Below are 55,688 nucleotides of genomic sequence, written 5' to 3' on the forward strand. Positions count from 1 at the left end.
GCAGTTTCTTCAGCAGCGCCAGCGGACCCTTCTGTTCGCCATCCATGCGAAAACGGCCAAGCGCCGTGAATTTCATGATTTCGCCGGCCGACATGCAGCAGACCATGGCATCGCATTGCAGGTGCCGGGCGCGCAGCGCGTCGGCGATGGCGCGCACATGCTCCTCGATGAAGATCATCGAGACGATGATGATGTCGCCGGCAGCGATCGCCTCCCGGCAGGCCGTGAGCGCGGCCGGGTTCTCCGCCCAGTCGGTCGCCGCATGCATGCTCAGGCGCAGGCCAGGCAATTCGTGCGCCAGCATCGCGCGCGCCGAATCCACTGCAACGCCGATATGGTTGTCGAGCGTCACGAGGACGACGTTCACGGGAACGTCGTCAGCGGGAGAAATGCGCTTTGGCATCGTACATCGTGTCCACGGTGATGAGGTGAATTCCTCGCTCGGCTGCGAAACGCTCGGTGTTGCGGCGCGCCTTGCCGCGCACGAAGAACGGTATCTTGTAAAGCTCCTTCTCGGCGTCCGGCGTCCACGCTCCGGCGGACACCGTTGCTGTCGTGGTCCCGGCTGCCGGGGCTGGCGGTGCGGCCGGTGCCGGACTGTGGGCGGCCAGATGCGATGCGGTGGCGTTGTCGTGGAACTCGAAATCGTCGCGGAACATCGCCAGAAGGTGCTCTTCCAGCCCCATCATCAGCGGATGGACCCAGCTGTCGAACAGGACGTTGGCGCCCTCGAAACCCATTTGCGGCGAATAGCGGGCGGGGAAATCCTGCACATGGGCCGGGGCCGAGATGACGGCGCAGGGAATGCGCAGCCGCTTGGCGATATGGCGCTCCATCTGCGTGCCGAGCACCAGTTCGGGCTGGCTTGCCGTGATCGCGTCCTCGACTTCGAGGTGATCGTCGGTCACCAGCGGCTCGACGCCGAATTCCGCCGCCGCCTCGCGCAGCTCGCGGGCGAATTCGCGGTTGTAGCCGCCGAGCCCGCAAATCCTGAAGCCGAATTCATATGCCGCGACCCGCGCCGACGCGATGGCGTGCGCGGCATCGCCGAAGACAAAAACCCGCTTGTTGGTCAGATAATTGCTGTCGACCGAACGGGCATACCATGCCGACCGGTCTGCTTGCGCACCGGGCAGGCTGCCGGGGTCGAGCGGCGGCAGGCCGGCGAGCGCGCGGACCTCGGCAAGGAAGGCGTGCGTCGCCTTCGCCCCGATCGGGATCGTGGTCGTGTAGGGCATGGCGAACGTCTTTTGCAGCCAGCGCGCCGCGGATTCCGCGATTTCCGGATAGAGCACGACGTTGAAGGCTGCCTGCGGCAGCGCGGCCAGATCCGCGGGCGTCGCCCCGAGCGGCGCCACGCAGCGCACCGCGATGCCGTTGGCCTCGAGCAGGCGGACGATCTCGGTCACGTCGTCGCGATTGCGGAAACCGAGCGCGGTGGGCCCCAGGATGTTGCAGCTGTTGGCCGGCACGTTCTCAGGGCGCTGCCGGCCGCCGGCACAGGCGCGCACGAGGCGGTAGAAGGTCTCGGCTGCGCCCCAGAATTCCTTCTTCTGGTAGGATGGCAGTTCGAGCGGGATGATGGGCACATCGCCGCCGAGCGCTGCGGCCAGCCCGCCGGGATCATCCTGCAGCAGTTCGGCCGTGCAGGAGGCACCGACGAGCAACAGGCCGGGCCGGAAACGATCGATGGCATCGCGGCAGGCCTGCCTGAAGATGTCGGCGGTGGAGCCGGAGAGATCGCGAGCCTGGAAGGTGGTGTAGGTGACGGGCGGGCGCGCCTTGTCGCGCGCGATCATCGTGAAGAGCAAGTCGGCATAGGTGTCGCCCTGCGGGGCATGGAGCACCAGATGCACATCCTTCATCGAGGCTGCGATGCGCATTGCCCCGACATGCGGCGGTCCCTCGTAGGTCCACATGGCCAGCTTCATGACAACGCCTCCCGGGTGGCGGGGGGGGCGTCGAGGACAGCGCGGCGGATCAGCGGGCGGGCAAAGAGTTCGGCGAGATCGCCCGCCTGCTCGTAGCCGTGGATCGGCGCGAATGCGAACTCGATCGACCACTTCGTGGCGTAGCCGTCGGCCTCGAACGGGTTGGCAAGGCCCAGGCCGCACACGATCAGGTCCGGATCGGACGCGCGGCAACGGTCGACCTGCCGTTCCACATCCGCGACTTCCGAGACCGGTACGCCGGGCGGCAGGATCGCCAGTTCGCCTGCCACCAGTTCGCGATGCAGGTAGGGGCTGCCGACCTCCACGATCTGCGCACCCGCTTCGGTGACCAGGAAACGGGCGAGCGAGGGCTCGAGCTGGGAATCGGGAAACAGGAAGACCCGGCGGCCTTCAAGCCGCGACCGGTAGTGAGCGATCGCCTCGCGGGCACGCTGGCGGGGGGCAGCGACAACCTGCTCGAACCGCGCGCGCGGCACGCCGAAGGCATCCGCGATCGCCGACAGCCAGGCTGTCGTGCCGACTTCGCCGAGCGGGAAGATCGAGTCGATGCGGCGCGCGCCCCTTGCCTCTAGCGCGGCTGCCGTCGCGCCAAGATAGGGCTGGGCCAGGATGAAACGCGTCTGGGGACCGATGACCGGAACCGCATTGCTGCGCCGGGGCGGCAGGAAGGCGAAGTCCTCGATGCCAAGCTGCTCGAACAGGCGGCTGAACTGGTCTTCCACCACATCGGCCATGCAGCCGGCAACGACGAGCCGGGCGGGCTGCTGTCCGTCATGACTGGCTGACTGCTCCACCAGCGAGGCCAGGAAATTGTCCTCGCCCTGCGTGAAGGTCGTCTCGATCCCGCTGCCCGAATAGCTGGTCACCCGGCAATCGGGGGCCAGGCGGCGGTCCAGCCGGGCGGCGGCGCGCGCGAGGTCGAACTTGATGACCTCGGACGGGCAGGAACCGACCAGGACCAGCATGCGGATGTCCGGCCTGCGCGTGACAAGACGCTCGACGACGGCGTCGAGTTCGTCGTTCATGTCTGCCATGCCGGCGAGATCGCGCTCCTCCATGATGGCCGTGGCAAAGCGCGGTTCGGAGAACACCATCACACCGGCGGCTGATTGCAGAAGGTGTGCACAGGTGCGCGACCCGACGACGAGGAAGAATGCGTCCTGCACCTTGCGGTGCAACCAGATGATCGAGGTCAGTCCGCAGAACACCTCGCGCTGCCCGCGCTGGCGCTGTGCCGTCCCGGCGTCGCTGTCGTGAAGCAGGGGGAAGGTCATCGTGCCTGCTCCAGTCCTGCCAAGCCGGCCGGAACCAGGCGGGCGCGATGATCGAGCCGCGCCTGCCGCAGTTTCCAGACGAACTGGCCTGCATTGATGACATAGGCGAGATAGGCGGCGAGCGCGAGGAGCATCAGCCCCGTGCTGTCGAGCGCCCGCGAGAACAGGGCGGCAAGATATGCCGTGTGCAATGCAAGGACGACGATGGAGAAGACGTCTTCCCAGAAGAACGGCCGCGCGAACAGGTAGCGTCCGAAAACGACCTTCTCCCAGATCGAACCGGTGATCATGATCGCGTAGAGGACCAGGGTCTTGACGACCACCGACAACTCGGCGGCGAAAGCGCCCTCGCCGGTTGCCAGATAGCGCAGGATCAGGGCGAGGCTGATCAGGAAGACCAGGAACTGGACCGGGGCGAGAATACCCTGCACCAGCGTCCATGGTGACGCATCGCGACGCTTCCGCTCTTCATCGGTGTAGAGCAAGGGGCGCTGTTCTGTCCGGTCCTGCCTCGCCATGTCGCTTCATCCCGTGCTGGCGACCGGCTCCTCCGGCAAGCCACCTTCGAAAAGAGTAAACCTGCCGATACAGAAGTGTCAACTTTAATTGACGTATATTTCGGTTTACAATAGGATACGACGACAGGCATAGAGGGATATCACATCGATCTTCGGTCGTAGGATATGTTGCTCAGTACGCGCTCTGCCCGACAAGCCTTTCTCTGCTTCAGATTGCATGGCTTGGGTAGGAATCATGAAAAAACCGGAGACCGGAATCGCCGACGCCGCACCGCTTTTCTCAAAGGGCGAATTCGGACTGCGTTTTGATAATCCGGAGGTCCGGACGGATGGACAGAACCTCTCGCGCAAGCTCGAATTCCTGCTGCGCGAACTCCTTCAGGGAGACGTTGCCTCGATGACCGCTGCAAGGCTCTCCGACACGCGCGAACCAAGGATCGACAATGACCGGCTCTTCGCAAAACCGCTTGCGGATTTCCAGGCACTCGTCCTTGCCCGGGGAACCCGGCTTGCCGACCTGAAGGCTTTTCTGGAGACCGAATTGCCGCCCGGCCGGCCCGCCTATCTGAAAGTGCTTTTCCTTGAAGCCATGGTGCGCCGCCTCGGTGTCCAGTGGACAAGGGACGATTGCGATTTCATCGACGTGACGATCGGCACGGCGCGCATGCAGCAGCTCATCCACGCCCTTTCGGCCGAATTCCAGCGCAGTCAGGGACGGCTGCATCCGCCGCGCGCGTTGATTGTCACGACGCCGAGCGAGCAGCACACATTGATGACGCACCTCCTCGGATTGCTGTTCGAATCGCTTGGCTGGTCGCGCCGGATCTCCGGCGAGAACGAGGCCGCACCGCAGCGGCTTGCCACGGAAATACGCGCCGCCGATGTCGTCTGCGTCAGTTGGGCCAGCGAACGGCTGCGAGACGAGGTCGCCGCGCTGGTTCGCCTTGTGCGCCTCAACCAGAACGCCCGGCACATACCGATCGTGTTCGGCGGCAAGGCGGCGCTCGACGGGGTCGATTTTCTCGTCGGCCTCGGGGTGGACTGTGTGTGCGACTCAGTCTATTCGGCCGCAAGTATCTGTGAGCATTACGTCCTGCTGCACCGGTCAGACATCCGAAAGGAGCGCGTCGTGAAGGCGCCCGCGTCCGACGAACCGAGAACCGAGTGGCTTTTGCGATGACACCGAACAAGACCATTCCGTCTTTGCGCGGCTTCGGAGTCGCGCCGGAAATGCTGCGCAAGCTTGATGAAGCGTCAATCGCCGCGCTCGCGGGTCTCGGCGCCGATCTGGTCATGTTCGTCGATGACGGCGCAATCGTGCGGCGCGCCTACTTCCCGGATCCGGCGCTCAAGGAACAAGGATTGGCCGATGCGGTCGGGCAAAGGTTGCAAGACCTGGTGACGCCGGAATCGGTGGAAAAAGTGGAACGGTTGCTGTCGGCTGACAGCCGGCGAACCGCCGAACGCGGCGTTCAGGTGAACATCCCCGGAGCCGGCAATGACGATCTGCCGGTTCAACTGCATGTCTTTGGCGAAAAGGCGTTCCCCTACCGGCTGGTGATCGGCCACGACCTTCGCCACCAGATGCTACAGCAGCAGCGCCTCGTCCAGGCGCAGATGGAACTGGAAAGCGATTACCGTGAGTTGCAGGAAGCCGAGGCGCGCTATCGCACGGCCTTCCAGGTTTCCGCGATCGCCCTGTTGATGGTCGATGGCGAGCGGAAGACGGTTCTCGACGGCAACCCGGCGGCGGCGACGCTGCTCTCCAACACCGTGGGCATGATGGCCGGCAAGCCGGTGCGGGAGCTTTTCCGCCGCGAGGATCGCGACCGGTTGATCGACGCAATGAGCGAGGCCCGGCACAGCGGCGTGCCTGTTACCGTCAACGAGATCGAGACGGCCCGCGGCGAAACGGTGTCGCTGGGCATCCGCTCCTACCGGGAAAACGGCCTCACCAACCTCATCATCACGCTTTGGCCGGCCGACGCGGCGAACGAAGGCACCACCACATCCGTGGAAGCGCTGGCGGGAAAGCAGGCCGTCGACCTCGCCTCGCTCCCGGAAGCAGCGGTTCAGACCGACCTCAACGGACGAATCGTCGCCGCCAACGACATTTTCCTCGACATTGTCCATGCGCCGTCCCTGAACCAGGTGATCGGCCGCAATGTGAGCACCTGGTTCGGCAATTCGGCCATCGACCTTCAGGTGCTGTTCGCGCGGGTGTCCGAAGAGAACACGGTGCGCGGGTTTTCCTCCACCCTGCGCGACAACCTGTCCGGCGAGAGACCCGTGCTGCTGTCCGCGCGTCTCCACCGCGAGAAAGGACTGGTGCAGATCGTCGTCGTTTCGCAGCCGGGAACGGCGCGCAAGGTCTCGGTCGCGCCGCTTGGCATGCCGGACCGCGCGGAAGGCTTCGCCCATCTCGTCGGCAAGGTGCCGATGAAGGATCTCATTCGCGAATCGCTCGACGTGATCGAGAAGATCTGCATCGAGGCCGCGCTCGACCAGACCGGTAACAACCGCGCGTCGGCGGCCGAACTGCTCGGCCTTTCGCGGCAAAGCCTCTACATAAAGTTGCGCCGGCACGGCCTGGAAAACTACCGCGGACAGGAATGAACCGGCTGCATCCGGCCAGACAGATGTTTCGTCATACGAAAGGCGTAGCCCGGATTACGCGCGACAAAATGCCACCCGGAGACGATGCGTCAAGGTTCGTGGACGCCTCTTTTCGGTGAGTGTCAATTTTAATTGACACTCGGTCGGACCGCTCCTAACATCGGTCCATGCAAGTTGCCCGATCGCCCGCCAAGTCGCCTGCCGCTCCCACCCCGGGAGCCGTGCTCGCGCTGTTGAAGCCGATCACCTGGTTTCCGCCGATGTGGGCCTATGCCTGCGGCGCGATCGCTGCCGGACCCGGGCTGAGCGACCGGGCATTGCCGGTCGCGCTCGGCGTCCTGCTGGCCGGACCCTTGATCTGCGGCGCAAGCCAGGCGGTCAATGACTGGTTCGACCGCCATGTCGACGCCATCAACGAACCGGAGCGCGTCATCCCTTCCGGCCGGATGCCGGGGCGATGGGGCCTGTATGTCGCAATCGTGATGTCGATGCTCTCGCTCGGAGTCGCGACGCTTCTCGGACCCTTTGTCCTCGGCGCTGCCCTGGTGGGGGTTTTCCTTGCCTGGGGCTACAGCGCGCCGCCGCTGCGTTTCAAGCAGAACGGCTGGATCGGCAACATGGTCGTCGGCTTCTCGTACGAGACGCTGCCCTGGGTGACCGCGATGGCCGCGGCGCTCGGACATGCGCCTTCGGGCAGCGCGATTGCGATTGCGGTCCTGTATGGCCTCGGCGCGCACGGGATCATGACGCTGAACGACTTCAAGGCCATCAAGGGCGATCGCGAAATGGGCGTCATGACGCTGCCCGTGCTGCACGGGCCGCGGGCGGCGGCGCTCATTGCCTGTGTGGTCATGGCGCTGGCGCAGGTGGCGGTCATCTTGCTGCTGCTGAACCTGGGCATGACCTTGCAGGCCCTGGCGATCGGTGCGCTCGTCGCGCTGCAACTGGCCTGCATGGTCCGCTTCCTGCGCGACCCGGTGCGACATGCGGTCTGGTATTCGGCGATCGGCGTCAGCCTTTACGTCACCGGCATGATGGTCGCAGCCTTTGCGCTGCGCGGCCTTTCCGTTTCCCCCATTTCCACCGTTTGACGGAGACGCAGCATGGCCGGCATCCCGTTGCGCAAGCACTCACAGGCCCAGGAAGGCCTCAGCTGGCTCTCCATCCTGCGTCTCGGTCTGGTGCAGGCCGCGCTCGGCGCCATCGTGGTCCTGACCACCTCGACGCTGAACCGGGTGATGGTCGTCGAACTGGGCCTGGCGGCCGTGGTGCCGGGACTGCTGGTCGGCCTCCATTACGGCGTACAGTTCACCAGGCCGCTGTGGGGCCACGGCTCCGATGTCGGCAATTCGCGCACACGCTGGATCCTTGGCGGCCTGGCGCTGCTGGCGCTCGCAGGCACAGGCGCCGCGTCAACAACGGTGCTGTTCGAGCAATCGTTTGTTAGAGGCCTGTTGGCCGCCGTGCTGGCCTATGCGCTCATCGGGCTTGGCATCGGGGCCAGCGGCACGTCGCTGCTCGCGCTGATGGCGAGCAGGACCGCGCCGCAGCGGCGCGCGGCGGCGGCGACGATCACATGGATGATGATGATCGGCGGCATTGTCGTGACCTCCATCATCTCGGGCATCAATCTGGATCCCTATTCGCACGAGCGCCTGATCGCCGTAACGGCCATAGCCGGCGCCATTGCATTTGCCATTGCCACGCTCGCGGTTCTTGGCATCGAAAGGCAGCCGGCGGTGGCCAGCGCGCAGCCGCGCGACGCAGCGGGCAGTTTCCGCGACAGTTTCCGCGACGTCTGGAACGACGCTCAGGCGCGGCTGTTCACGATCTTCGTCTTCGTGTCGATGCTGGCCTATTCGACGCAGGATCTCATCCTGGAGCCTTTCGCGGGTCTTTTGTTCGGCATGACGCCGGGCCAGTCGACCGCGCTGTCGGGCACACAGCATGGCGGCGTGTTCATCGGCATGGCACTGGTCGGAATCTTCGGCGGGCGCCGGCGGGGCCTCCTGCGCCATTTCATCGTGTCAGGCTGCCTGGGATCGGCCGGCGCGCTGCTGCTGCTGTCCTCGGCAACCGCCTTTGCGCCGATCTGGCCGCTGCAGGCGAACGTCTTCCTGCTTGGCCTCGCCAACGGCGCCTTCGCGGTCGCGGCCGTTGCCACGATGATGCTTCTGGCAAGCGGCGGGCGCAGATCCAACGAGGGCATGCGCATGGGTGTCTGGGGCGCCGCGCAGGCAATCGCCTTCGGCCTGGGCGGGTTCATGGGCACGGCGGCGATCGATCTCTGCCGCGCGATCACCGGTGATGTCGCCACCTCCTTTGCGATCGTCTTCGCGATGGAGGCGGGCATGTTCCTTTTGTCGGCGCTGATCGCGCTGCGCATCGGTTCGCCGTTGCCGGATCGGCCCGGCATGGTCCAGGCGCCGGCACCGCCGGTTGCTGCCGAATAGCCGCGGCAAGGCCGGCGGGCGGAGGAGGACGAGATGAACACATTCGATGTTGCAGTTGTCGGCGGCGGGCCGTGTGGCGCCACAGCGGCGCTCAGCCTTGCCAGGGCGGGATACAGCGTTGCCCTCGTCGATCCGCAGAACCGCATCAAACCCTGTGGCGGGGCTATCCCGTCACGGGCGCTGCGCGATTTCGACATTCCCGACAGCCAGATCGTCGCGCGCGCCAACGCGGCGCGCATCACAGGCCCGTCCGGTTGGTCGGTGGACATGCAGATCGGCGACATCGGCTTCGTCGGCATGGTCGATCGCGAGCATTTCGACCCGTTCCTTCGCGATCGTGCGGCGGCGGCCGGCGTCACGGTGGTGGCGGGAAAACTCGAAGCCCTCGAACGCGGCCGCGGCGGCAGGATCGACCTGACGATCGAGTCGACCGCGAAACGCCCTCGCGCACCGGTGGAGACCTTGACGGCAAGGGCGGTGATCGGTGCCGACAGCGCCAATTCGGCCGTCCGCCGGCTGGCCTTCCCGAAGGCGAGCAAGCCGCCCTATGTCTTCGCCTATCACGAAATCGTCGAGAGCCCGGCTGCCGGCGATCTGCCCGGCAGTCACCCGAACCGCTGCGATGTCGTCTATGACGGCCGCATTTCGCCGGATTTCTACGGCTGGGTGTTTCCCCATGGCGCCCAGATTTCGGTGGGCTGCGGATCGGCGGTCAAGGGACACAATTTGCGGAATGCAACCGGACAGTTGCGGGCCAGCAGCGGGCTTGACGCGTGCCGCACGATCCGCCGCGAAGGCGCGCCGCTGCCGCTTCGGCCCATGCGGCGATGGGATGACGGCGACGCCATCCTGCTGGCCGGCGATGCAGCGGGAACCGTCGCGCCCTCCTCCGGCGAAGGCATCTACTATGCCATGCTGTGCGGGGAGCTTGCCGCCGATGCGATGGCCGAACGGCTGGCGACCGGCAAGCCGGGCGCGCTGAAACAGGCGCGGCGGCGCTTCATGCGCGCTCACGGCAAGGTGTTCCTGATCCTGTGGCTGATGCAGACCGTCTGGTATCGCAACGATTCGCGCCGCGAGAAGTTCGTACGCATGTGCGCCGATCCCGACGTGCAGCGCCTGACCTGGGAATCCTATCTCAACAAGCGGATCGTCTATCGCGATCCGCTTGCCCATCTGCGGGTGTTTGCACGCGACATGCAGCAATTGCTCGGCCTTGCCGCCCGTTGAAGCAATGATGGATCACCTCCTCTCCAACGGTCTGGTGGCCCTCGTCGCGGCGGCGGTGCTCGTGCTTGAGACCATTGCACTTCTCGCCCTGCGGCCGGGGCCCGCGCGCCGCCTCGTGGTCTGGAACGCCGTAGCGGGTCTTGGACTGCTCGGCGCGCTTTACATTGCCCTGACTGCCGGGCCGGGGTTCGCGGTGCTGCTGGCCCTGGCAATCGGGCTTGCAGGCCATGTCGGCGATCTGGCTACGCGTTTGCGGGAGCGTCGCTGAGGCTGCCGATGATCCACATCGGCACAGGGCTGCGCATGTCCTACCGATGCGCGAACAACGCGTCATGGGGACGCGTCATCTGCTGTCCTGAGAAAGGGAGAACGCCAAATGAAAACGAAATCCATCATTCTCGCCGCAGCCATCCCGGCCATGTTCGCATCGACAGCCGCCCACGCGCTCGACGGCGACGCCGCGGCTGGCGAAACCGTGTTCAGGAAGTGCATGGCCTGCCATAACATCGAGAATGACAAGGCAAAGGTGGGACCGACGCTGCAGAATGTCATCGGACGCCAGCCCGGTACGGTCGACGGCTTCAAGTATTCCAAGGCGATGCAGGAGTTCGGCACCGGCAAGGTCTGGAACGAGGAACTCCTGGCGACCTACCTGGCCAATCCGAGGGAGGTGGTGAAGGGCACGAAGATGGCCTTCCCCGGCCTCAAGAAGGATCAGGAGATCGCCGACGTGATCGCTTATGTGAAGCAGTTCAGCAAGACGCCCTGAGCGAAAGGGGCCCGGCTGGCGGAGCACCGCGAGTGACACGTACAGTTTACGGACAACTGTAAAAAATAGTTTACATACGCTCCACTTTGGCCAATCATGACATTCGCGCCGCCACCGACCCTTGGGGCCGGCGCGCAGGGGGAGGGAGCAAGGCGCGGCGCAGATCGCGCGCGCTCCCGGGACCCGGCCGCGACGCTCGCGCAGGAGGAGACGCGATGGCCCATGAACCGCAACACACTTCGGCGACGCCGCTGCTCGACCGCGTGAACGAGCCCCGCGATCTGGCAGGTTTCGACGATGACGAACTGGTGCGGCTTGCGGGCGAACTGCGCGGCGAACTGATCGCCTCGGTGTCCAGGAGTGGCGGGCATCTCGGCTCCGGCCTTGGCGTGGTGGAGCTGACCATAGCCATCCACGCCATTTTCGACACGCCGCGTGACAAGCTGATCTTCGACGTCAGCCATCAATGCTATCCCCACAAGATCCTGACCGGGCGGCGCGACCGCATGGCGACCTTGCGCAAGCAGGGCGGCCTGTCCGGCTTCACACGCCGCGAGGAAAGCATCTATGACCCCTTCGGCGCGGCGCATTCATCGACCTCGATCTCGGCCGGTCTCGGATTTGCCGTTGCGCGCGAGCTGGGCGGCGATGATGGCGACGTGGTTTGCGTCATCGGCGACGGCGCGATGTCGGCCGGAATGGCCTTCGAGGCAATCAACAACGCGGGCGCGCTGAAGAAACGCCTGTTCGTGATCCTCAATGACAATGCCATGTCGATTTCCCCGCCCGTCGGCGCGTTCTCGGCGTGGCTGGAGCGCCTGCGCCCGGACCGGACGGCGGCACCGGACGAGACGGCCGCCGGAAGCGAGGATGCCGCGGTCTTCTTCCGCAATCTCGGATTTTCCTATCATGGGCCAGTCGACGGCCACGACCTGCCGGCGCTGCTCGGCTGCCTGCGCCGTCTCCGCAACGAGGCCGACGGGCCGGTCCTGTTGCATGTGCGCACCCGCAAGGGCGCCGGCTACCCGTTCGCCGAAGAGGCGCCTGACCGGTTTCATGGCGTCGGCAGTTTCGATGTCGCGACAGGTACCCAGGCGAAGTCCAAGGCCTGCGCGCCAAGCTACACCGCAGTCTTTGCATCCGCGCTGATCGAGGAGGCGCGCCGCGACAGCCGGATCGTGGCGATCACCGCTGCCATGGCATCAGGAACGGGGATCGACGCCTTCGCCGAAGCGTTTCCGCAACGCGCCTTCGATGTCGGCATCGCCGAGCAGCACGCGGTGACCTTTGCCGCGGGCCTGGCGGCAGGCGGCATGCGTCCGTTCTGCGCCATCTATTCCACCTTCCTGCAACGCGGATACGACCAGGTCGTGCATGATGTCGCCCTGCAGGGCCTGCCGGTTCGCTTCGCAATCGATCGCGCCGGGCTCGTCGGAGCCGACGGCGCCACGCATGCAGGCGCGTTCGACATCGCCTTTCTCGGCAATCTGCCCGGTTTCGTGGTGATGGCTGCAAGCGACGAAGCCGAACTCTGCCGCATGGTGACGACCGCGGCGATCCACGACGCCGGACCGATTGCCTTTCGCTATCCGCGCGGTGAAGGCGAAGGCGTCGCGCTGCCGCGCACACCGCGCCCGCTGAAACTGGGCAGGGGGCGGATCGTCGCCGACGGACGGACGGTCGCGCTGCTGTCGTTCGGAACCCGCCTCGGCGTCTGCCGCGAGGCAGCACGCCTGCTGTCGGCGCGCGGCATCTCGTGCACCGTCGCCGATGCACGCTTCGCCAAACCGCTTGATGAAAACCTCATCGCGGAATTGACCAACAACCACGAACTCCTGATCACGATCGAGGAGGGGTCGAGCGGCGGCTTCGGTGCACTCGTCCTGCAACACCTCGCCGGTAAGGGGATGCTGGACGGGCGATGCGCAATCCGCGTCATGACGCTGCCCGACCGTTTCATACACCAGGGCGCGCCGCACGAAATGTATGCGGCGGCAGGATTGAGCGCTGTTCATGTGGTCGACACCGCGCTCGCCGCGCTGGGAATTGGCAAGATCGACCACTACAGCACCCTGGAGAACAACGCCGTTGTCGCTTTCCAAGCATGACGCAAGCACCGCAGGCCGCTCTCACGCGCCCGCACGGCCGGCGAAAGAAGCGAGGCTGGCGAATCGGATTGTTGTTCGTTCCATGGAATTAGGCTACGGTGTCAAGACTGTTGCCCGGATCGAGGATGCGAGGGTGACCAATGGCTGACAGGAAGTCCATTGATCATGCGAACCAAAGGGTTGAATCTCTTACCGGCAACGAAAACGGTAAGGGCCTTTCGCATACGAAGGGCACCCACCGTCTGAGCAAACCAGATCACGACATGCTTGAATCCGTCATCCGGAAAACGGTAACCGGAATGGTCGCCGAGGGGCATCCGGAGTTTGCGCGATCATCGTCAACGCCTTCAGCCGCACCAGAGCCGGCCGAGGCGGACGATTTCGGCCTGCATCCCGAGCGTGACCCGGCACTGATGGCGCTCCCGGGGGCTGCAAATGCGCTGGCTTATCGTGAACGCATCGATGCGGCGCTTGCTGACGCCAATCCGAGAGCGATCCGGGAACTGACGATCGCGTTGCATGAAAGCGGCATTCCCATCCACACGCTCTCCGTGATGCTGTTTTCGCCGATTGCCAAGCATCTCGGTGACCGATGGTGCACGGACGATGTGGATTTCATTCAGGTCGCCGTCGCGTCGACCCGGCTGTCGATGATGATCAAGCACCTGATGCAAGCAGCGCCGATATGGGCGGATACCCGGAACGAGCGCCGCTGCGTCCTGCTTGCGCGGGCCAATGGCGCTCAGCACACGCTCGGCATTCTCATCGTGGCGGCCTGCTTCCGCGATCTGGGCTGGCATGTCGATGGCGGCAGCGACCTGGAAATCGGCGACAGCCTGCTCGACCGGCTTGCCGCCTCGACATACAATCTTCTCGGCATGTCGGTCGGTTCGCTGGACGATGCGCGCCCGTGTTCGGACGCGATCACCGAAATCCGCGCACGGCACAAGTCGCCGAAACTCTGGATTGCCGTCGGCGGCCCGGCCGTGGTCTGCAACCGGCGCGCCTTCGAGGGCATTGGTGCCGACATCGTCGCCTCCACCGCGATGGAGGCCGTGCGCACGGCCGACCGCCTCGTCCACTGACCCCCTGTTCCCGTTTTCGGCTTTCGTGCGACCGCCGCCGGCGGGGTGTTGCGCGAATGCGCCCCGTGGCGGAATGGCGCTCGTGCCGCCGACCGGCGCACAGGGCGATTGCGATGCGCATTGATCGAGGTCAAGTCGTGCTGCCCTGACATGTGTCAACATAAGTTGACACTCGGGAGGAGCCCATGCGCATCGTACTTGTCCATCCAAACTACCATTCCGGGGGCGCCGAGATCGCCGGCAACTGGCCGCCGGCGTGGGTGGCCTATCTCGCCGGTCCGTTGCGGAAAGCGGGGTTCGACGACATCCACTTTATCGACGCCATGACCAACGACCTCAGCGAAGAGGCCGTGCGCGATCGTCTGGCCGAACTTCGCCCGGACATCGTCGGGGTGACGGCGATCACGCCGTCAATCTACACCGCTGAAAGGCTGCTCGAGATCGCCAGGGAAGCCTGCCCGCAGGCGCTGCGCGTACTCGGCGGCGTGCATGCGACCTTCATGTACAAGCAGGTGCTTTCCGAGGCGCCGTGGGTGGATGTCATCGTGCGTGGCGAGGGCGAGGAAATCTTCCTTGAACTGGTGCGCGCCGTCGCCGATGGCACGTTCCGCGAGAAGCGCGCGCAGATCAGGGGCCTCGCCTACATCGTCGATGACGGGCAGATCGTGGCCACGCCGGCAGCACCGACCGTGAAGGATTTCGACGCGGTGACGCCCGACTGGTCGCTGCTCGAATGGTCGAAGTACATCTACGTGCCGCTCGGCGTGCGCGTCGCCATTCCCAACATGGCGCGCGGTTGCCCGTTCACCTGCTCGTTCTGCTCGCAGTGGAAATTCTGGCGCGATTACCGCATCCGGGATCCGAAGAAGGTGGTCGACGAGATCGAGCAACTGGTCAACGAGCACCAGGTCGGCTTCTTCATCCTCGCCGACGAGGAACCGACAATCAACCGCAAGAAGTTCGTGGCCTTCTGCGAGGAACTGATTGCGCGCGGCCTGCCCGAGAAGGTGAAATGGGGCATCAACACCCGCGTTACCGACATCATCCGCGACGAGAAGCTGCTGCCCCTCTACCGCAAGGCAGGCCTCGTGCACGTCTCGCTGGGCACCGAAGCGGCCGCGCAGTTGAAGCTCGACCTGTTCAACAAGGAAACCAGGGTCGCTGACAACAAGCGCGCGATCCGGCTGCTGCGCGAGGCGGACATCTTCACCGAGGCGCAATTCATCGTCGGGCTGGAGAACGAGACCGCCGAAACGCTGGAAGAGACCTATCGCATGGCGCGCGACTGGGATCCCGATCTCGCCAACTGGGCGATGTACACGCCCTGGCCGTTCTCGCCGCTGTTCCAGGAACTGGGCGACAAGGTGGAGGTGTTCGATTTCTCCAAGTACAATTTCGTCACGCCGATCATGAAGCCGGAAGCGATGGAACGTGGCGAACTGCTCGACCGGGTCATGAACAACTACCGGCGTTTCTACATGATCAAGGCGCTGTTTCACTATCCGTGGCGTGGGACAGGCTTCAGGCGCAAATATCTGCTCGGTTGCCTCAAGGCGTTTCTCAAGGCCGGATTCGAACGCAAGTTCTACGATCTTGGCAAGCACAACTACTGGGGGCCGCAGTCCAGGAAGAAGGTCGATTTCGGCTTCGACACGAGCCGCACCATCGCGCAGGCGCAGATGGATGACTGGCAGGCGGCGTCCGACCGGGCCAGCCAGCTTCGTGCCCGCAAGGCCGGCGAGACGGCGCTGGCCTGCGGCGGCGGACCGGCCGGCGAATACGAGGAACCGGTTCGCGAAACGGCGGCGCCGTGAGCCACCCGTCCGCCGGTGCCATCGGACCGAACGCCCTGATCCAGACAGCGGCGGCGCTTGAGGCCCATGGCGGACGCGGACTTGCCGAGAGGGTGTTGGGGATGGCGGGCCTGCCGGATGTCCTCGATGCCCCGCCCGCGCGCATGGTCGATGAAAAACAGGTGGCACGGCTGAACCGGGCCGTCTTCGAGGCCTTGCCGGAGCCCGAGGCGCTGTTCGTGTTGTCCGACGCGGGAAGGCGCACCGGGCGCTACGTGCTGGAAAACCGGATTCCGGCAGCCGCGCGGCGCATCCTGCCAGGCTTGCCAAGGCGCGTCTCCTCCGCCGTGCTTCTCCTGGCGATCCGCCGGAACGGCTGGACCTTTGCCGGATCGGGACGCGTGAGCGTTCAATGCCGGCGGCCGGAAATCGTCATTGCCGCAAACCCGATACCGTTGCCGGGCTGCGTCTGGCATGTCGGCGCCTTCGCTTTCCTGCTGGGGTCTCTCGTAACGCCCGATGCGCGGGTCACCCACATGCGGCAAGTGCATGGCGGCCTGTCAATCGACCGTTTCGCCATCGATCTGTAGCGGGTCGGACTTCTCAGGCGTTCATCCGCCAGACGGTCAGATTGAGCATCGCCGCGGTCGCGACCCAGACCGCATACGGCACGAACAAGAGGGCCGCGAGACCGGAAACGGGAGCGGCCACGGCGATGTACGCAACGATGCAGCCCAGCAGCGCGACGACATCCACGAAGGCCAGGTCCATCCGGCGCATGCCGAAGAACAGCGCCGACCAGAGGGCGTTGAGAACCAGTTGAAGGCCCCACAGGCCCATGGCGGCACCCCAGCCCGCTTCGCGCCAGACCAGCCAGCCGGAGATGGTTATCATCACGTAAAGAATGGACCATACCACCGGAAACGCCCAGTCGGGCGGTGTCCATGACGGCTTTTCCAGGTCATCGTACCAAGCGCCCGGCCTGAAAATCGCGCCGCTGAGCGCCGCAGTGAACACCATTGCGACTAAGACAATAAACGAAATCATTTGAGGATTCCCTGCCGGAGAACGTTCAGTTGTCCTGCCGTGACGAGCTAGAGTTGGCCTTGTGCGGCGCCATGTCCTTCACTGGGCATACTAGGTTCAATCGGACAGCGGGAGCAACAGGGCGGATGCCCTGTTCCTGAAGGGCCCCGCCGTCCTGGGTTCGGCCCGGTCGACCAGCCCCGGCTTCCGCTCGCCGTTCATCCACGGGACATCGCCGCCGCCGTCATCGACGGGCGCTTGCGCGTGAGCGTGTCAGTCAACTGATTTGTCAGGAAGTGGTTGGCTGGGGAACCTGGATTCGAACCAGGACTAACGGAGTCAGAGTCCGCGGGTCTACCGTTAACCTATTCCCCAAAGCCGTTTCCGGAGGCGGAGCATGTGCCCTCGGTCCGGATGGGCGTCGTTTTACCCATGGCAGACAAATAGTCAACCCTTCGCCGCGATCAAGACCGGCAAATCCATCGCCCGTGTCCGGATGGCCGTCAGGATTTCGCTTTGTGAACCGGCGAAGGGCTGTTATCCTGTTTTCAACAAGTAGCTCATGCGCCTGCTGCATCGCTCTGGAAGGGTTGTATTGCGCGGCGCGACAAGGAAAAAGCCCGTGAAAGACCCCGAAGACGGCCGACCTCCGGCCAATGACGGGGCGTCCGGGGAGCGTGGCGGCAACGAAAACCGCTCCGATTTCCCGTGTGACGGCAAGAAACGCCGTCGCAGGCCGCGCAAGCGAAAAACCGCCGCGCAACGAACCGACGCCCGGAATCCCGCCGCGCCCTCAGCGGAAGCGGAACAACCCAAGCGCAAGCGAAAACGCCGGCGCGGACGGCGCAAGCCGTTCGTGCGCGATGGCGAGGCTCGTGGGGGCACGACGGCGGACACGGCGGTTCCCGCGCGTGTTCCGTTATCCGAACCCCCGGTCCCGGAGACGCCGCAACGCCGGCCAGCAGGTCATCACCATGCCGCCACCGCGGCGCGGTCGGCCAATGGCCAGCGCCATGCCCATGGCGTGCCCGCGACGCTTCGCCCCAATCCTTCCGACGCGCCCATCTACGCCGCGCTGGATCTCGGCACGAACAATTGCCGCCTGCTGATGGCGACACCGACGCGGCCCGGACAGTTCCGCGTCGTGGATGCCTTTTCGCGCATCGTGCGGCTTGGCGAGGGCCTTACGGCAACCGGACGCCTGTCCGACGCGGCAATGGATCGCGCCATCGAGGCGTTGCAGGTCTGCGCCGCCAAGCTGAAGGCAAGACGGGTGCGCCGGGCGCGCCTGATCGCCACGGAGGCCTGCCGCTCGGCCGCCAACGGGGCGGAGTTCATCGAGCGCGTACGCCGCGAGACAGGCCTCAAGCTGGAAATCGTCAACCGGGAAACGGAAGCCCGGCTGGCCGTTTCCGGCTGCGGCACGCTGGTGGAGCGCAACACGCCGGGCGCGGTGCTGTTCGATATCGGCGGCGGCTCGTCGGAAATCGCGCTGATCGACATTCCCGGCCGGCGCTCGCCCCACCTGGCGCATCACATCGTGTCCTGGACCTCGCTACCGGTCGGCGTCGTGTCGCTCGCCGAGCGTTTCGGCGGACGCGACGTGACGCGCGATATCTTCGAGGCGATGGTGGCCGACGTTTCGGTCATGATCGCCGATTTCGAGGGCCGTGACCGTCTCGCGCACCTGTCCGGCGACACGCGTTTCCACCTGCTCGGCACGTCCGGCACGGTGACGACGCTGGCCGGCGTCTTTCTTGAACTGGAACGCTATGACCGCCGCCGCATCGACGGCATCTGGCTCAATTCCGGCGACGTGACCGCCATGACGGAGCGCCTGCTGGGCTGGGATTTCGACGCGCGCATGGCCAATCCCTGCATCGGGGCCGACCGCGCCGATCTGGTGCTGGCGGGCTGCGCCATCCTCGAAGCCATCCGCCGCGCGTGGCCATCGGAGCGCCTGCGCGTGGCCGATCGCGGCCTGCGCGAAGGCATCCTGACGGAACTGATGGCGCGCGACGGCGTCTGGCGGCGGCGCAACCGCCCGCACCCGGGAGGCAATTGAACCCCATGGCCAAGACGACCAAGGGCAGCGGCAACCAGCCGCGCATGCTCAAGACCAGGGTGAAGAAGAAGCGCGGCCTGAAAAATTCCTCGCGGCGGTGGATCGAGCGGCAGCTGAACGACCCCTATGTGCACAAGGCGCGGCAGGAGGGCTACCGCTCGCGGGCGGCCTTCAAGCTGCTGGAGATCGACGAGCGCTATCACCTGCTCAAGCCCGGCCAGAAGGTCATCGATCTCGGCGCCGCGCCGGGCGGATGGTGCCAGGTGGCCGGTGCCATCGTGGGGTCCGACGAAGAAAAGCCCAGCGTCGTGGGTATCGACTACCTGGAGATGGACCCGGTGCCGGGCGCCATCATCCTGCAAAAGGATTTCCTGGACGACGACGCCCCTGCCCTGCTGATGGAAACCCTGGGCGGAGCGCCCGATCTCGTCATCTCCGACATGGCCGCGCCGACCACCGGCCATCGCAAGACCGATCATATCCGCACGCAGCATCTGTGCGAGGTGGCGGCCGATTTCGCCATCCGTGTCCTCAAGCCGGGCGGGCATTTCCTCGCCAAGACCTTCCAGGGCGGCACGGAGAACCAGCTTCTCGACATGCTGAAGAAGAATTTCCGCTCCGTCCACCACGTCAAGCCGGCGGCAAGCCGTGCCGAAAGCGTGGAGCTCTACCTGCTGGCGCGCGACTTCAGGGGCCGGAGCGCGGAAGAGACCGGCGGCACGGACGAGACCGGCGCCTGACCACCTGCGACATGGCGGCGGTGGCCGCTCATCTCGGCACCGGTTTCGCCCGGCAGGCCGAGAAACGGCAGGATGGCGCTGGCGGCGACCAGTCCCACCAGCACGAAGGCGGTGGCGAAGGCGGTGGAATCGAAGCCGTTGCCGGTGATCGTCCCGGTTCCCTCGAGGATGAGGCCAGCCAGCGCCACGCCAAGGGCGATGGCCACCTGCTGGTTCACCGCCGAAATGGCTGTCGCCTGCGCGGCCTGCTCCGGTTTCAGCCCGGAGAAGGTCAGCGCGGAGGCCGAGGTGAAGAAAAGCGAGCGCGCCAGGCCGCCGGCCAGCAGCACACCGACCAGGACCAGCCAGGGTGTCTGGCCGGTGAAGAGCGCGCTGGCGGCGATGATCGCGGCCGACAAGAGGATGGCGAGCACGATGGTGGTGCGAAAGCCGACCGCGCGCAGGATGGGCGCGGCGGCGAATTTCATGATGAGCGCCCCGCCGGCCCCGGCGAAGGTGACCATGCCGGACTGGAAGGCGGTCATCCCGAAGGACAACTGGAACAGCAGCGGCAGCAGGAAGGGCGTGGCGCCGGAGCCGATGCGAAACAGCAACAGCCCCGTGATCGTGGCGCGGAAGGCCGGCTCGCGGAACAGGGTCAGGTCGAGCAGTGGCGCGGGCGTGCGCCGGGCGTGGCGCATGTAGAGCGCCGCGGACACGATACCGGCCACGAGCGCGGCCATGCCCACCACCGGCGGCAAGGCGGGCAGGGAAATCACCGACAGGCCGAAGACGACACCAGAAGCCGCCACGCCCGCCAGGACAAAACCGCGCCAGTCGATGCGGCCGGTTTCGGTCCGCTCGGTCTCCGGCAGGTATCGGCCGGCAAGGACGATGCCGAGCAGGCCGATCGGCAGGTTAATCAGGAAGATCCAGTGCCACGAAAACCAGGTGGTGATGAAGCCGCCCAGCGGCGGCCCGGCAAACGGGCCGAACAGGGCGGGGATGGTCAGCCATGCCATGGCGTTGACGAGGTCTTCCTTGCGCGTGGCGCGCACCAGGATGAGCCGGGCGATCGGCGTCATCATGGCGCCGCCCATGCCCTGCAGGAAGCGCGCCGCGACGAAGGCGCCCAGAGAATTGGCCACCGCGCAGGCCAGCGATCCCAGCATGAAGACGGCAATGGCAATGCGGAAGACGCGCCGCGCGCCGAAACGGTCGGCCATGAAGGCGCTTACCGGGATGAAGATGGCGAGCGAGACGAGATAGGCCGTCAGCGCCAGTTTCAATGCCACGGGGCTGGTGCCGAGATCGGCGGCGATCACCGGCAGGGCGGTGGCGATGACCGTGGAATCCATGTTCTCCATGAACAGCGCGACCGCCAGGATCATGGGCAGGATTCGGTTCACGGGAAGGCATTCCTTTCAGTGCGCCGTCAGGGCGCGTATGGTCAGGCCGCGCGCGGGGCCAGATGGGCGGCGAGCCAGTCTTCCAGCCGTGCGGCTTGCGCGGGCAATTCGTTGTGCGCCGATCCCGTCATGGCCCGCCAGCCGTCAAGATAGGCCTCGCGCACCACGGTCAGGACCGGAATGCCAAGCTCGCAGGCCTTTTCGAACACGGCCCGGAAGCCGCGTCCCTCCGCCTCGTCCTTGCCGAAACGGTTGACGATGACGAGGTCCGGCCGGTTGTCCATGGCGGCGAGAAGCGGGCCGACAGCCCCGGCCAGCGCGGCGGAATCGAGGCGGCATCCCTGAGCCCCGCCGCCCAGCTCCTGCGAGATGCCCAAGGCTGCGCCGCCGCCGACATCGACCAGCAGCATGGCGCCGTTTCCGTCCGATGCCTGGACATGGCCGACGACCGCCAGACCGCGTCCGGCCAATTGCCGGGCCAGGCCTGTCAGGAGGCCATCCGCATCGGCGCCCCTGGGCGCCACGATGGCCGCGACGGGCAAACCGGTCCCGTCCGTCTCCTGATCGGCCTCCTGCGCGTCCATCGTCAGAAAAAGGCCTGGATGCCCGTCTGGGCGCGGCCGAGGATCAGCGCGTGAACGTCATGCGTACCCTCGTAGGTATTCACGGTCTCAAGGTTGGCGGCATGACGCATGACCTTGTAGCCGACCTGGATGCCGTTGCCGCCATGCATGTCGCGGGCAAGCCTGGCGATATCCAGCGCCTTGCCGCAATTGTTGCGCTTGATGATCGAGATCATCTCCGGCGCGGCGACAGCCTCGTCCATCAGCCGTCCAACGCGCAAAGCGGCCTGAAGCCCGAGCGCGATTTCGGTCTGCATGTCGGCGAGCTTCTTCTGGAAAAGCTGGGTGCCGGCCAGCGGCTTGCCGAACTGCTTGCGGTCAAGGCCATATTGCCGGGCCTGCAGCCAGCAATCCTCCGCGGCGCCCATCACGCCCCAGGCAATGCCGTAGCGGGCACGGTTGAGGCAGCCGAAGGGGCCCTTGAGACCCTCGACATGCGGCAGCAGCGCCTCCTCGCCAACCTCGACATTGTCAAGCACGATCTCGCCCGTTACCGAGGCGCGCAACGACAGCTTGCCCTCGATCTTCGGAGCGGACAGGCCCTTCATGCCCTTTTCCAGCACGAAGCCCCTGATCTTGCCGCCATGGGCCTCGGATTTCGCCCAGACCACGAAGACATCGGCGATGGGACTGTTGGAAATCCACATCTTGGAACCGTTGAGCACATAGCCGCCGTCGGTCTTTGCCGCGCGCGTCTTCATGCCGCCCGGATCGGAGCCGGCGTCCGGTTCGGTCAGGCCGAAACAGCCGATCCATTCGCCATTGGCCAGCTTCGGCAGGTAGCGCTTGCGCTGCTCCTCCGAGCCGTAGGCATAGATGGGATACATGACGAGCGAGGATTGCACGCTCATCATCGAACGGAAGCCGCTGTCGATGCGCTCGACCTCGCGGGCGACGAGGCCGTAGGTGACATAGCCCGCACCGATGCCACCATAGGCTTCGGGCAGGGTGACGCCCAGCAGGCCGGCCGCGCCCATTTCGGCAAAGATGGCCGGATCGGCCTTTTCGTTGAGGTAGAAGTCCTCCACACGGCGCGCCAGACGATCCTGGGCGAAGTCGAAGGCCGACTGCCGGATCATCCGCTCCTCCTCGTCAAGCTGGCTGTCCAGCAGGAAGGGGTCCTCCCAGGAGAACGCACCCAGATCGGGCTTGTCCTTCGGTTTCAGGGCGGGTTTCGCGGTGGCGGGCTTCAACGCGGCATCGGTCATGGCACTTCCGTTCCAGTCGGTTCAGTTCACAGGGCGCAGAAAGGATCATGGCGGGACCCAAAGCGCAAGGGCCTAGCGGGTCATCCCTGGAGGCATACCAGCAATGTATCCTTCGTACGCGAACAGGCAAGATGGGCCAGGCGGCGCGCCAGCGCCGCGCGGGCATCGGCAGCCGGCGCCTGATCCCGGTCGAGCAGCCCCTGGTGAAAGCCGGTGACGGCGACGGCGTCGAAATCCAGCCCCTTGGCGTCATTGGCGCCGAGGACGGCCACATGGCCCTTGCGCGGTTCCCGAACCGGGTCGATGCCGGCCAGCGTGACAGCCTCGCGGGCGCAGGTCCGCCCTTCCGGCGTCAGCCAGAGGATCGCGGAAGCGTGACCCTCCAGTCCGTCGCGGGCAGCGGCAAAGGAGACCAGGCTGCCCGGTATCGCCTCGCCGGCGGCAAAGACCAGCGGCCCCTCGCGGCCCTGCCAGGTCCGCGATGATCGTCCGGCGATCAGGTCGGCGCAAAAGGACCGAACGGGACCGGAAATGCGGCATGCGCCATCCAGCCGCGCCAGGCGTCCGCCAAGGTCGATACCGGCCTCCTCCATTCCGAGCCAGGGCCGCATGGTCCGCATGCTTTCCTCCGCGGCCAGCAGCAGGCCGTCCGGCCCGGACGGCGCGATGGCGGCGAAGAAGCTCGCCTCGATGAAGGAAAGGTCCTGCGCCTCATCGACAAGCACATGGTCGAAGGGCTTGTCTTCCTTGCCGTCGTAATAGTCAGCCATGCGGGCAAACAGGTCGCCGTTCGACATCTGCATGCGTGCATCGAGACCATTGCGCACCCTGGACAGATAGGGCCAGAGCGATGCGCGCTCGGGTGTCGTCAGCGGCGGCATGCCGTCGGGATTGGGCGCGCCGAGGTAATCCGCCTCGTCGGCGATCATCCATGCATCGACCACCTGGTCCCATTCGGCCATCATGCGGTCCAGGTCGAAGGCATGTCCGCCATCGAGCAGCGCCGAGGCCGCCTGGTCGCGAACCAGGCCGGGCGGCGCCATGACCGGTACGCGGCCGCCGACATAGCCGTGCAGTTCCTCGGCCAGTTCCAGCCATGAACCGATCGTCATGCGCGAGGCGAAACCGGCGCGGCCTGCCGAAAGCAATGCGAATTCGGCTTCCAGCCTGCGCGCATGGAGCGGCGTCATGGTCGCCAGCGCGACCCGGGCGCCGGCGTCGGCATCCAGAAGGCGCAAGGCCCGGCGGAGCAGCGTCTCCGACTTGCCCGAACCCGCCGGACCTGTCAGCAAGGCGGGGCCTTCGAACCGCGCAGCCACAACCGTGTCCTGCTCCTGGCAAATACTGCCCGGCACCATTGCATCATCGTCAGTCATAAGGACGCCTTCCCCTGCATCGCTACTTAATTAGTGCTTCATGCTATTCGGGTAAACGGCCCGGCCTTACTTTGCGGCAATCAAGGGGAGGCCATTTCGGCTCCAATCCGGTGCCAGCCCTTCAATCATTCAAGAAAAAAGAATTATATTGCACGAATTGGCCTCTCTTCACGAGCCGGACAATCGCATTTATCGGTGAAGTTCGTCTTTTTTTGGCTGCTCACGGGGTGGATCGCGGTCGATCAATGTATTATTTTTCATGAAACGGCGACGGAGAATTTCCATGGACTGGCAACCAGATCATCCGGTGACGCTCGATGTCGCCGGCGCGCAACTGAACGGGCGCTGCTGGGGCCCTTCCCCCGATCTTGCGCCAACCATTGTCCTGCTGCACGAAGGTCTGGGCTCGGTGGAACTGTGGCGTGACTTCCCCGGGAAGCTCCAGGCGGCCACGGGTTTCGGCGTCTTTGCCTATGACCGCCGCGGCTATGGCCGGTCCTCCTCCTACCCGGCACCATGGAGCATAGACTACATGCGCGACGAGGCGGTGGACGTGCTCCCGCATGTGCTGGATGCAATCGGCTTCCGGCGCGGCGTGCTGCTCGGCCATTCGGACGGCGGTTCCATCGCAACGCTCTACCTCGGCAATGTGCAGGACCACCGCGTGCGAGGCTTGATCCTGATCGCACCGCATTTCTTCACCGAGGATTTCGGACTGGCCGCGATCAGCCAGGCTCGCGAAGCCTACGACACGGGCAATCTGCGGGAAAAGCTGGCGCGCTACCACGACCATGTGGACGACGCCTTCAACGGCTGGAACCGCGGCTGGCTGACGCCGGAATTCCGGGAATGGAACATCGAATACGCCATCGACGAGGTGCGCGTGCCGGTGCTCGGCATCCAGGGCCGCGACGACCAATATGGCACGATGGCGCATATGGAAGCGCTGGAGGAGCGCACCTACAGCCCCTGCGAGATCCTGGCCGTGCCCGATTGCGGCCATGCGCCCCACGCGGAGAAGCCCGGCACGGTGCTGCCCGTCATCGCCGAATTCCTGCAACGGCTTGAGCGGCTCGAACAGGAACCCTCGACATTCCAGGTGCTTCAGGCTTCAAACGAGCAGTGACCCGAGCACATAGAGGGCCATGAAGATGACGATCAGCGAACCGATCGTATAGAAGGTGGCCCTGACCTCGTGGGACTGGCTGGTCGCATAGGCCACGAAATGCGCCAGGCGTGCCAGCACGAAGCCATAGATGAGGATCCGGGCCAGCCACAGGGCCGGGTCCGTCATCACGAAGAGCAGGCCCGCGATCCAGAATGCGGGGATGTTCTCCAGGTCATTGCGATGCATGCGCCGCGAGCGGTCGACATAGTCGTTCAGCGCCAATTGTTCCGGCGACGGCGCGCGGTTGAGCGGTCCTGGCCGCAGGTCTTCCGGGCTGACGAGGCCGGCATTGCTTTTCATCATGCGGAAGACGGTCATCCACCCCTGGCCCATGACCTTGAGAGCGGTTAGCGCCGCGGCGATGGCGTAGGTGGCGAATACGGGATTGTCCATCACAAGCAGGGTCATTGGCGTTCCCCTCACCCGGTGTTGCACGGATGGCAGAGCCGCAAGGCAGCTTGCTTGCCAGCGGTAATTTTCCTATCTTACCATTGGTAAGTTGTCAATGGACGGGCCGATGCGCGCAACAGGAACCCGCGAAACGATTCTCGTCACCGCCAGAACGCTGCTTGGCAAGGAGGGGCAGAAGGCCGTGTCCTTCGACGCCATCGCCAGGCGGATGGGTGTCAGCAAGCAGGCGGTGCTCTACTGGTTTCCCTCCAAGCCCGACCTGCTGGCCGCCATGTTCCTGCCCTGGCTGGAATCGGAAGCAGAAACGGCGGAACGTGCGCTCGCCGGCGCCACAACGCGCGCGGACGCCGTTGCGGCCTTCGTGCGCGCCATCGCCGCCTTTCACTTTTCGGACCTTGACCGCTTCCGCATGATGTACCTGGCGCTGCAAACGGCGGGAAGCCGCAGGCACCGGCGCCCGAACGACACGCTCGCACGCCAGGTTCACCCGGTCACCGACCGGCTCTACAGCGCGCTGGAAGCGAAACTGGGCGAGGGAAGAGGCGGTGCCCGGGCCGAGGCGGCGGCCATTCATGCCGCCGTTCTGGGCATGGTGATGATGATTGCGCTGGGCGATTCGCTCGACGATCCGCTCAAGCATTCAAACGACACCCTGGTGGATTCGTTGATCGCGGCATTGACCGCCACGGGGTACCCGGCGGATGGCCGGTGACGGCATTTGCCCGGACAACCCCGTCGCTCCACGAAAAAACCCGCCGGGATCGCTCCCGGCGGGTTCCTTCATTTCAGCGGTCAGGCCGGATCAGTTCGCGGCCATCTGCTTGGGAAGCTTGAACGCCCAGACGGTGCCACCCTGGTTGAAGTGGCTGACGACCTTGGCCACCTCGCCGCCCCAGAGCGGAACAGCGCCGCCCCAGCCGGTGACGATGGAGACCCACTGCTCGCCATCCTGCTCCCAGGTGACCGGGGAGCCGACAATGCCGGTGCCGGTGTTGAACTTCCACAGCACTTCGCCGGTCTCGTCGTCAAAGGCCATGAGATAGCCTTCCGGCGTGCCGGTGAAGACCAGGCCGCCGGCCGTCGTCAGGACACCGCCCCACAGGGGCGCCTTGTTCTTGTATTCCCACTTGACCTCGCCGGTGGCCGGATCGATGGCCTTGAGCGAGCCGATGTGGTCATCGAAGATCGGCTTGATGGTGAAGCCGGCGCCCAGATAGGCAGCGCCCTTCTTGTAGGTGACAGGCTCGTTCCAGATGTCCATGCCCCACTCGTTGGACGGGATGTAGAACATCGACGTCTTCTGCGAGTAAGCCATCGGCATCCAGTTCTTGCCGCCAAGGAAGGACGGAACGGCGAAGATCGACTTGCCCTTCTTGCCGTCGGCGGCTTCGGCCGGATTGCCCGGACGGTTCTCCGGATCGTAGATCGGCCGGCCGTTCTCGTCGATGCCCTTGGCCCAGGTGATGTTCTTCACGAAGGGCACGGCGGAGATGAACTTGCCGTTGGTTCGGTCGAGAACATAGAAGAAGCCGTTGCGGTCGGCGGTGGCGCCGGCCTTCACGGTCTGGCCGTCCTTCTCCATGTCGAAGGAAACGAACTCGTTGACGCCGTCGAAATCCCAGCCGTCATGCGGCGTGGTCTGGAAGCCCCACTTGATCTCACCCGTTTCCGGGTCGAGCGCGATGCGCGAAGAGGTCCACTTGTTGTCGCCCGGACGCAGGTGCGAGTTCCAGGGCGCCGGGTTGCCGGTGCCGAAATAGATCAGCTTCGTTTCTGGATCGTAGGTGCCGCCCAGCCAGGTGGCGCCGCCGCCATTCTTCCACATGTCGCCCGGCCAGGATTCGTTCTTCGTGCCGGTCATGGTGGATTCCTGGCCGTTCAACGTGCCCATGTGGCCCTCGATCACCGGACGCGACCAGACCAGTTCGCCGGTTTCCGGGTTGCGGGCCTGCACCTCGCCCACGACGCCGAACTCGCCGCCGGAATTGCCGGTGACGATCAGCGGACCGTGTGCCTCGGAGGGGACGATGAGCGGGGCGGCGGTGGCAGAGTAGCCGGCCTCGTAGTCGCCGATCTCCTTGCGCCAGAGCGGCTTGCCGGTCTTGGCGTCGAGGGCGACGATCTTGGCGTCGAGCGTGACGAAGTAGACCTTGTCGCCCAGGATCGCGGCGCCGCGGTTGATCACGTCGCAGCAGGGCAGGATGCCTTCCGGCAGGCGGGCGTCATACTGCCAGATCTCCTCGCCGGTCCGGGCGTCGACCGCCCAGATGCGGCTGTAGGACCCGGTGACATACATGATGCCGTCCTTGACGAGCGGCTGGCTTTCCTGGCCGCGCTGCTTTTCGCCGCCGAAGGAGAAGGCCCATGCAGGCGTCAGGTTCTTCACATTGTCCTTGTTCATCGTGGCAAGCGGGCTGTAGCGCTGTCCGCGCGGCCCGAGCCCGTAGGACACGATGTCTGCCGGCGTCCCCTGGTCCTGCACGATATCGTCAATGGTCACGCCTTCCGCGCGCGCGCCGGAAAGCGCGGTGGCGGATAGCAGGGCGACGCCCGCAGTTGCGAGCAGCATGGATCTGAATTTCATTGGAATCCTCCCGTTTGCCTGGCCGAGCCAAGGCATCAACCTGGTGCCTTCCGCTCCCTTGGAAGGCCCGTGAAGAATAGTCGAGCCAAGCCGGGACTGCTTATTGCCAAAAAGTACACACCTGCCCGCCCAAGGCCGGAGAAAACGCGTAATCGAAGCGATTTTTCCTTTTTTTTCAATTTCTTGCGGCGGCATCAAGAGACAGGAAGCACTTGCCTCCTACTTTCGGTCAACCGCGATTTCGGGCAGGATTTCGTCTTCGAGGCGCTGCCAGAGATGGACCACGGAGCGCTGGTACTCGTCCCTTGCAACGCCAAGGGCCGCGAAACGGGCCGGCAACGGCAGGGCCATGGCCTCGTTCTGCGTCAGGCCGCGCGCCATGGCGTCGCGCAACGTCCCGTCCAGCCAGTCGAGCCAGTCGCGCGTCTGGATGAAGCAGCGCCCGGCCGGGTCGGCCGGTCCGTGGCCGGGAACGACGGTGGCGATATCGGCGGCCTGCAGCGTGTTGAGCGCTTCGCGCCAGCGCGCCAGGTCGGCATGGGGCGTGGTCGGGGCACGGTTCAGGAAGGCGAGATCGCCGGAAAACAGCAGACCCGTCTCATCGTCGCGCAGGGCAAAATCGGCGCTGGTATGGCCCGACAGGCGGAAGAAGCTGAAATTCCGCCCGCCGACATCCTCGCCGTCCGTATCGATGGCCAGACCGGGCGACACCGGCGCGGTGCCGCGCATCCAGTCGCCGACAAGGCGGTACATGTTGTCGGCAAAGCCGCCGCCCTCAGCCTCGATATTGTCGATGACCTTTTGCGGCGCGGCGATGACAGCGCGCTCGAAGGCCTGGTTGCCGAGGAAGTGATCGGGATGGTGATGCGTGTTGTAGACGCGCAGGACGGATTTTCCCGGCAGCGTATGTTCGATGAGGCCTTTCAACTGCTCGCCGTAGCGTTTCGACGGCCCGGTATCGACGACCACGACACCGTCCGGCACGGCGATGAAGGCCGTGTTGACGATGTTGCCTCCATTGGCAAAGGTTAAGTGCTCACGCGCGCCGAAGACGCCGAACGTTCCGGGCGCGATCTCCTCGGCCTTCAAGCCGTAATCGAGCGTGGCGGCGCTTGCACCGCCACAGACCATGCAGGCGCATCCGGCAAGGCCGAGGCCCAGCGCCTGTCGGCGGTTGTAATTCAGTCGCGGGCGGTCTGGCGCGCGGTTCAATTGGCCACCTCCGCGGCCTTCACCGGCAAGCTGTAGGCGAAAATATTGGCCTCGCTGTCGCGCGCCTGGATATCAAGCTGGCGCGTCCCGGCATCGATGCGCGGCTTGAGGGTGAAGGTCGGATTTTCCGAGACCGGTTCATGGATGTCGATGGAGGCGAGCGTGCGGCCGTCCGTTCCCGTCACGACGAGACCGGAAAGATAGAAGGCCGGTATGCCGTCGGCGAGGCCCGTATCCATGGGATGACGCATGCGCACCGTCATGCGCGCCACGTCCGCGCCTTCGCGCCAGACCCTTGCGCGGGTTTCGCCAAGCGTCGCCATCCAGTTGGCCTGTCCATGCGCCATGGCCGGTGCGGTGCAGCCGCCGCCCGCGGCATCGATGTTGGCGCCGCCGACATGCCAGACGCCATCGGCTGTACGCGCGGCCGCGCGGATGGCGGTCGCCTGTTCGACCTTCAGACGGAACGCGATGAAAGCCTCGGCATCGGCCGGGCGATAGGTCAGCACCTGCGGGATGGGATTGAGATCGGCGAGGACGACGATTTCCGTCACGCCCGGCAGGCCGGTGGCATCGACCGTCACCGGCACGAAGAACTGGTCTTCCGCGGAAGCCGGGACCAAGACGCGCACCCGCTGGTCGAAGACGATGTCGCCCGCGGGCATGAAGCGTTCGGCCATGTCTTCCCACATGACCGATTTCAGCGGATCGGGTGGCAGGTCGCGCGCCGCCGCCATTCCCGGCACCGCCAGCATCGCCGTGACCGCCAGGGTCTGCATGGTTTTCCGCACATTGCCCATGTCCGCTCCTCCGCTTGATATCCCTGCCTGCCCCGCATCCCCCGTGCGGATTGGCGCATTTCCAATCCTATTCCAGTTCCGGCGGCTTGTAGGTCACCCCGTAACGCCGGCAGATTTCGTCCATGTGGCCATCCTGCTGGAGCGCGGCGACGATATCGCCCACCGCGTAGCCAAGATCGCGGCTGTCGTGCTTCACGGCCATGCCGACCGGCCATTTGGCGCGCACGATCCCCGGCATGGGCGGCTGGGCAATGGCCGTGGCGATCCTGCCCTGCGCCAGATGTGCCAGATATTCGCATTGCGCCAGCGACCCCATATAGGCCGGCACTTCGCCTGACAGGAAAGTCACAAAGGCGTCATCGAGCGTGCGCCCGCGCCGGATCGACTGGTGCAACTGGCCCCGGAAGGCATTGGACAGGAAGAAGTCGGAGGCCGAATCCAGTTCCACGCCGATCGGCTTCGTGACGAACCGGCCGAAGGTCGTGACCTCGGGAATGCGCGCGGTGTCGAAGACGACCGCGTGTTCCTCGCCGAAATAGGGATTGAAGAGGATGGCAAGCGATTCCGAGCGGATCTCCAGTTCGCGGTCATAGGGCACGTGCAGCATGATGTCGGCGGCCTTGCGGCCGACGATATCGCCCTTCCAGACGTTGACGCGCAGGTCGTCATCCACGTTCTCGTCGGCCTGGCGGACCAGCAATTCCAGTTCGACGCCAAGTCCCTTCGCGATCTCGCGCGCGAAATCGACATCGATGCCAACCATCTCGCCGCCCCTCTCGAAGGACCAGGGCGGGTTGTCGGCATAGACGAAAATGGTGACGCGCCCGGTCTTGAGCACATCGTCATGGGGCCGGGCCATGACGGAGCGTGCCGGAGCCACGGCCAGCATGGCGCCCAGCGAGGACAGGAGGATGGAGCGGCGGTTCATCCGGATCATTTCGCCGCCCCGCGCGAGGCATGCGGGCCTTTTCCCATTGTCAGTCGTCCTGCGGCCGCGTCTCTATGTACGAACGGATGGCCCACATGGCTTCCTGGCTCAGGACTTCCTGGAAAGGCGGCATCTTGTAGGCGCCGTTCTGGCTGTAGCCCTTGCGGATTCGCTCCATGAACCACTCGTCGCCGAAAGCGCCTTCGTCGAGGAAACGGATGTCGGGGGCAATGCCGCCGGATATTGCCTCAAGGCCGTGGCATCGGGCGCAGTTCTGGTTGTAGCCGGATGCGCCGATCTCGATCGCCCGTTCATATTGCTCACCCCCCATTTCGCGATAGGGGTTCACCTCAAGCCATTCCTCGCCCACCGGATCCAGCCCGGTCGTGTCGACAGCCTGCGGCTGGACGTCGCCATGACCATGCACCACGCCGGCGGGGACGGCGGCCAGAAGCGCTGCAAGTGCGTAGCGCATGATGGATTGGGTCTTCATGTCTTCTCCTCCCGCCGGATCCGTTCAGGTCCGGCTTGTCCGTGTCGGGACAGATGTATCAATCGCCACTGCCGCCCAACATTGTCCTTTGGTGCAGAAACGGGCATGCGCGGTTTGTACTTTTTGGCAATTGGTTTCGCGTTCACCTCCGGTAGCTTCTCTAAACCTGATCGCAACGAACAAGATTGAACCGTCAGGCAGGCCGGGAGGAGACAGATGGCCAGATCTTGCACCGCGCTCGCGCTTGGCGCGGCAGGACTTCTTGCATCGTCCGCCGCCGCCTTTTCCCAGCAGGACCGGCTTGCCGTCGACATCGTCTATATCCAGCAGCAGCCGGAGCGCGCACCCGTGCTCTCAAACCTGGTGGAATGGCCCGAGGACGAAGGGCTGCAGGGCGCGCGGCTGGGCATTGCCGACAACAACACGACGGGCAAGTTCCTGAAACAGGACTACAAGCTGAGCGAGGTCATCGTGGAGCCTGGCGGGGACACGGTCGCCGCCGCGCGCGCCGCCCTCGATGGCGGGGCGAAACTCGCCGTGCTCAACGTGCCCGGCGACGCCTTGAAGACCATCGCCGCCCTGCCGGAGGCCGCCGACGACCTGATCTTCAATGCCGGCAGCCCGGATGACGACCTGCGTTCGGCCGCCTGCGCCGCCAACATGCTGCACACGCTGCCCTCGCGCGCCATGCTGGCCGACGGGCTGATGCAGTTCCTGGCGAAGCGGCAGTGGCGCTCGCTGTTCCTGATCGAGGGCAACCGGCCGGGCGACGCGGCCTTCGCGCAAGCGTTGCGCCGCTCGGCGAAGAAGTTCGGGCTTTCCATCGACCACGAGAAGCAATGGCTGGACGATGCCGACATGCGCCGCAACGCGGCCCAGGAAGTGCCGGTGTTCACGCAGGCCCGTTCCTATGAAGCGGTCATCGTGGCCGACGAGGACCACGATTTCGGGCAATACGTGATGTACAACACCTGGCTGCCGCGCCCGGTGGCCGGATCGTCGGGCATCCAGCCCGTGGCCTGGGACCGGGTGGTCGAGCAATGGGGCGCAGCGCAGCTTCAGTCGCGCTTCGAGGAGCAGGCGGGACGCGGCATGATGAGCGTCGACTATGCCGCCTGGGCCGGCGTGCGCTCCATCGGCGAGGCGGTGACGCGGACGAAGTCGGCCGATGTCGAGACCGTCCGTGACTATGTGCTGTCGGCGGACTTCTCGCTGGGCGGCTTCAAGGGCGCCAAGATGACCTATCGTGGCTGGAACGGCCAGTTGCGCCAGCCCATACCGCTCGTCCACCCGCAGGCGGTCGTCGCGCTGGCGCCGATCGAGGGTTTCCTGCACCAGCGCACAGAACTCGACACGCTTGGCCTCGACGAGCCCGAGAGCGAATGCAACGCCTTCACGGAGTAGGTTCCATGTTTCGCATGCTTGCCGGGGCCGCGGCCCTTCTTTGCCTGACCTCCAGCACGGCACTGGCCCACTGGGTCTATGTCAGCAACGAAAAGGACGACACGGTGTCGGTCATCGACACCGAGACCAACGAGGTCGTCAAGACGTTCCAGGTCGGCCAGCGGCCGCGCGGCATCACCCTGTCCAGGGACTTCACCAAGCTGTTCATCTGCGCCTCGGACGACGACGCAGTGCAGGTATGGGATGTGGCGACCAACACGCTCCTGCACAACCTGCCCTCGGGTGCGGACCCGGAGCAGTTTGCCCTGCATCCGGACAACAAGCACCTCTACATTGCCAACGAGGACGACGCGATCGCAACGGTTGTGGATGTCGAAACCCGCACCGTGGTTGCGCAGATCGACGTGGGCGTGGAGCCGGAGGGCATGGCTGTCAGCCACAATGGCAAATGGGCCATCGTGACGTCCGAAACGACGAACATGGCGCACTGGATCGACACCGAGACGCAGCAACTGGTGGAGAACACGCTGGTCGACCAGCGCCCGCGCGACGCGGAATTCTCGCTCGACGACAGCGAATTGTGGGTCTCCTCGGAGATCGGCGGCACCGTTTCGGTCATCGACACGGAAAGCAAGCAGATCAAGCACAAGATCGAGTTCGCCATTTCCGGCATTTCCAGCGACCGCATCCAGCCGGTGGGCATGGAACTGACCGAAGACGGCAAGTATGCCTTCATCGCGCTGGGACCGGCCAACCATATCGCGGTGGTGGACCGGACGAAGAATTACGAGGTGATCGACTACATCCTCGTCGGCCGGCGCGTCTGGCACACCGCACTGACGCCGGAGGAGGACAAGCTCTACACCACCAACGGCGTCTCCGGTGACGTGACCGTCATCGATGTCGCCAGCCTCAAGGCGGAAAAGACCATCAAGGTCGGGCGTTTCCCGTGGGGCGCGGCCGTTCTGCCGAAGGACAAGATCCCTCAGTAAACGCTCATCCATCGATCCCAGGGAGGGGAACCCATGAAACGCACCATCATTCTCGCCTGCGCTGCCGCATTCCTGGCCGGTCCGGCCCTGGCCCAGTCCGGCCTTGTCGGCAAGGCGGAGGAACTGCCCGGCATCACGCTTTCCTCCGGCATGCCGCTGGCGGAAAAGCCGCTGGAGATCGAGGCCGGCAAGTACTACGAAATCATTATCACCTCGGACGGTTCGGCCGAAATGGCGATCAGCGGTCCGGCCTTCTTCCGTAATTGCTGGATCGACGAGATCGTCATCAACGATATCGAGGTGCGGCCGATGGGCGGCATCGATTCCATCGAATTCGACGACGAGGGCGAAGCGGAAATCAGCTTCATCTGCATCAAGCCGGGCCAGTTCGAGTTGCGTGCGCCGGGCACCGAGCCGCTGGCGATCACCGTGAAGGGGTGAGGCCCTTGCCAAGCATGGCCGGCGCCCGCATGGTCGGGGCATGAGCGAGGATACCGCAACCCGGGACAAGGCCGCGCTGGCCGTGGAGGGACTGACCTTCCACTACGGCCGGCGCAAGGCCCTGGACAATGTCTCCTTCGGAATCGAGGCCGGGCGCACGACCATCCTTCTGGGACCGAACGGGGCGGGCAAGTCCACACTTTTTTCCCTGATCAGCGGACTGTTCGCACCGCAAGCCGGGCGCATCACCATCGCCGGCCGCGACCTTCAGCGAACCGGCGCGGCGGCGCTGGCGCCGCTTGGCATCGTGTTCCAGGCGCAGACGCTGGATCTCGACCTGACGGTGGAGCAGAACCTTCGCTATTTCTGCGCGCTGCGCGGCATGGACCGGCGGCAGGCCGGCGCGCGCATCCGCGAGGAACTGGACCGTTTCGCCATGGCCGACCGGCTTGCCGACAAGGTGCGCTCGCTCAATGGCGGGCACCGGCGGCGCGTCGAGATCGCGCGCGCGCTCTTGCACAAGCCGGCCATCCTGCTGCTCGACGAACCGACCGTGGGGCTGGACATTCCGACGCGGCGCGACCTGATCGCGCGGCTGCATGAGCGGGCGAGCCTGGACAATGTGGCGCTGCTCTGGGCCACGCACCTGATCGACGAGGTGGCGGAGGACGACCAGGTCATCGTCATGCATCGCGGCGCCATCGTCGCCGAGGGGCGGCCCGGGGACCTGATGGCGAAGACGGGAACAGCAGATCTCGGCGCGGCCTTCGCGGCACTGACACCGGAGGCGCGCGCCGCATGACCGCACCCTCGCCCTTGCGTGCCTTCGGCGGCATTGCCCGGCGCGAACTGCTGCGTTTCCTGAACCAGCGGGAGCGCTTCTTCGCCGCGCTGGTGCGTCCGCTCGTCTGGCTCATCGTCTTCGCGGCGGGCTTCCGGGCCGCGCTGGGGCTTTCCATCATCCCGCCCTACCAGACCTACATCACCTACGAGGTCTACATCGTGCCGGGGCTGATCGGCATGATCCAGCTTTTCAACGGCATGCAGTCATCGCTGTCCATGGTCTACGACCAGGAAATGGGGTCGATGCGCGTGCTCCTGACGACGCCGTTGCCGCGCTGGTTCCTGCTGCTGGCCAAGCTGATGGCAGGCGTCACGGTCTCCATCGTGCAGGCCTATGCCTTCCTCGTCATCGCCATCCTTTTCGGGATCGACATACCGCTGGCCGGTCTGCTGCCGGTCCTGCCGGCGCTCATCCTCACCGGGCTGATGGTGGGCGCGCTCGGGCTCCTGCTGGCATCGGTGATCAAGCAGCTCGAGAATTTCGCCGGCGTCATGAACTTCGTGATCTTCCCGATGTTCTTCCTGTCCACCGCGCTCTATCCCGTCTGGAAGATGCGCGAGGCCAGCGCCATCCTGGCGGAAATCTGCCAGTGGAACCCGTTCTCGCACGGCATCGAGCTGATCCGCTTCGCACTCTATGGCGAGATGAACTGGCTGGCGCTGGCGGTGACGGCCGGCAGCGGGCTGGCCTTCTTCCTGGCGGCAAGCTGGGCCTTCGACCCGGCGCGCCGGTTCCGGGCCGGACGCACGGCCTGACCCTTCAGCCTTCGTGCTCCTCCGGCGGATAGAGCGCCAGGATTTCCGAGAGCATGTCCGCAACGGCTTGCGGCGTGCGATCCGCGCGCGGCGTGTCGATGCGATAGACGCCCCTGACCGTGGCCGGCCGGCCGGACAACATGACGATCTCGTCGGCAAGTTCCAGCGCCTCGCGCAGGTTGTGCGTGACCATGAGCGCGGTGGTCGGACGGGCCGACCAGACCTGCATGAGGAGTTTGCGCAAACGCTCCGCCGTCGACTCGTCCAGCGAGACGAAGGGTTCATCGAGCAGCAGAAGCGAGGGTTCAAGCGCGAAGGCGCGTGCCAGCGCCACGCGGCGTGCAAGGCCGAGCGACAATTGCCCGGGGAAGAAATTCTCCATGCCGGTCAGGCCGAGCGTGGCATAAAGCCCCGACAGGTCGGCATCCGCCCGCCCGCCGGCAAGGGGCAGGCGGACATTGCGGTCCACCGAGCGCCAGGGAAGCAGGCGGGGTTCCTGGAACACGACGCCGGTACGCCCCTTCTCCGGCTTGACGAGGGTGCCGTCGAATTCGCCGTCAAGGCCCAGAATGAGACGCAGCGTCGTGGTCTTGCCGCATCCCGACGGGCCGACGAGGCAGGCAAAACGCCCCTCGCCCACCGAAAACGACAGGTCGCGGATTGTGACGAGCCGGCCGCCACCTTCCGTGGGAAAAGCCTTTTCGCGGATATTCACCTCAAGCGGCACGGGGCCTCCAGCGGCGCGCGTGGCGCTCGTAGGGCTGGATCAGAAGCAGTTCCACGGCGACCATCACCGTCACGAAAGCCAGCGTATAGCCGAGAATGGCGGCGACATCGAAGAACTGGAAATAGAGATGGATCTGGAAACCGACGCCGTTGGAACGGCCCAGCAGTTCGACCACGAGAACGATTTTCCAGATCAGCGAGATTCCGGAGCGCGCCGAGGCCGCGAAATAGGGCTGGAGTTGCGGCAAGACCACCTCGCGCAGCGTGGTGAGGCGGGAGAAACGGAAGACCTTCGCCATTTCCGCATAATGCGGATCCATGGAGCGCGCGCCCTCGCGCATGGTGACGATCACGTTGGGGATCTTGTTGACCGCGACCGCACCGATGGCCGCGGCTTCCGACAGGCCGAACCAGATATAGGCGAGCACGATGGTCACAAGCGCGGGAATGTTGATGAAAAGGATCACCCAGGGATCGAAGAAGCGGTCAAGCCGCGCCGACTGGCCAAGCGCGATGCCGATGGCAGAGCCGATCGCCATGGCCACGGCGAACGCGCCCACCACGCGCATCAGCGTCATCGACAGGTGAAACGGCAGTTCGCCGCTGGCCGTTTCCTTCACCATGAAAGCGAAGACCTGTCCGGGCGGGGGAAAGATGCGCGAGCCGATGAGATGGGCCGCGACGAACCAGACCAGAAAGAGACCGGCGAGCGACGCCAGGAGCGTCGCAGCCGGCCATGAGTTGGGCTTGCCAGCCAAGGGAGGTCACCCGGTCAGAAATTGCTCTTCAGTTCGCTCCAGTAGGTGCCGGGCTGCATCTTCGTCTCGCCGCCCGTCAGTTTTTCGCCGCCGACGCGGGCCAGCACCTCGAACAGCCGTGCCGCATCTTCCTCCTCGTCCGCGGCCGGACGGGCGGGTATGCCGTCGCGATAGCGGTCGCGCAAAGTGGTCAGCGTCTTGCCCTCGTCCTTGATGGCGCCGCTCTCATGCAGCCTGTCCCATTCCGCGTCGGATGACTTCAGCAGGGCCTTGGTATCGCGTGAGGCCTTGACGAAACCCATGGCCGTCTCGGGATGTTCCTTCGCCCAGGCTTCATGGAAGATGTAGCCCAGTGCCGAGACCGGCCCGGAGGCGCCCAGCGCGTTGGCGGCGTCCTCCGCTGAGACCAGCTTGCGGAAACCTTCCGCTTCGAGGCGCGCGCTCCAGTGCCAGAAATTCAGGACCGCATCCATCTCGCCGAGCCTGGCCTTTTCCGCCAGCAGCGGCGGCGCGCCATAGGCAATCTCGTTTTCCGCGGCAAGGTCGAGCCCATGCTCCTGCTTCGCCATGGCCTGGACCAGCAGCCAGCTCTTGTCCAGCGGGCCGCCGGCCACGCCAAGCGTCTTGCCCTTCAGGTCGGCAAGCGACTGCAGCGGCGAATCGGCCGGCACCATGATCATGCCGACGGAGGAGGAATAGGGAACCATGGTCAGATCGCCGCCGCTGGCCCGGTCGCGCGAGACCTCCAGCCAGTCGGACACGATCACGTCCACCTCGCCGGCGCGCAGGGCAACCGCGGTCGCATCCTCGCCAGCGAAGCCGACGACCTCGACATCGACACCGTATTTCGCGTCAAGGCCATTGGCCTTCATGGCATTGAGTTCCCAGTTGACCGTGCCGTATTTCAGGACGCCGACCCTGACGGTTTCGGCGGCCTGGGCCGGCACGATGGCAAGAACGGCGGCGACCGCGACGGCCGCGCCAATGATGCGCTTGAACATGGCTTCCTCCTCGGAAAGGCAGCCGCCTTGCGGCCGCCGGTTTTCCTCCGACGCCATCCTAGGGCCGCAGGCGGCAACGGCGAATTGCACTATGGTACAGATGCCGGGCGCGTGCCCGGCATGCAAGATCGGCCAAGGGAGGATCGGGCATGCGCAGCTTCACTTTGCTGCTGAGCGCCATGGCGATGACGATTGCCTTTTGCGCGCCGCTGGCCGCGCAAGGCGCAAGCGAAGCCTTGCCGCCGGGCGTCGATCCCGTCACCGGCTTTCGCATGCAGCGCTACCGCGCGCCGACACCCGACACCCTTCCCGGCGGACGGGTCGTCGGGACGGCCGGTGTGAAAGACGCCATGGCGGACGGGCGGACGCTGCTGATCGACGTCTATCCGCCCAAGGGCGCCGGGCCGGATCCGCTGGACGGGACCTGGCGCAATTCGGAGACCCGCGAGACCATTCCCGGTGCCGTCTGGCTGCCGGAAGTCGGGCGCGGTTTCCTGGCCGCCGACTACGAGGCCTATTTCCGGCGCAATCTCGACGCGCTGACGGCGGGCGAGAAGGATCGGCCGCTCCTGTTCTTCTGCACGGCGGATTGCTGGCAGGGCTGGAACGCGGCGCGACGGGCAATCCTGTGGGGCCACACGGCGGTCAGCTGGTATCCCGGCGGCAGCGACCAGTGGGTGCTCGATGATGGAAGGACAACCGTCGCCGAGCCGGTCAATTTCCTGAACGAACCATGAGGCGCACGGGGCGCGTGTTCCCGGCAACGGAGTGCTTGAGAAGTTCCATGGACCAGGCCAAGAACAATTCCACCGATGTGGACGCGGGCGCCGCGTTCGATGCCGCGCGCGGCTGGCTCGGCGAGCGGCTGATCGGACGCGCGGCGCTCATCGACCGGCTGATGATCGCGCTGCTGACCGGCGGGCACGTGCTGATCGAAGGCGCGCCGGGGCTTGCCAAGACACGCGCCGTCCGTCTGTTCGCCCAATGCGTGTCGGCCGATTTCGTGCGCATCCAGGCAACACCGGACCTGCTGCCCGCGGACCTGACCGGCACCACCGTCTTCCGGCCCGAAACCGGCACCTTCGAATTCGTCGAGGGGCCGCTGTTCTCCAATGTGGTGCTGGTGGACGAGGTGAACCGGGCGCCGCCCAAGGTGCAATCGGCCCTGCTGGAAGCCATGGGCGAAGGCCAGATCACCGCCGGGGGCGTCACGCGCCACCTGGCCCGGCCCTTCCTCGTGGCGGCAACCCAGAACCCCATCGAGCACGAAGGCACCTATCCCCTGCCCGAGGCGCAGCTCGACCGCTTCCTGTTCTTCGTGGAAATTCCCATGCCCGAAGCCGGCGAGGAACGCTTCATCCTGGACCTGGCGCTCGGCGAGGCGTCCGGGCAAACAGGCAGCGGCGCACCGGCCATCGCGCCCGATAAGCTGGAGGCTGCCCAAAAGGCGGTTGCCGGTGTCCACGTGGCGCCAGCGGTTCGCGACTACATCGTGCGCCTTGTCGCGGCGACCCGCGGCGAAGGGGCCGGCGGAGCGGCGGCCGGGGATATCGAACACGCCGCCAGCCCGCGCGGCACGATCGGGCTTGCCCAGGCCGCGCAGGCCGCCGCATGGCTGGCCGGACGCGACCACGTGCTGCCATCGGACGTGCGCGACCTCGCCGTCGACGTGCTGTCGGGGCGCATTGGGCTGACCTACAGGGCGCGGGCGGAAGGCCGGACGGCGCAGTCGGTCATCGCCGCGATCGCAAACCTGGTTCCGGTCACCTGACATGCTGGAAGGCCCGACCGACGGCACGCAACTGACGCTCGACCGGCTGATCGCCCTGCAGGCCGAGGTGCTGTCCGGCGGCGGGCGAAGCCTGCGCGGGCTGACGCATTTCCCCGGCCTCGTGCGCGGACCGAAGCGGGGCCAAGGCCTCGATTTCGATGACCTGCGCCTCTATGCCCCCGGCGATGACGTCCGCCATATAGACTGGAATGTCACCGCCCGCACGGGCAGGCCGCATACGCGCCTTTACCGCGAAGAGCGCGAGCGCGCCGTCACCCTGGCCGTGGACCTGCGGCCCTCGATGCTGACAGGCTCGCGCATGCTGCGCGCCGTCGCCGCCGGGGAACTGGCCGGCGCCATTGCATGGCAGGCAGCGGTTGACGGCGACCGGACCGGCGCCGCCGTGTGGTCGGGCCAAGACGTCGAAGCCAGCCGTCCAGCCAGCGGCGACAGGGGCGCGCTGGCCGCCGCGCGGCTCATCGCCGGCGGCTTCGCTTCCGTGCGTGGCAGGCCGGATGGCGCAGGCGGCGATGGTCTGGACCGCTTCATTGCCTGGCTCAACGGGGCCGGCCGAACCGCCGGCGCGGCCATCCTGCTGACCGGGCTGGACATGCCCGGACCCGGCTTCACTGCGGCGATCGCGGAGGCCGGCAAGCGGCGGCGCCTGGCGTTGATCCATGTTCTCGATCCGATGGAATTGCAGAGCCTGCCGCCGGGGCGCTACACTGTCCGGGCGGGCGGCAGGCAGGTTCGGGCACGGCTGGACCGCGCCGCGGCGGATGCCGCCGTCCGGCGGATGGCCGAGACGCGCGCGCGCCTCCATGCGGAGATCGAGGCAGGCGGCGTGCCGGTCCTGACCCACGTCGCCGGCGAACCGGCCGCCAGGGCGCTGGCGGGGCTGGAAATGCGCGGCTGGCTTTGAGGTTGGCGGGCGGAACGGACGGACGATGCGCAACCCACTCGACGACCTTCGCGACATTCACCTGCCGGACCCGCCGCCCGGTCTGCCCGACTGGCTGCTGATCTTCATCACGGCCGCCGCAGCGGCATCGGCGGTGCTGCTGATCATGGCGCTGTTCGGCCGCGGCTCACCTGCCATTCGCGCCACGCTGGCGCAACTCGAACGGATCGACACCCGCGACAATGGCGCCGCCATCGCCCACATGGCCACGCTGCTGCGCCGCTATGCCCTGGCCAGGCTGAAGGGTCCACCGGCCAGCGAGGCGGCACGCCTGACCGGCGACGCCTGGCTTGCGCGCCTCGACCAGCTGACCGGAAGCCGTTTCTTCACCCAGGGCAATGGGCGGGTCTTCGGCGAGGCGCTCTATGCCCGTGGTCCCCATCCCGACGCGGAAGGGCTGAAGCACGATCTCGCCCGCCTGCTGAAGCGGCAGGGGCTGAAACCATGGTGAGTTTCGGCTTTCCGCTCGCGCTTCTCGCGCTGCCCTTGCCGCTCCTCTTTCTCCGGGGCAGCAACGGGCCACGGATGATGGACGCCCCCGCACTGCCGCCCGCACTCGCCGATGCGCTGGCCGCTGCCGGTCCGGGCGCCCGGGGCCGGCCCTCGCCACGGCTTCTCCTGCTGTTTCTTGCCTGGGCCTGCCTGGTCACGGGGGCAGCCCAGCCGAGGCTTGCAACCGGCGAGGCCGTCACCCCGGCCAGCGGGCGGGCGCTGGCGCTTGCCGTGGATCTTTCCGGCTCCATGGAGCGGCGCGATTTTGTCCTGAACGGCGAGGCGCGGGACCGGCTGAGCGCCGTCAAGGCGGTGGCCGGTTCCTTCATCGAGCGCCGGCAGGGTGACCGCATCGGCCTCGTGCTGTTCGGCGACGAGGCCTTTTCGGCAAGCCCGGTCAGCTTCGACCGCTCCGCGGTGGTGCACGCGCTCAATGAAAGCGCCATCGGCATGGCCGGCCGGACGACGGCCATCGGCGAGGCGCTGGGCCTTGCCATCGTGAAGTTGCGGGAGGATCCGGCGCCGCAGCGCGCCATCGTGCTGCTTTCGGACGGTACCAACAATGCCGGTTCCGTTGAACCGGAGGACGCCGCGCGGCTGGCGCGCGAGAACGGGATCCGCATCCACACCATCGGGCTCGGCAGCATACGCCAGGCCGATGACGGCTCGCCGCTGGATCCGTCGGCCGATCTCGACGAGGCCACGCTGAAGGCGGTTTCGGAAATTTCGGGCGGCACATTCTTCCGCGCCCGCACGCTGGAGGAACTGAGCGAGGCCTATGACGCCATTGACGGACTGGAAGCGGGCGACGCCGCATCGCCGCCCTTCGTGCCGGAACGGGACCTGACGGCACTGGCCGCCTTCGGCTTTCTCGCGCTGCTGGCGCTCGCCTTGGTACGGTTTCGAAGGAGCGCGCCTGCATGACGCTTCTCGCTCCGCTGTGGCTGATCCCGGCTGCCGCCTGCCTTGCAGCGGCGCTGCTCTGGCGGGGCGGCCGGTCCGTTGACAACTGGGACAAGGTCATCGCCGCCCCGCTGATGGCCTTCCTGCGGCCCGGCCGGACCGCGCGGCGATGGTTCAACCCGGCACTCGCGGCTTGTGCGCTGGCATTCGCGGCGCTGGCCGGACCTGCCCTGCCCGATGCCGGCGCCCGCGCCTTCCGCCATGCGGAAGGCTGGCTTGTCATGGTGGATGTCTCCCGATCCATGACCCTGACGGATATCCGCCCCACCCGGCTGGCGGCGGCGCGCGAGACGGCAATTGCCCTGTCGCAGGATGCGGGCGCACGGGCCACCGGCCTCGCCGTCTATGCAGGGGACGCTTTCCTGGCCGAACCCTTCGCCTTCGACCGCCGCCACTATGCCGCTCTCGCCCGCTCCCTCGAACACGGGCTGGTTCCGGTGGAAGGATCGGACGTGGCGCGGGCCTTGTCCTTCGCGGCCTCCGTGGTGTCGGACGCGGGGCTGGCGCGGGCGCGTGTGTTCCTTCTGACCGACACCGGCGGCATTTCCGCCAACGCCATCGCCACGGCGGCCCAGTTTGCCGCACGCGGCCACCGCATCGACATCGTCGCCTTTGCCGACGAGAACGCGGACAATCCCGTCCCGGCAGACATGACTGCAGCCGCGGAGCTGGCACAAGCGGGCGGCGGGACACTGGTGCAGGCTGACACGCTCGGCCGCGTCGCGCTGGCCGGCCTGACGGGCGATGCCGCATCGGGCCTCGCAGGGCTGACGCCCGCCGGACTGGAACCGGCCGGCGAGGCCCTGCTGTCGCACTGGCTGCTGCTCGCCGCCCTGCCCTTCATGCTCGTTGTCATACGCAGGGCGCTGTCATGAGGATGGCGATCGCCTTCGCCCTGCTCATCCTGGCGAGCGCACCGGCGCAAGCCTCGGATGATTACCTGGCGCATCAGCTTTTCCGCGAAGGACGGCATGCCGAAGCCGCGGAGATCTTCACCGACCCGGCCTGGAAGGGTGCCGCACTCTATCGCTCGGACCAGTGGTGGCGAGCGGCCGAGGCTTTCGTGCGCGCGTCCGATCCGGTCTCGCTCTACAATCTCGGCAACACCTATGCGCGCATGTCCTATTTCGCGCTCGCCCTGGAAAGCTACCAGGCGGCCCTTTCGCTCAAGCCCGGTTTCGAGGATGCCCGGCACAATGCGGCGATCATGCGCGAGATGCTGAAACGGCAGGACGATGAAAAGGGGCAGGCGGCGCTGACACCGCGCCAGAAGGCAATCGACCGGGTGGAAGAGGAGCAGGACGACGGGAAGGGAAGCGACCCGGAGACAAGCGACGAAAAAGGCGAGCAGGGCGAGCGCGAGGAAGGCCAGGACCGGCAGGGCGGCACCGACAGCCGCCAGCCCGCGCCCGAAGCGGTGGCCGAAGGCGACAGCGGTCAGGCCGGCGACAACCGCCGCCCGCCCGAGGAGGACGGCGAAGGCGGCGGCACGGTGAAGGGCGCACGCGGCGACGACGACCCGGCCAGCCGGCCGTCCGGGGGCAGCGAAAGCACCGAGGAGACCGGCATGAGCGATGCCGCCGGCGCCCGGGCGCAACTGGAACTGAGCCAGGCGACCGAACAGTGGCTGAATGCCATCAGCGACGACCCGGCGCGCTACCTCAAGACGCGCATCGCGCTGGAATTGCGCCGGCGCAAGGCAGCCGGCAATGTACCGGACGAGGGCCTGTCGCCATGGTGACGCGCCGGCTCCTCATCCGCCTTGCCCTTCTAGTCCTGACGCTTCTGGCCGGCAGCCCGCTCCTCGCCGCCACGGTGAGGTCGCCCTCGATCTCGCTGCGCCTGGAAAGCGAGACCATCGTCATGGGTGACACGGTGGTCCTGGAAATCGAATCGGTCGGCCTGGAGGCGCCACTCGATCTCTCCCCGCTCGGCGACATCGCGTCGATCGGGCGCGAAACATACGGCACACGCATTGCCGTGATCGAGGGAAAGGTGGTGGAGGTGAAGCTGCGCCGCATCGAGATCGTGCCGAAGGTTTCCGGGCTGGTGATCGTCGGACCGCTGAGCGCGGGCAACGTATCCTCCAATTCGGCCTCGGTCACCGTGCTTGCCGAGAGGCCGCCGGACTGGGCCCCGGGCGCCGGCGACGTGACCCTGACCATGCGTGTTTCGAGGCCCGATCCGCATGTGCAGGAAGAGGTCGTTCTCGATATCGAAATGGCGCACCGCCACCCCATCATTGCCGAAAGCCTCCCGGTGGCGGACCTGTCGGGGCTGGATGTCATTCCCGTTCACGAGGAACGCCGGACGCTGGACGAGCAAGCCGGCCTGCGCCGCATTTCCTGGCGCTATCTCGTCTGGCCGCGCCGGTCGGGGGAACTCGTCATCCCTGGCGTGAGCGCCAGCGGGGAGATGCAGAAGTCGCGGCTGGAGCGCGGCCGTTTTTCGGTCTCGACCGACGCGGTGCGCCTTTCGGTGCGGCCCGCGCCGGTGGAGGCCGGGAACTGGTGGCTGCCCGCCCGGAACCTGAGGATGGAGGAGACGTGGTCGGCGGATGTGCGCGCGCTGAATGCTGGCGACGAGGTGGTGCGGACCATCACCGTTTCGGCATCGGGCATCCGCGCGGTGCAGATTCCCGCCATCGCCATGCCACCGGCGCGCGGACTCGCGATCACGCCGCTTGGCGGCGACAGGCAGCAGCAGGCTGGCACGCAAGGGATAACGGCGGAGGCCACCTTCCGTTTCCGCGTCCGCGCATTGAGCCCGATCCCCGTCTTTCCGGACACGATCCGGCTTGCCTGGTTCGACACGGAGCAAGGCGCGCCACGCGAGGCGATCATCCCGGCACGGCGAATCAATGTGGGCATACCGGACCGCGATGCCCTGCTGGCGCAAGCGGTGGAAGGCCGTGATCCGCTATCGCGGCTGGCAGCCTGGCTGCGCGTGACCACGGGGCCGGGCCTGCTGGCGGCTGCCGGCCTTGCCTTTCTGCTTGGCGCCCTCCTGCTCGGACTTGGAAGCCGCCTCGCAACGTCCTGGCGGCACTGGCGCACCGCAGCGGCGCGGCGGCGGCTGGTTCGCGAAGCCTTGGAAGCGATTCGTACGGCCACGCCGCTGGATGCCGCGGCGCGCCTGGATGCGCTCTGCCGCCTGGGCGGCGGACAGATGCTGCGCCCGGCCCTGCTGATCGCCGGCAAGGCCGCCTATGGGCGGGAAAACGCTGCTGACACGTGGCGGGCGCAGGCCCGGGAGGCGGTGATCACAGCACGCGCCGTGGCACTCACTCACGGTTCCGCAGCCGGCGCCGGCGGGTTGCCAGCGCTGCCGCCGCTTTGACCGGAAAGGGAAGTTCGCCATGCGCCACAGGCCGGACGATGGTCCTTGACCAGCGAAAGCAAGACTTTGAAATCAGGGAAAAGAAATGGCGCGAGTGACGGGGCTCGAACCCGCGACCTCCGGCGTGACAGGCCGGCACTCTAACCGACTGAGCTACACCCGCGCTTTTCGACGTGGTCGCCGTTTCCGGCGGCGTCGTGGGGGTGAATTAAGCGGAACGGGGGTGAGTGTCAAGCAGATGATGAGGCGGATATGACGACTTTTTTCATCAGCGCCCGGAACGGGCCGTGCCGCACCGTTGCGGCAAGGGTTTGGGCTTGCCACCGCCGCAGGAAGGTCTTATCTGTGCCGGCATCCTGTGCCGTCGCGATGCTGCCGGCAGGGGGCGGTTAGCTCAGCTGGTAGAGCGCCTCGTTTACACCGAGGATGTCGGGAGTTCGAGTCTCTCACCGCCCACCATCCAACCCCTTGAAATCGCTGAAAATGGTTGACTTGAAAGGGGTTTTTCCCATTTTTATGCTACAAAATGATGCTACAAACTGGTTGTCCGGATGGCACGTCAACGAGCGGGATTACACGAGCGCAATGGCCGGTGGCATGCACGCAAGATCATACCCGCAGAGCTGCGAACCTACTTCGACAACAAGTGGGAATTGAGCAGGCCTCTCGGTTCCGACAAGCGCGAAGCCAACCGGCAATTACCGATCGTCATGGCGGAATTCGAGTCACGGATTGCCGCAGCCAGGCGAAAACACGAGGGTGATCGTCTTGAACGCGTGACCGGTGCGCGCGCACGCTATCCCTTGACGATCGAGCAGATGGCGCTCGCACATTACCTCTCGGAGCTGGATCACGACACGCGAGAACGAACTTTTCCTGACCAGTCCAAGATTGCCGACATCTCATGGTCACGCCCCGAATTCAAGCGAGTGTTGATCCGCGCTGCGTCCGGCAGAATCAGCAACGAGGAAATGGCCGCTGTGGTCGGTTGGGCGATCAATGCCTTTGCAGCAAGAGGAAATCATTCCTTCGAACGATTCGGGACCGAGTGGCGATCTCTGGGAATGGCCATCGCTGCGGCGCAACTTGAAGCCCTTGCCCGAGAGGACGAACGCAACAGAGGCGACTTTACCGGGGAGCCTGTCCATTCGATGCTCAAGGACACGACGGGTCTCGAACTGTTACTCGAACCGGTTTCGCTTACGGGGCTGCTTGATGATTTCCTGAAAGAGCGTGAAGCCGGCGGGCGTGGCCGGGAAGCCCGACGTAAATGGACGCCCACCATCAAGGACTTCGTTGCGTTCATCGGGCATGACGATGCCCGGCGCGTCACCAAGGCCGACATTCTGAAATGGAAAGACGCCAAGCTGGGCTCCGGTCTGGCACCCACGACCTTCAAACGAGGCCATTTCGCCGCGCTCAATGCGGTCCTGCGTTGGGCGCACGAGAACGATCGAATTGAGTCAAACGCTGCCGATGGTGTGCGCTTGCGAGCACAGACACCAATACAGAACCGGGAGAAGGGCTTTCGCGATGATGAAGCCATGAAGCTCCTCATGGCGGCAAGTTCATATCTTCCCCTCAAGCAAGAGGATGCGAAACTGGCTGCAGCGAAGCGATGGATACCGTGGCTATGCGCCTTTACTGGCGCGCGCCTTGGCGAAATCGTTCAACTGAGGCGACAGGACATTCATACGGTTGATGGTCTCCATGTCCTTCGAATCACTCCCGAGGCCGGGACGGTGAAGACGGGGAAATTCCGGGACGTGCCTATTCACCAGCAGATCGTAGATGACGGCTTTCTTGGCTATGTGGCCAGTGTTGCGATCGGCCCATTGTTTCTGACGACGAATGCCAGCAGGACCGTTGAGCAAGCAAGCAGGACCGTCCAGAACCAACTGCGCAACTGGATAAAAGACCTGAATGTCGTGCCCGATGGCATCAGCCCGTTTCACGGCTGGCGCCACCGCTTCAAGACTGTCGGTCGCGAACTGGGCATCGACTCTATCGTGCTCGACGCGATCCAGGGACATGCACGCAGGACCGCCGGCGACAATTATGGCGACATCACTTTGAAAGCCAAGAAAGCCGCGATCGACAAATTCCCTCGCCTCCAGAAATCCTGACAACGCCCGTCATCCCCCGCAATCTCCCCGCTGACCCCTCGCTATAGCTCTCATCAGATGCACGCATGTCGCGTGCGCAGATGGAGACGCTGATCATGACCAACCGCAAGCCCGGCCGCCCTTACGCAGACACCCTCCTGGCGAAGTTCGTCACCAGGAGGGTGCTGGAACTGAAATACCGCAAGACGCAGGCGCAGATCGCCGCTGAGTCTGGTTTCACCAACGCGAATATCATGTCGATGATCAAGAACGGATCGTCCAAGCTGGCGCTCGACCGCGTGCCGGCACTGGCCAAGGCGCTTGAGTGCGACGCGGCCCTGCTGTTCCGCATGGCCCTCGACCAGCATGACAGCCCGACGACGGAGACGGCGATCCGGCAGATCTTCCGCGCTGTCGTGAGCGAGAACGAGGCCGCCTGGCTGGACGAGTTGCGCGATGCCAGCGACAACAGCGACCCGGCGCTGACGACCCGCGCGCGCGCCGCCATCAGGGGGATTTTCGGGAAATGACGATTTCGGGATTGAGCGAAAACGAGAAGGCGTGGATCACGTTTCTGAGGTTGATTGCCGACGGCCGCGATCCGGCACCGACGCTGAAGCGGGTGCAGTTGCTGCGGAGGATAATCGCGAGGGGAAAGGACTAATCGCAGTCTCAGGGTTCTCGCAAATGCACCTGTCCTTCCATGGCGGTGCGATGTTGGTATTCGCAAAAAGACACATTCTGATTGCCAACCCGCGGATGCCGCAATACCTTCTGACAGCCCATTAAATGGGCGCGCATAGTTATCGTTCGCATCGCCCAACCGGGGAAAGCGTGATGGACAACGACAGGTCGGAACTTCGCTGGGGCGTCGAGCAACGCCTCGAGTTCATTGATTTCCGCCTGTTCTGGGAGGGACACGTGAACCGCAGCGATCTGATGAGCCAGTTCGGTATTTCGGTGAACCAGGCGTCCACCGACCTGAACCGCTACATCGGCTTCGCGCCGGACAACATGGTTTACGACAAGAGCGCGCGGACGTATGTCCGCAGCTCCAAATTCAAGCCGCAGTTTCTCGAACCCGACGCCGGCCGCTATCTCGCCCAGCTGCGGTCCGTCGCCGACGGGATCCTCGACCGCGACGATTCCTGGATTGCCAACCTCCCGCCCTACGCCGCCGCCCCTACGCCTGTTCGCGGCGTGAACCCGGTGACGCTCCGTTCGGTGGTCGGCGCCATCCGCCGTTCCGAGGCGATCGAGGTAAAGTACCAGTCCCTCTCCAGCCCAGAGCCCCGGTGGCGCTGGATAGCACCCCATGCCATCGCGTTCGACGGGTTCCGCTGGCACACGCGGGCGTTCTGCCTGACCGATGACTGCTTCAAGGACTTCCTGCTCTCGCGGATCCTCGACATCCGCGGGTCGCGCGACAGCGAAACGTCAGCCGACGACGACCGCGACTGGCATTCCGAGGTCACGCTGGAGGTGGCCCCACACCCCGAACTCTCGGAAACGCAGGCGAAGGTGATCGCGCTCGACTACGGCATGCGGGCCGGCAAGGCGAAGATCAAAGTCCGGCGCGCGTTGCTATACTACGCGCTCAGGCGTCTCGGGCTTGATACCGACCCGGCAGCCCGCAATCCGCAGGATCAGCAGATCGTGCTTCTCAACAGGGAGGTTATCGATGCAGATCATAGATAACACCTCTCACCTTCTCGGGGATGACCTGAGGGCCTCAGTCGGTCGGGGAACGCGTTTGCGGATTGCTGCATCCTGCTTCTCTATCTACGCGTTCGAAGCCCTGAAGTCCGAGCTCTCGAAGATCGACAGCCTGCAGTTCATCTTCACCGCGCCCACATTTGTGCCGACCGAGGTGACCGACCGCCTCCGGAAGGAACGTCGGGAATTCTTCATTCCAAAGGCGCGACGGGAAAGCGGTCTTTACGGCACCGAGTTCGAGATCCAGCTGCGCAACAAGCTCACACAACGCGCCGTCGCCCGCGAATGCGCTGATTGGATCCGCAAGAAGGCGAGGTTTCGTTCCAACACGACAAAGGCCCCGATGCAGCAATTTATGCATCTGGCTGGTTCCGAAGGCGAAGTGGCCTACATGCCAATCAGCGGTTTCACGGCCGTAGATCTTGGCTACCAAAAGGGCGATGCGGTCTCCAACTTCGTGACCCGCTTCGATGATCCTGCGCACGCCAAGATGTATCTTCACCTATTTGATCAGATCTGGTCGGACCCGGAAAAGGTGAATGACGTCACTGCGGCCATCTGCGAGCACATCAAGTCCGTCTATCAGGAGAATTCGCCCGAGCGCATCTACTTCATGATGCTGTACAACATCTTTCAAGACTTCCTGGAGGACGTGGACGAGGACGTTCTGCCGAACGACCTCACCGGGTACCGCGACAGCGTGGTCTGGAACAAGCTCTTCAACTATCAGAAGGACGCGGCGACCGGCATCATCAACAAGCTCGAAACATACAACGGGTGCATCCTCGCGGACAGCGTGGGACTCGGTAAGACCTTCACCGCGCTTGCCGTCATCAAATACTACGAACTGCGCAACCGATCCGTTCTCGTTCTCTGCCCTAAAAAGCTCGCGGACAATTGGCGGAACTACAACACGAACCTGACCACCAACATTTTCGCAAAGGACCGGTTCAACTATGACGTCCTCTGCCACACCGACCTCTCCCGCACCTCCGGCGAGTCCTTCGGTATCCCGCTCAATCGCGTGAACTGGGGCAACTATGATCTGGTCGTGATCGATGAATCCCACAACTTCCGCAACAACGATGTCTACAAGGACCGGGAGACCCGCTACCAGAAACTGATGAACAAGGTCATCCGCGCCGGCGTAAAGACCAAGGTCCTGATGCTTTCCGCGACCCCGGTTAACAACAGGTTCAACGATCTTCGGAATCAGCTGGCTCTTGCCTACGAAGGACAGTCGGAAGCGCTCAGCAAGAACCTGAAGACACAGACAAGCGTCGAGGAGATTTTCCGCCGAGCCCAGAAGGCCTTCAATGAGTGGTCGTTGCTGCCGCCAGAGGAGAGGACCGCTGCGTCGATCCTGAAGTCGCTCGACTTCGATTTTTTCGAGCTTCTCGACGCCGTCACCATCGCCCGGTCACGAAAGCACATCGAGACCTTCTACGACACGAAGGATATCGGAAAATTCCCCCAGAGACGCAAGCCGCTCTCCTACCATCGCCCGATCACAGAGCGGTCGGACGTGATGGGCTTCAACGACATCTTCACGCAGCTCTCTGTATTGAAGCTCGCGGTCTACGCCCCGATCAGCTACATCCTGCCCAGCCGTCTGCGGAAGTATGAGGAGATCTACGACACGCAGGTCGAGGGCGGACGCGGCAAGCTCAGGCAGGCTGATCGAGAGCGCAGCCTTCAGGCGCTCATGACGACCAACCTGCTGAAACGCCTGGAGAGCTCGGTCGCTGCGTTCCGCCTCACGCTTCGGTCTCTCGGCGCCAACATCTCGCGCACGCTCGACGCGATCGAGGGCTTTGAGAAGACGGGAAGAAGCGGCAGCGTCAGTGACTATCTCGCGGAAATGAGTGACTTCGACCCGGAGGACGATGACCTCTCCGGCCTTGATGAGTTCACGGTCGGAAAGAAGGTCCAGATCAGCCTTGCCGACATGGATCTGCCATCATGGAAACACGACCTGGCTGCAGACCTCGTCCTGATCGAAGATCTGATCGCCTCGATGGAGAAGGTGAGACCGGCGGACGACGCCAAGCTCCAGCACCTGCTTGCCCTAATCAGGCAGAAGGTCGATGAGCCGCTGAACCCCGGAAACAGGAAGGTGCTGGTCTTCACGGCCTTCGCCGATACAGCCAACTACCTCTTCGACAACCTGGCGCCCTTCGCGGCACAGCTCGGGCTGCATGTCGGCAAGGTCACCGGGTCAGACGCACCCAAGACGACGCTCAAGAAGTCCTACGGCTTCCAGAGCGTCCTGACGCTGTTCTCGCCGCGGTCAAAGGAGAAGGCCATCGTCCTTCCGAACGAACCGGGCGAACTGGACATCCTCATCGGCACCGACTGCATCTCGGAAGGGCAGAATCTTCAGGACTGCGACTTCCTGATCAACTACGACATCCACTGGAACCCGGTGCGCATCATTCAGCGGTTCGGCCGGATCGACCGTATCGGATCACCCAACAGCCAGATCCAGCTGGTCAACTACTGGCCCGATATCTCGCTCGACGAGTACATCAACCTCAAGGAGCGCGTCGAAAACCGGATGGTGATCGCCGACGTCACTGCCACCGGCGACGACAACGTCCTCACCGCCAAATCCAACGACATAGCCTACCGCAAGGAACAGCTGAGGCGGATGCAGGAGGAGGTGATCGAACTGGAGGACGCAAAAGCGGGCATCTCGATCACCGATCTCGGGCTGAACGACTTCCGGATGGACCTGCTCAATTACGTCAAGGCGCATGGCGAGCTCGACAACGTGCCCTTCGGCATGCACGCCGTCGTACCCGCGCAGCCGGAGCTGGGACTTCAGCCCGGTGTCATCTTCGCTCTGAAGAACATCCACGACAGCGTGAACGTCAACCAGCAGAACCGCCTACACCCCTTCTACCTGGTCTACATCGACGACGATGGCCGGATCGTCGCCGACCATACTGAGGTCAAGCGCCTGCTTGACCTGATCCGATCCAGCTGCAAGGGACGGATCGAGCCCATCCACGACGTATGCCGCATCTTCAACGAGCGCACCGAGGACGGGCGCAAGATGGGCCGCTACTCCGACCTGCTCTCCAGCGCGATCCGCTCCATGATCGAGGTGAAGGAAGAGAAGGACATCGACAGCCTGTTCAGCGGCGGGCGCACCACGGCCCTGACCCACACCATCAAGGGGCTGGACGATTTCGAGCTGATCGCCTTCCTGGTCATCGAAGGGGGCCAAGAGGCGGGGAGCGCTTTGGGCGCGACGGGGATGGAGGAAACTCCATGACCCTCTACGATTGGCCCCGCGCGAGCGCCTTCGGGCGCGTGATCCCCAAGAACAAGATCTACGAGCACGCCGGGGCGAGCACGGGCCTCAAGGAGCTTTTCGTGCGCGAGGTCGATCAGATCGTGTGGTCGCACAAGCTGGCGCCCGAGACGGTCAATCTGGCGGCGACTCGCCAAGTGGCCGAGATACAGGTCTTCCGCATCAACGCGCGCACCACGACACTCGACCGTGATGTGCTGCGCGCCATCGACAAGGCCATCCCATTTCCGCTTATCTTCGAGGTGGCCCATGGCGGCCGCGTCAGGTTGGCCGCGGCTTATAAGCGGCCAAGCGAGGCCGACAGCGCCCGCTGGGTGGTGGGCGATTATTTCCAGGGGGACTGGCTACCAGAGGACGCAGCCCGCGCGCCCCTTCCGGTGGCGTTGAACATGGGCGCGCTGTACGAACGGCTGCTCGAGCCGCTGGTCGCCGGGCAGACGGCCCGGTTGGTCCCCGGCATGGGCGAGGCGCCGCAGACGCCCTTTACCCCTGCCGAGGCGGACCGCCCCGTGTCGCTGGAAGAGCGCATCGCGCAGGCCGAGGCGATCGAGCGCCAGGCGCGCGAAGTCGAGCGGATCAAGGCGCGGCTGGGGCGCGAGAAGCAATTCAACAAGCGCGTGGCGATCAATGCCGAGCTGCGCGCGGCCAAGCAGGAACTTGAGCGGCTGACGGCGGGACACGCTGGCGCCGCACAAGCAAATCCAGCGGAAGTGGGCACCGGTTCCGCGTCCGGATTTGCGCCCAAGAAGACGACGAATGATTGAGAGGACGAGCATGGACAAGCTGAAGATGCACAGCCCGGACCTGAGCCAGGACAACATCGCGAAAATCCGCGAGCTGTTCCCCGGCTGCGTGACCGAGGCGCGGGACGAGGCGACGGGGGCGGTGCGTCTGGCGGTGGACTTCGATCAGCTGCGTCAGGAGTTGAGCGACCACATCGTGGAAGGGCCACAGGAGCGGTATCGGCTCGACTGGCCGGGGAAGAAAAACGCGCTCTTGCTTGCAAACGCACCTCTTTCGAAGACTCTGTTGCCTCATCGTGAGGAAAGTTTGAATTTCGATGAAACACGAAATCTTCTTGTATCAGGAGACAACCTCGAGGCCCTAAAGCTGTTGCGAGAAACGTTTTTGGGAGCGGTGAAGGCCATCTACATCGATCCCCCATATAATACTGGAAGTGACTTTATCTATAATGATGACTTCTCCGAAACAACTGAGGAGTATCTAATTTCATCTCAACAATTGAGCGAGGATGGTTCTCGGCTTGTGGCGAACACCGAGTCCAATGGCCGCTTCCACTCGGATTGGTTGACCATGATGTACTCTCGCTTAAAGCTAGCAAGGAACCTTCTAGCAGATGATGGCGTCATATTTTCTTCTATCAGCGATGAAGAGTCCGCCAATATGAGGCGTCTGCTTGATGAGGTCTTTGGAGAAGATAATTTCATCGACACTATTGCAGTTGAAATGTCGACAACATCAGGTCCGAAAACGGTTAACGCTCAGCAAGGTACCATCGTAAAGAATGTAGAGTTTGTGCACGTCTTTAGAAAGACGGCCGCCTTTGACAACATACGACACACTCCATTGTTTGACGGCGTAGTCTCCTTTGATACGCACTACACCGCTTGGATGAATGAAGATGGCACTTTGAGCACGCTGGCTCAGAAGATGATGGAAGATGAAGAAGTTGGGGCTGATATCGAAAAATTCGGATTCTCTTCCCGAGGCTCTTTCAGCGTCAACAATATGGACAGGCTGCTATCTGTCTCGGATGCCGCAAAAGAATTCATAGACAGTAACCTCGACAAGATCGCTCGTATTGACAGGCCGCCAGTCTCTGCCGGCAAACAATCTACTGAGGTTGGCTGTTGGGTTGCGTTCGAAGCTGATCATCGAACCTATTATCTAACAACTTTGTCAAATGGAACGCTTCAAGCTTTAATGCCTCTATCCCTAAATTATCGCATGTCCGATGATTACAAGCCTCGGTTTGGCCGCACAGTAATTCGTGGCGACCTATGGAAGGGCTTTTATCAAGACATGGGGAATGTCGCAAAAGAAGGCGGGATAGCATTTGCCAACGGAAAGAAGCCGGTTCGGCTGATAAAGCAGTTATTGAAGTGGGCGAACAACACAAAAGATGGAATTGTTCTCGATTTCTTTGCAGGCTCAGGAACAACCGCACATGCAGTTATGGAGGCTAGGGTCAAAACCCATTGATAGCGTGGATTTAACGTAGCAAATCAGATTCAAAGCGCCAAATCAGTTATTTGGAGGC

At 64.8% G+C, this 55,688-nt stretch carries 52 protein-coding genes and 3 tRNA genes (1 of these 55 cut by a window edge); 35 read left to right on the plus strand and 20 right to left on the minus strand.

What is annotated here, in order from left to right:
- The 4 genes in view from ACLB6G_RS18940 to bchF are tightly spaced (each overlapping or abutting the next) and all read right to left on the minus strand, a layout consistent with a single transcriptional unit that may run on beyond the window.
- Positions 1–403, minus strand: the start of a protein-coding gene (locus tag ACLB6G_RS18940; protein WP_410357792.1) for a magnesium chelatase subunit H. It extends 3,368 nt beyond the left edge of the window; only the first 403 of its 3,771 coding nucleotides appear in the window; the start codon lies at positions 401–403; its stop codon lies beyond the left edge, outside the window.
- The gene (gene bchB / locus ACLB6G_RS18945; RefSeq protein ID WP_410357793.1) at positions 378–1,931 is read right to left on the minus strand and encodes a ferredoxin:protochlorophyllide reductase (ATP-dependent) subunit B; all 1,554 of its coding nucleotides are present in this window, start codon (positions 1,929–1,931) and stop codon (positions 378–380) included. Before bchB ends, ACLB6G_RS18940 begins: the two co-directional genes overlap by 26 nt.
- Complete coding sequence (locus tag ACLB6G_RS18950) at positions 1,928–3,226, minus strand: ferredoxin:protochlorophyllide reductase (ATP-dependent) subunit N (protein ID WP_410357794.1); 1,299 nt, start codon at positions 3,224–3,226, stop codon at positions 1,928–1,930. Before ACLB6G_RS18950 ends, bchB begins: the two co-directional genes overlap by 4 nt.
- Positions 3,223–3,744 (minus strand): 2-vinyl bacteriochlorophyllide hydratase, encoded by a 522-nt coding sequence (gene bchF, locus ACLB6G_RS18955; protein WP_410357795.1) that lies wholly within the window; start codon positions 3,742–3,744, stop codon positions 3,223–3,225. The genes ACLB6G_RS18950 and bchF overlap by 4 nt, the downstream gene beginning before the upstream one ends.
- Before the next feature lie 235 nt (positions 3,745–3,979).
- Here bchF and ACLB6G_RS18960 point away from each other — a divergent pair, with 235 nt between their 5' ends.
- From ACLB6G_RS18960 to bchJ, 11 genes are all read left to right on the plus strand, one after another.
- Entirely contained in the window at positions 3,980–4,924 is a 945-nt protein-coding gene (locus ACLB6G_RS18960) for a cobalamin B12-binding domain-containing protein (RefSeq protein ID WP_410357796.1), read from the plus strand.
- On the plus strand, positions 4,921–6,360 hold the full coding sequence (ppsR, locus tag ACLB6G_RS18965) for a transcriptional regulator PpsR (RefSeq protein WP_410357797.1): 1,440 nt from the start codon (positions 4,921–4,923) through the stop codon (positions 6,358–6,360). Before ACLB6G_RS18960 ends, ppsR begins: the two co-directional genes overlap by 4 nt.
- A 167-nt stretch (positions 6,361–6,527) precedes the next feature.
- Positions 6,528–7,451: a chlorophyll synthase ChlG gene (gene chlG, locus ACLB6G_RS18970; RefSeq protein WP_410357798.1), complete on the plus strand. Its 924-nt coding sequence runs from the start codon at positions 6,528–6,530 to the stop codon at positions 7,449–7,451.
- 12 nt (positions 7,452–7,463) lie between these two features.
- Positions 7,464–8,813 (plus strand): BCD family MFS transporter, encoded by a 1,350-nt coding sequence (locus ACLB6G_RS18975; protein ID WP_410357799.1) that lies wholly within the window; start codon positions 7,464–7,466, stop codon positions 8,811–8,813.
- A gap of 33 nt (positions 8,814–8,846) precedes the next feature.
- Complete coding sequence (locus tag ACLB6G_RS18980; RefSeq protein WP_410357800.1) at positions 8,847–10,043, plus strand: geranylgeranyl diphosphate reductase; 1,197 nt, start codon at positions 8,847–8,849, stop codon at positions 10,041–10,043.
- A gap of 4 nt (positions 10,044–10,047) precedes the next feature.
- Positions 10,048–10,311 (plus strand): hypothetical protein, encoded by a 264-nt coding sequence (locus ACLB6G_RS18985; protein ID WP_410357801.1) that lies wholly within the window; start codon positions 10,048–10,050, stop codon positions 10,309–10,311.
- 108 nt (positions 10,312–10,419) lie between these two features.
- A complete protein-coding gene (locus ACLB6G_RS18990; RefSeq protein ID WP_410357802.1) occupies positions 10,420–10,812 on the plus strand; it encodes a c-type cytochrome in 393 nt (130 codons plus the stop codon).
- Positions 10,813–11,027: 215 nt separating this feature from the next.
- Positions 11,028–12,920, plus strand: coding sequence for a 1-deoxy-D-xylulose-5-phosphate synthase (locus tag ACLB6G_RS18995; RefSeq protein ID WP_410357803.1), 1,893 nt, complete (start codon positions 11,028–11,030; stop codon positions 12,918–12,920).
- A gap of 263 nt (positions 12,921–13,183) precedes the next feature.
- The gene (locus ACLB6G_RS19000; RefSeq protein ID WP_410357804.1) at positions 13,184–14,005 is read left to right on the plus strand and encodes a cobalamin B12-binding domain-containing protein; all 822 of its coding nucleotides are present in this window, start codon (positions 13,184–13,186) and stop codon (positions 14,003–14,005) included.
- Positions 14,006–14,190: 185 nt separating this feature from the next.
- The gene (gene bchE, locus ACLB6G_RS19005; RefSeq protein WP_410357805.1) at positions 14,191–15,819 is read left to right on the plus strand and encodes a magnesium-protoporphyrin IX monomethyl ester anaerobic oxidative cyclase; all 1,629 of its coding nucleotides are present in this window, start codon (positions 14,191–14,193) and stop codon (positions 15,817–15,819) included.
- Entirely contained in the window at positions 15,816–16,388 is a 573-nt protein-coding gene (gene bchJ, locus ACLB6G_RS19010) for a bacteriochlorophyll 4-vinyl reductase (RefSeq protein WP_410357806.1), read from the plus strand. The genes bchE and bchJ overlap by 4 nt, the downstream gene beginning before the upstream one ends.
- Before the next feature lie 13 nt (positions 16,389–16,401).
- Here the strand turns inward: bchJ and ACLB6G_RS19015 are convergent, their stop codons facing one another.
- Both ACLB6G_RS19015 and ACLB6G_RS19020 read right to left on the minus strand, forming a co-directional pair.
- Positions 16,402–16,845, minus strand: a complete 444-nt coding sequence (locus tag ACLB6G_RS19015) for a TspO/MBR family protein (protein ID WP_410357807.1) — start codon at positions 16,843–16,845, stop codon at positions 16,402–16,404.
- Between the two features lie 280 nt (positions 16,846–17,125).
- Positions 17,126–17,199: transfer RNA gene (locus ACLB6G_RS19020), tRNA-Gln, on the minus strand.
- A 247-nt stretch (positions 17,200–17,446) separates the two neighbouring features.
- On the opposite strand from ACLB6G_RS19020, the gene ACLB6G_RS19025 reads away from it, so the two are divergent.
- Together ACLB6G_RS19025 and ACLB6G_RS19030 are read left to right on the plus strand one after the other, a co-directional pair.
- On the plus strand, positions 17,447–18,889 hold the full coding sequence (locus tag ACLB6G_RS19025; protein ID WP_458543559.1) for a Ppx/GppA phosphatase family protein: 1,443 nt from the start codon (positions 17,447–17,449) through the stop codon (positions 18,887–18,889).
- A 5-nt stretch (positions 18,890–18,894) separates the two neighbouring features.
- Positions 18,895–19,629, plus strand: a complete 735-nt coding sequence (locus ACLB6G_RS19030; protein ID WP_410357809.1) for an RlmE family RNA methyltransferase — start codon at positions 18,895–18,897, stop codon at positions 19,627–19,629.
- Here ACLB6G_RS19030 and ACLB6G_RS19035 read toward each other — a convergent pair.
- The 4 genes from ACLB6G_RS19035 to ACLB6G_RS19050 form a co-directional block, all read right to left on the minus strand.
- On the minus strand, positions 19,557–21,017 hold the full coding sequence (locus ACLB6G_RS19035; protein ID WP_410357810.1) for an MFS transporter: 1,461 nt from the start codon (positions 21,015–21,017) through the stop codon (positions 19,557–19,559). The two genes, ACLB6G_RS19030 and ACLB6G_RS19035, sit on opposite strands and share 73 nt — an antisense overlap.
- Before the next feature lie 41 nt (positions 21,018–21,058).
- Positions 21,059–21,601: a DUF2478 domain-containing protein gene (locus ACLB6G_RS19040; RefSeq protein WP_410357811.1), complete on the minus strand. Its 543-nt coding sequence runs from the start codon at positions 21,599–21,601 to the stop codon at positions 21,059–21,061.
- Between the two features lie 2 nt (positions 21,602–21,603).
- Positions 21,604–22,848 carry an acyl-CoA dehydrogenase gene (locus tag ACLB6G_RS19045; protein ID WP_458543560.1) on the minus strand — a complete coding sequence of 415 codons (1,245 nt, stop codon included), beginning with the start codon at positions 22,846–22,848 and terminating at the stop codon, positions 21,604–21,606.
- Positions 22,849–22,928: 80 nt separating this feature from the next.
- Positions 22,929–24,224: an AAA family ATPase gene (locus tag ACLB6G_RS19050; RefSeq protein ID WP_410357812.1), complete on the minus strand. Its 1,296-nt coding sequence runs from the start codon at positions 24,222–24,224 to the stop codon at positions 22,929–22,931.
- A 283-nt stretch (positions 24,225–24,507) separates the two neighbouring features.
- Between ACLB6G_RS19050 and ACLB6G_RS19055 the strand changes: the two genes are divergently transcribed.
- Positions 24,508–25,350: an alpha/beta fold hydrolase gene (locus tag ACLB6G_RS19055; protein WP_410357813.1), complete on the plus strand. Its 843-nt coding sequence runs from the start codon at positions 24,508–24,510 to the stop codon at positions 25,348–25,350.
- Here the strand turns inward: ACLB6G_RS19055 and ACLB6G_RS19060 are convergent.
- Entirely contained in the window at positions 25,336–25,800 is a 465-nt protein-coding gene (locus ACLB6G_RS19060) for an MAPEG family protein (protein WP_410357814.1), read from the minus strand. The genes ACLB6G_RS19055 and ACLB6G_RS19060 overlap by 15 nt on opposite strands.
- A gap of 109 nt (positions 25,801–25,909) precedes the next feature.
- Between ACLB6G_RS19060 and ACLB6G_RS19065 the strand changes: the two genes are divergently transcribed.
- Entirely contained in the window at positions 25,910–26,515 is a 606-nt protein-coding gene (locus ACLB6G_RS19065; RefSeq protein ID WP_410357815.1) for a TetR/AcrR family transcriptional regulator, read from the plus strand.
- A 90-nt stretch (positions 26,516–26,605) separates the two neighbouring features.
- On the opposite strand, the gene ACLB6G_RS19070 is transcribed toward ACLB6G_RS19065, so the two are convergent.
- The 5 genes from ACLB6G_RS19070 to pedF all read right to left on the minus strand — a co-directional run bounded on the left by ACLB6G_RS19070 (position 26,606) and on the right by pedF (position 31,820).
- Positions 26,606–28,387 (minus strand): PQQ-dependent methanol/ethanol family dehydrogenase, encoded by a 1,782-nt coding sequence (locus ACLB6G_RS19070; RefSeq protein ID WP_410357816.1) that lies wholly within the window; start codon positions 28,385–28,387, stop codon positions 26,606–26,608.
- 219 nt (positions 28,388–28,606) lie between these two features.
- Entirely contained in the window at positions 28,607–29,599 is a 993-nt protein-coding gene (locus ACLB6G_RS19075) for a quinoprotein relay system zinc metallohydrolase 1 (protein ID WP_410357817.1), read from the minus strand.
- Positions 29,596–30,399, minus strand: coding sequence for a quinoprotein dehydrogenase-associated SoxYZ-like carrier (locus tag ACLB6G_RS19080; protein WP_410357818.1), 804 nt, complete (start codon positions 30,397–30,399; stop codon positions 29,596–29,598). The genes ACLB6G_RS19075 and ACLB6G_RS19080 overlap by 4 nt, the downstream gene beginning before the upstream one ends.
- Before the next feature lie 67 nt (positions 30,400–30,466).
- A complete protein-coding gene (locus tag ACLB6G_RS19085) occupies positions 30,467–31,336 on the minus strand; it encodes a substrate-binding periplasmic protein (RefSeq protein ID WP_410357819.1) in 870 nt (289 codons plus the stop codon).
- Between the two features lie 40 nt (positions 31,337–31,376).
- Complete coding sequence (gene pedF / locus ACLB6G_RS19090) at positions 31,377–31,820, minus strand: cytochrome c-550 PedF (protein WP_410357820.1); 444 nt, start codon at positions 31,818–31,820, stop codon at positions 31,377–31,379.
- A 216-nt stretch (positions 31,821–32,036) separates the two neighbouring features.
- Here pedF and ACLB6G_RS19095 point away from each other — a divergent pair, with 216 nt between their 5' ends.
- Genes ACLB6G_RS19095 through ACLB6G_RS19115 form a run of 5 tightly spaced genes read left to right on the plus strand, consistent with a single transcriptional unit; the run spans position 32,037 to position 36,256 of the window.
- Positions 32,037–33,224 carry an ABC transporter substrate-binding protein gene (locus ACLB6G_RS19095; protein ID WP_410357821.1) on the plus strand — a complete coding sequence of 396 codons (1,188 nt, stop codon included), beginning with the start codon at positions 32,037–32,039 and terminating at the stop codon, positions 33,222–33,224.
- Between the two features lie 5 nt (positions 33,225–33,229).
- Entirely contained in the window at positions 33,230–34,216 is a 987-nt protein-coding gene (locus ACLB6G_RS19100) for a YVTN family beta-propeller repeat protein (RefSeq protein WP_410357822.1), read from the plus strand.
- A 33-nt stretch (positions 34,217–34,249) separates the two neighbouring features.
- Positions 34,250–34,657, plus strand: a complete 408-nt coding sequence (locus ACLB6G_RS19105; RefSeq protein ID WP_410357823.1) for a cupredoxin domain-containing protein — start codon at positions 34,250–34,252, stop codon at positions 34,655–34,657.
- Positions 34,658–34,697: 40 nt separating this feature from the next.
- Complete coding sequence (locus tag ACLB6G_RS19110) at positions 34,698–35,459, plus strand: ABC transporter ATP-binding protein (RefSeq protein WP_410357824.1); 762 nt, start codon at positions 34,698–34,700, stop codon at positions 35,457–35,459.
- On the plus strand, positions 35,456–36,256 hold the full coding sequence (locus tag ACLB6G_RS19115) for an ABC transporter permease (protein ID WP_410357825.1): 801 nt from the start codon (positions 35,456–35,458) through the stop codon (positions 36,254–36,256). Before ACLB6G_RS19110 ends, ACLB6G_RS19115 begins: the two co-directional genes overlap by 4 nt.
- A gap of 4 nt (positions 36,257–36,260) precedes the next feature.
- On the opposite strand, the gene ACLB6G_RS19120 is transcribed toward ACLB6G_RS19115, so the two are convergent.
- From ACLB6G_RS19120 to ACLB6G_RS19130, 3 genes are read right to left on the minus strand one after another with little or no spacing between them, the layout of a single operon-like run.
- The gene (locus tag ACLB6G_RS19120; RefSeq protein ID WP_410357826.1) at positions 36,261–36,983 is read right to left on the minus strand and encodes an ABC transporter ATP-binding protein; all 723 of its coding nucleotides are present in this window, start codon (positions 36,981–36,983) and stop codon (positions 36,261–36,263) included.
- A complete protein-coding gene (locus tag ACLB6G_RS19125) occupies positions 36,973–37,740 on the minus strand; it encodes an ABC transporter permease (protein ID WP_410357827.1) in 768 nt (255 codons plus the stop codon). The genes ACLB6G_RS19120 and ACLB6G_RS19125 overlap by 11 nt, the downstream gene beginning before the upstream one ends.
- Before the next feature lie 14 nt (positions 37,741–37,754).
- Complete coding sequence (locus tag ACLB6G_RS19130; protein ID WP_410357828.1) at positions 37,755–38,741, minus strand: ABC transporter substrate-binding protein; 987 nt, start codon at positions 38,739–38,741, stop codon at positions 37,755–37,757.
- Positions 38,742–38,890: 149 nt separating this feature from the next.
- Here ACLB6G_RS19130 and ACLB6G_RS19135 point away from each other — a divergent pair, with 149 nt between their 5' ends.
- Genes ACLB6G_RS19135 through ACLB6G_RS19170 form a run of 8 tightly spaced genes read left to right on the plus strand, consistent with a single transcriptional unit; the run spans position 38,891 to position 46,267 of the window.
- Positions 38,891–39,478 carry a rhodanese-like domain-containing protein gene (locus ACLB6G_RS19135; protein WP_410357829.1) on the plus strand — a complete coding sequence of 196 codons (588 nt, stop codon included), beginning with the start codon at positions 38,891–38,893 and terminating at the stop codon, positions 39,476–39,478.
- Positions 39,479–39,525: 47 nt separating this feature from the next.
- A complete protein-coding gene (locus ACLB6G_RS19140) occupies positions 39,526–40,512 on the plus strand; it encodes an AAA family ATPase (RefSeq protein WP_410357830.1) in 987 nt (328 codons plus the stop codon).
- Position 40,513: 1 nt separating this feature from the next.
- Complete coding sequence (locus tag ACLB6G_RS19145) at positions 40,514–41,434, plus strand: DUF58 domain-containing protein (RefSeq protein ID WP_410357831.1); 921 nt, start codon at positions 40,514–40,516, stop codon at positions 41,432–41,434.
- Positions 41,435–41,459: 25 nt separating this feature from the next.
- Positions 41,460–41,924: a DUF4381 domain-containing protein gene (locus ACLB6G_RS19150; protein WP_410357832.1), complete on the plus strand. Its 465-nt coding sequence runs from the start codon at positions 41,460–41,462 to the stop codon at positions 41,922–41,924.
- Positions 41,918–42,889 (plus strand): VWA domain-containing protein, encoded by a 972-nt coding sequence (locus ACLB6G_RS19155; protein ID WP_410357833.1) that lies wholly within the window; start codon positions 41,918–41,920, stop codon positions 42,887–42,889. Before ACLB6G_RS19150 ends, ACLB6G_RS19155 begins: the two co-directional genes overlap by 7 nt.
- Complete coding sequence (locus tag ACLB6G_RS19160) at positions 42,886–43,803, plus strand: vWA domain-containing protein (RefSeq protein ID WP_410357834.1); 918 nt, start codon at positions 42,886–42,888, stop codon at positions 43,801–43,803. Before ACLB6G_RS19155 ends, ACLB6G_RS19160 begins: the two co-directional genes overlap by 4 nt.
- Positions 43,800–44,669: a hypothetical protein gene (locus ACLB6G_RS19165; RefSeq protein WP_410357835.1), complete on the plus strand. Its 870-nt coding sequence runs from the start codon at positions 43,800–43,802 to the stop codon at positions 44,667–44,669. Before ACLB6G_RS19160 ends, ACLB6G_RS19165 begins: the two co-directional genes overlap by 4 nt.
- Entirely contained in the window at positions 44,663–46,267 is a 1,605-nt protein-coding gene (locus ACLB6G_RS19170) for a hypothetical protein (RefSeq protein WP_410357836.1), read from the plus strand. The genes ACLB6G_RS19165 and ACLB6G_RS19170 overlap by 7 nt, the downstream gene beginning before the upstream one ends.
- An 86-nt stretch (positions 46,268–46,353) precedes the next feature.
- On the opposite strand, the gene ACLB6G_RS19175 is transcribed toward ACLB6G_RS19170, so the two are convergent.
- Positions 46,354–46,430, minus strand: a tRNA-Asp gene (locus ACLB6G_RS19175).
- A 220-nt stretch (positions 46,431–46,650) separates the two neighbouring features.
- On the opposite strand from ACLB6G_RS19175, the gene ACLB6G_RS19180 reads away from it, so the two are divergent.
- From ACLB6G_RS19180 to ACLB6G_RS19210, 7 genes are all read left to right on the plus strand, one after another.
- Positions 46,651–46,726 (plus strand) — tRNA-Val (locus ACLB6G_RS19180).
- 92 nt (positions 46,727–46,818) lie between these two features.
- Positions 46,819–48,393: a DUF6538 domain-containing protein gene (locus tag ACLB6G_RS19185; protein ID WP_410357837.1), complete on the plus strand. Its 1,575-nt coding sequence runs from the start codon at positions 46,819–46,821 to the stop codon at positions 48,391–48,393.
- Positions 48,394–48,458: 65 nt separating this feature from the next.
- Positions 48,459–48,902 carry an XRE family transcriptional regulator gene (locus ACLB6G_RS19190; RefSeq protein WP_410357838.1) on the plus strand — a complete coding sequence of 148 codons (444 nt, stop codon included), beginning with the start codon at positions 48,459–48,461 and terminating at the stop codon, positions 48,900–48,902.
- A gap of 307 nt (positions 48,903–49,209) precedes the next feature.
- Positions 49,210–50,070 (plus strand): WYL domain-containing protein, encoded by an 861-nt coding sequence (locus ACLB6G_RS19195; RefSeq protein ID WP_410357839.1) that lies wholly within the window; start codon positions 49,210–49,212, stop codon positions 50,068–50,070.
- Positions 50,054–53,368: a helicase-related protein gene (locus ACLB6G_RS19200; RefSeq protein WP_410357840.1), complete on the plus strand. Its 3,315-nt coding sequence runs from the start codon at positions 50,054–50,056 to the stop codon at positions 53,366–53,368. The genes ACLB6G_RS19195 and ACLB6G_RS19200 overlap by 17 nt, the downstream gene beginning before the upstream one ends.
- A complete protein-coding gene (locus ACLB6G_RS19205) occupies positions 53,365–54,171 on the plus strand; it encodes a DUF4391 domain-containing protein (protein WP_410357841.1) in 807 nt (268 codons plus the stop codon). Before ACLB6G_RS19200 ends, ACLB6G_RS19205 begins: the two co-directional genes overlap by 4 nt.
- A 10-nt stretch (positions 54,172–54,181) precedes the next feature.
- Positions 54,182–55,630, plus strand: coding sequence for a site-specific DNA-methyltransferase (locus ACLB6G_RS19210; protein ID WP_410357842.1), 1,449 nt, complete (start codon positions 54,182–54,184; stop codon positions 55,628–55,630).
- Positions 55,631–55,688: the final 58 nt, after the last annotated feature.

The organism is Zhengella sedimenti, from assembly GCF_046506625.1.
Lineage (GTDB): Bacteria > Pseudomonadota > Alphaproteobacteria > Rhizobiales > Rhizobiaceae > Zhengella > Zhengella sedimenti.

What these genes read in the sequence shown, in the direction of transcription:
- ACLB6G_RS18960 (WP_410357796.1), top strand. Translation starts at nt 3,980, where the DNA reads ATGAAAAAACCGGAGACCGGAATCGCCGACGCCGCACCGCTTTTCTCA.
- ACLB6G_RS19040 (WP_410357811.1), bottom strand. Translation starts at nt 21,601, where the DNA reads ATGGACGCGCAGGAGGCCGATCAGGAGACGGACGGGACCGGTTTGCCC.
- ACLB6G_RS19000 (WP_410357804.1), top strand. Translation starts at nt 13,184, where the DNA reads ATGCTTGAATCCGTCATCCGGAAAACGGTAACCGGAATGGTCGCCGAG.
- pedF (WP_410357820.1), bottom strand. Translation starts at nt 31,820, where the DNA reads ATGAAGACCCAATCCATCATGCGCTACGCACTTGCAGCGCTTCTGGCC.
- ACLB6G_RS18950 (WP_410357794.1), bottom strand. Translation starts at nt 3,226, where the DNA reads ATGACCTTCCCCCTGCTTCACGACAGCGACGCCGGGACGGCACAGCGC.
- ACLB6G_RS19150 (WP_410357832.1), top strand. Translation starts at nt 41,460, where the DNA reads ATGCGCAACCCACTCGACGACCTTCGCGACATTCACCTGCCGGACCCG.
- ACLB6G_RS19115 (WP_410357825.1), top strand. Translation starts at nt 35,456, where the DNA reads ATGACCGCACCCTCGCCCTTGCGTGCCTTCGGCGGCATTGCCCGGCGC.
- ACLB6G_RS19060 (WP_410357814.1), bottom strand. Translation starts at nt 25,800, where the DNA reads ATGACCCTGCTTGTGATGGACAATCCCGTATTCGCCACCTACGCCATC.
- ACLB6G_RS18975 (WP_410357799.1), top strand. Translation starts at nt 7,464, where the DNA reads ATGGCCGGCATCCCGTTGCGCAAGCACTCACAGGCCCAGGAAGGCCTC.
- ACLB6G_RS19105 (WP_410357823.1), top strand. Translation starts at nt 34,250, where the DNA reads ATGAAACGCACCATCATTCTCGCCTGCGCTGCCGCATTCCTGGCCGGT.
- ACLB6G_RS19015 (WP_410357807.1), bottom strand. Translation starts at nt 16,845, where the DNA reads ATGATTTCGTTTATTGTCTTAGTCGCAATGGTGTTCACTGCGGCGCTC.
- ACLB6G_RS18990 (WP_410357802.1), top strand. Translation starts at nt 10,420, where the DNA reads ATGAAAACGAAATCCATCATTCTCGCCGCAGCCATCCCGGCCATGTTC.
- ACLB6G_RS19095 (WP_410357821.1), top strand. Translation starts at nt 32,037, where the DNA reads ATGGCCAGATCTTGCACCGCGCTCGCGCTTGGCGCGGCAGGACTTCTT.
- ACLB6G_RS19110 (WP_410357824.1), top strand. Translation starts at nt 34,698, where the DNA reads ATGAGCGAGGATACCGCAACCCGGGACAAGGCCGCGCTGGCCGTGGAG.
- ACLB6G_RS19200 (WP_410357840.1), top strand. Translation starts at nt 50,054, where the DNA reads ATGCAGATCATAGATAACACCTCTCACCTTCTCGGGGATGACCTGAGG.
- ACLB6G_RS19140 (WP_410357830.1), top strand. Translation starts at nt 39,526, where the DNA reads ATGGACCAGGCCAAGAACAATTCCACCGATGTGGACGCGGGCGCCGCG.
- ACLB6G_RS19155 (WP_410357833.1), top strand. Translation starts at nt 41,918, where the DNA reads ATGGTGAGTTTCGGCTTTCCGCTCGCGCTTCTCGCGCTGCCCTTGCCG.
- ACLB6G_RS19080 (WP_410357818.1), bottom strand. Translation starts at nt 30,399, where the DNA reads ATGGGCAATGTGCGGAAAACCATGCAGACCCTGGCGGTCACGGCGATG.
- ACLB6G_RS19170 (WP_410357836.1), top strand. Translation starts at nt 44,663, where the DNA reads ATGGTGACGCGCCGGCTCCTCATCCGCCTTGCCCTTCTAGTCCTGACG.
- ACLB6G_RS19205 (WP_410357841.1), top strand. Translation starts at nt 53,365, where the DNA reads ATGACCCTCTACGATTGGCCCCGCGCGAGCGCCTTCGGGCGCGTGATC.
- ACLB6G_RS19130 (WP_410357828.1), bottom strand. Translation starts at nt 38,741, where the DNA reads ATGTTCAAGCGCATCATTGGCGCGGCCGTCGCGGTCGCCGCCGTTCTT.
- ACLB6G_RS19065 (WP_410357815.1), top strand. Translation starts at nt 25,910, where the DNA reads ATGCGCGCAACAGGAACCCGCGAAACGATTCTCGTCACCGCCAGAACG.
- ACLB6G_RS19050 (WP_410357812.1), bottom strand. Translation starts at nt 24,224, where the DNA reads ATGACTGACGATGATGCAATGGTGCCGGGCAGTATTTGCCAGGAGCAG.
- ACLB6G_RS19195 (WP_410357839.1), top strand. Translation starts at nt 49,210, where the DNA reads ATGGACAACGACAGGTCGGAACTTCGCTGGGGCGTCGAGCAACGCCTC.
- ACLB6G_RS19160 (WP_410357834.1), top strand. Translation starts at nt 42,886, where the DNA reads ATGACGCTTCTCGCTCCGCTGTGGCTGATCCCGGCTGCCGCCTGCCTT.
- ACLB6G_RS19045 (WP_458543560.1), bottom strand. Translation starts at nt 22,848, where the DNA reads ATGACCGATGCCGCGTTGAAGCCCGCCACCGCGAAACCCGCCCTGAAA.
- ACLB6G_RS19055 (WP_410357813.1), top strand. Translation starts at nt 24,508, where the DNA reads ATGGACTGGCAACCAGATCATCCGGTGACGCTCGATGTCGCCGGCGCG.
- bchE (WP_410357805.1), top strand. Translation starts at nt 14,191, where the DNA reads ATGCGCATCGTACTTGTCCATCCAAACTACCATTCCGGGGGCGCCGAG.
- ACLB6G_RS19085 (WP_410357819.1), bottom strand. Translation starts at nt 31,336, where the DNA reads ATGATCCGGATGAACCGCCGCTCCATCCTCCTGTCCTCGCTGGGCGCC.
- bchB (WP_410357793.1), bottom strand. Translation starts at nt 1,931, where the DNA reads ATGAAGCTGGCCATGTGGACCTACGAGGGACCGCCGCATGTCGGGGCA.
- ACLB6G_RS18995 (WP_410357803.1), top strand. Translation starts at nt 11,028, where the DNA reads ATGGCCCATGAACCGCAACACACTTCGGCGACGCCGCTGCTCGACCGC.
- ACLB6G_RS19165 (WP_410357835.1), top strand. Translation starts at nt 43,800, where the DNA reads ATGAGGATGGCGATCGCCTTCGCCCTGCTCATCCTGGCGAGCGCACCG.
- ACLB6G_RS19030 (WP_410357809.1), top strand. Translation starts at nt 18,895, where the DNA reads ATGGCCAAGACGACCAAGGGCAGCGGCAACCAGCCGCGCATGCTCAAG.
- chlG (WP_410357798.1), top strand. Translation starts at nt 6,528, where the DNA reads ATGCAAGTTGCCCGATCGCCCGCCAAGTCGCCTGCCGCTCCCACCCCG.
- ACLB6G_RS19210 (WP_410357842.1), top strand. Translation starts at nt 54,182, where the DNA reads ATGGACAAGCTGAAGATGCACAGCCCGGACCTGAGCCAGGACAACATC.
- ACLB6G_RS19135 (WP_410357829.1), top strand. Translation starts at nt 38,891, where the DNA reads ATGCGCAGCTTCACTTTGCTGCTGAGCGCCATGGCGATGACGATTGCC.
- ppsR (WP_410357797.1), top strand. Translation starts at nt 4,921, where the DNA reads ATGACACCGAACAAGACCATTCCGTCTTTGCGCGGCTTCGGAGTCGCG.
- ACLB6G_RS19070 (WP_410357816.1), bottom strand. Translation starts at nt 28,387, where the DNA reads ATGAAATTCAGATCCATGCTGCTCGCAACTGCGGGCGTCGCCCTGCTA.
- ACLB6G_RS19145 (WP_410357831.1), top strand. Translation starts at nt 40,514, where the DNA reads ATGCTGGAAGGCCCGACCGACGGCACGCAACTGACGCTCGACCGGCTG.
- ACLB6G_RS18980 (WP_410357800.1), top strand. Translation starts at nt 8,847, where the DNA reads ATGAACACATTCGATGTTGCAGTTGTCGGCGGCGGGCCGTGTGGCGCC.
- ACLB6G_RS19185 (WP_410357837.1), top strand. Translation starts at nt 46,819, where the DNA reads ATGGCACGTCAACGAGCGGGATTACACGAGCGCAATGGCCGGTGGCAT.
- ACLB6G_RS19190 (WP_410357838.1), top strand. Translation starts at nt 48,459, where the DNA reads ATGTCGCGTGCGCAGATGGAGACGCTGATCATGACCAACCGCAAGCCC.
- ACLB6G_RS19100 (WP_410357822.1), top strand. Translation starts at nt 33,230, where the DNA reads ATGTTTCGCATGCTTGCCGGGGCCGCGGCCCTTCTTTGCCTGACCTCC.
- ACLB6G_RS18985 (WP_410357801.1), top strand. Translation starts at nt 10,048, where the DNA reads ATGATGGATCACCTCCTCTCCAACGGTCTGGTGGCCCTCGTCGCGGCG.
- bchF (WP_410357795.1), bottom strand. Translation starts at nt 3,744, where the DNA reads ATGGCGAGGCAGGACCGGACAGAACAGCGCCCCTTGCTCTACACCGAT.